Here is a 57,671-nt window from a genome sequence, read left to right as displayed (position 1 = left end):
GAAACCTTTTTAAGTGAACATAAAACAGTATTTGGAAAGTTCACCACGGCAATGTTTTCATCGGTTACTTCAAGAACTGCTGGTTTCAACACCATCGATATGAGTAATTTTACGGTTCCCGGTATTTTATTTATGATTTTCTTGATGTGGATCGGGGCTTCACCGGCTTCAACCGGAGGTGGGATTAAAACTACCACTTTTGCAATTGCCACATTAAATATTTTCTCAATAGCAAGAGACAAATCAAATATTGAAATTGGTACAAGAAGGGTTGCCAAAGAATCGGTTTTAAGAGCCTTTGCAATTATTTCGATCTCATTGGCTTCAATAGGTTTAGGTATTTTATTATTGCTTATTTTTAATCCGCAGTTTACACTTTTAGAAATTGCTTTTGAAGTGTTTTCTGCCTTTAGCACGGTAGGTTTATCCTTAGGAATTACGCCCGAACTTAGCGAACCGGGAAAATATGTGGTTATTTTCTTGATGTTTTTCGGAAGAATTGGTTTAATCAACCTTATGATCGGTATTTTGAAGAATGTAAACACCACAGAATATACCTATCCTAAAGAAAATATTTTAATTAACTAAAAGTTAGCAGCTATGAAAATTGTAGTTATTGGTCTGGGAAATTTTGGGATGGCGCTCGCCATTCACTTGGCAGACTCTGGAAATGAAGTGATTGCTGCAGATCGAGATATCGAGAAAATAGAACTCATTAAAGATAAAGTTTCTCACGCCGTAGCTTTAGACGCCACTAACGAAAACGCTTACCATTCGTTACCATTAAAAAGTACCGATTTAGCGATTGTAGCTATTGGCGAAAAAGATGGCGCAGCGATGATGAGTACCGCGATTATTAAAAAAATCACCAATGCGCGAGTTGTAGCAAGGTCTTCTTCTCCCATTCAAGATACAATTTTAGAAGCGATGGGCGTAGATAATATCATTCATCCTGAACAGGAATTTGCCGAGCGACTTACTAAAAAAATCAACCTAAAAGGAAGTATTGATAATTTTGAAATTGATGATGATTATTTAGTTTCAGAAGTGACGGTTTGTGATGATGTGGTGGGCAAAGACCTCATCGAATCTAATTTTAGAAGCAAGTACAACCTTAACATCATCACTATTTTAAGGCAAAAAGAATACACCAATATTATTGGTCGAAAATCAAGTAAAAAAGAAGTGATAGGAATGCCACAACCAGAAACTGTTTTTCAAAAAAATGATGTGCTGGTTGTCTTCGGAAAGAATAGCGATATCGAAAAATATTTAGAAAAAGATGCCAAGCGTTCTAACCACTAAAAAACTGACGAAAAGTCAAGAATCATTACTGTTTAATGCGGGTATTGCTTGGGTAAATTATAGCGCAATTCAAATTGAATTCCATAAAAAAATTCAACTACCTGAGCTTATTGAAAATGCTATTATTACTAGTAAAAATGCTTGGTTTGCCATAAATAAAAATACTAAAATTGAAAATGCTTTTGTCGTAGGAAGCAAAACCGAACAACTATTAAAAGAAGTAAATATAGCGATTATTGAAAAAGCCGATAACGCCAAAGATTTAGCAAATCGAATTATAGAAAATCACTCAGAAAAATCGTTTACCTTTCTCTGCGGAAATAAAAGAAGAGATGAGTTGCCAAAATTACTTCAGCAAAATCAAATAGAATTGAAGGAGGTTGAAGTTTATAAAACAAAATTGAACCCAAAAAAATTCGATCAAGAATTCGATGGCATTTTGTTTTTTAGTCCGAGCGCGGTACAAAGTTTTTTTCAACTTAACAAAAGTAAAAATGAAATTGCTTTTTGCATTGGCAATACCACTGCAAACGAAGCAAAAAAATATACCTCAGCAATAAAAATAGCCAACCAACCCACGGTTGAAAATGTAATTGTTCAGGTAGTAAAAGAGTTAAGAAAATGAGTTTCCTGCAAGGTTTTTAAAATCTTGTAGGTATGAGGAATAAGTGAAATTAAAAAAATTCAAGAAAGAGCATAATAACTATTTTTTAAAAAAATATCTAAAAATCAATACAAGTTCGCAATGACCTTGTAGGATCAAAAACTGTAGGTACAATAAGTAAGCAAAGATGAAATTAGAAGCCTTAGAACAAGAAAAATACTATCACATTTATAACCGTGGAATAAATGGGAATACTATTTTCTTTTCTAACGACAATAAATCCTATTTTCTATCAAAACTTAAAATATACCTCGAAAATAAAGTTGAAATACTAGCTTACTGTTTATTGAGCAATCATTTTCATCTTATTGTAAAAATAATTACAAAACCTTCAATTGCCACACAGTCTTTTTCCAACTTATTTAATGCATATGCTAAGGCCATCAATAAACAACAAAAAAGAACAGGAAGCTTATTTGAAAAACATTTTAAAAGAATAGAACTGAAAAACGAAAAATATCTTCAGAACCTTATTTTATATATTCACTTAAACCCAATGAAGCATTTTAATATTGATTTTGAAAGTTATAAATATTCCTCATATCCTTCAATTTTATCTGATAAGCCAACCACATTAAAAAGAAATGATGTGCTACAATTATTTGATGGAAAAGAAAATTTTAAATATGTTCATCAACAGAAAAATTTAGAAATAGAGGAAAAGTTTAAATTAGAATAATCTAAGAAAAACCTATACCTACAAGGTCTTCGAGACCTTGCAGGATAAACAATCTTCCCCTCTTTCTAGAGGGGATAAAACGAGAAAAGATGATTAAAAACGATTTATTTTTAAAAGCTTTAAAAGGAGAAACGGTCGAGCGTCCTCCGGTTTGGATGATGCGCCAGGCAGGTCGTTATTTACCAGATTTTATGAAGCTGAAAGAAAAATACGATTTCTTCACGCGTTGTAGAACTCCGGAACTTGCTACCGAAATTACCGTGATGCCTATTCATCAAGTAGGTACCGATGCCGCAATTTTATTCAGTGATATTTTGGTGGTTCCGCAAGCGATGGGCATCGAAATAGAAATGAAGCCCGGCGTTGGTCCTTGGCTTCCTAATCCGGTAAGAACTCCGGTTCAGGTAAACGACATCGTAATTCCTGATGTGTATGAAGAATTGGGTTACGTTTACGAAGCGATTAAAATGACAAAGCAAGAATTGAACGACGAAGTTCCGCTAATTGGTTTTGCCGGCTCACCGTGGACGATCCTTTGTTATTTGGTACAAGGGCAAGGTTCTAAAAACTTCGATAAAGCCAAAGAATTTTGCTTTAAGCGACCCATGGCAGCGCACATTTTATTGCAAAAAATTACCGATACCACCATTGCCTATCTAAAAGGAAAAGTGGAAGCCGGTGTCGATGCACTACAAATTTTTGATTCTTGGGGCGGGATGCTTTCTCCAACCGATTATCAAGAGTTTTCTTGGAAATACATTCAACAGATCATCGACGCGCTAAAAGATGAAGTTCCTGTGATCGCTTTTGGTAAAGGTTGCTGGTTCGCTCTAAAAGAAATGAGTCAATCTGGAGCTTCGGCACTTGGAGTAGATTGGACGTGTTCTGCTAGAAACGCTCGTTATTTAAGCGGTGGGCAAATTACTTTACAAGGTAACTTCGATCCTTCTCGTTTATTTTCACCACCAAGAGAAATTAAATCAATGGTACACCAAATGATCGATGAGTTTGGTAAAGACCGCTACATTGTAAATCTTGGTCACGGTATTTTACCAAATATTCCGGTTGAAAATGCGAAAGCTTTTGTAGAAGCCGTAAAAGAATATCAACCACGATAAATGGCAATCTGGGCCAAAATAAAACAGCTTAATTTAAAGCAAACTTTCATTTTAGGCAAAACCTTTTTATTTAGGCCCGGGTTACTTTTTCCTACATATCGAGCGACTCGACAAACGGTACAGATTTGCAATCGCTTATTTGGCAAAGCGCATCACAAAAACAATAAAACCAATGCTTTTCGGCACGCGTTATGGAATTTTCTTATTGCTGAAAAATCATTTCCGCAGTTAAATGAAAAAACAAAAGCCATCGCTTGGGCTAAAGAAATTACCGATTTACACGAGAAACTTTCTCCCAATCCTGAATTGCCACGAACGATGGATTTGCATAATAATGAAGTAGGAAGAAGCCTATTTCAGCAAGAAATCACTTCCAAAAAAATTATTGAAAAGCTTCAAGAAATGATGAAAGAAGCTCAATTTGTCAATCAAGTTGCAGAAATACCCAATTATCCCGAAAGATTAGTTTATATCGAATCTTTAAAGAATTAAAATGAAAGAACAATTTTATCAATATATAGAAACGCTTCAAGACACGATTACTCAGAAACTCGAAGAAATTGACGGTAAAGCCAAGTTTCACGAAGACCTTTGGAAGCGTGAAGAAGGCGGCGGCGGAAGAACACGCGTGATCGAAAACGGAAATGTGTTTGAAAAAGGTGGCGTTAATATTTCTGCAGTTCACGGCCCGTTGGCGCCGGCAATGCAGAAGTATTTTAACGTGGGCGATGTCAACTTTTTTGCGTGCGGTTTGAGTTTAGTGATTCATCCTAAAAGCCCGATGGTTCCTACGGTTCACGCTAATTGGCGTTATTTTGAAATGTACGACCAAGAAGGCAACACTATCGACCAATGGTTTGGCGGCGGGCAAGATCTTACGCCTTATTATTTGTTTGAAGAAGACGCTAAACATTTTCATCAGGTTTCTAAAAATGCTTGCGACAAACACGATAAAAGTTTCTATGCAGAATATAAAAAGAAATGTGACGAATATTTTTGGAATGCTCATCGTCACGAAGCACGAGGAATTGGTGGTTTGTTCTTTGATCACTTAAAAGATTCAGCAGAAAAAAGCATCGAAGACTGGTATAATTTTGTCACCGAAGTTGGGAATAGTTTTTTAGAAGCTTACATCCCAATTGTTGAAAAACGAAAAGATCTAAGTTATGATCAAACACATCGCGATTGGCAAGAAGTGCGCAGAGGTCGCTATGTTGAATTCAATTTAGTTCACGATAAAGGAACTTTATTCGGACTAAAAACCAACGGAAGAATAGAAAGTATCCTGATGAGTTTACCGCCGCACGTACAATGGGTGTACAATCAAACACCGGAAGAAGGAAGCGAAGAAGCAAAATTGCTAGCGGTATTGAAGGAGCCGAAAAGTTGGGTTTAATAGTTTTAAGTTATCAGTAAACAGTTCACAGTATGATAGATTACAAAAAATATAAAGTTTGGCAGAAATCTCATGCTCTTGTTTTAAATATATACAACTTAACAAATTCCTTTCCGGATTTAGAAAAATTCAATCTAGTTACCCAAATAAATAGAGCCGCAACTTCGATTCCTACTAATATTGCAGAAGGCTGCGGGAGAGAAACTCAAAAAGAGTTATCACGTTTTTTGTATATATCATCTGGCTCTGCACACGAATTAGAATATTTAATTATACTTTCAAGAGACTTAAATTACTTACAGAGTAATTCAGCTGAAGCTATATTATCTGACATTATAGAAATAAAGAAAATGTTAGCTTCATTAATTCGAAAAATAAAATCAACGCTTTAAATAATTTGGCAAAAACTGTCAACTTAAAACTGTCAACAGTTAACTAAAAAATAAAAAAATATGTTCCCATTACAACGAAATAGAAGATTACGCACCAACGAAGCATTACGAAGTTTAGTAAGAGAAACTATCGTAACGCCAAACGATTTTCAGGCGCCATTGTTTATCGTAGAAGGTGAAAACAAAAAAGAAGAAATTGCCTCGATGCCAGGCTATTTTCGATATAGCTTAGATTTACTAAAAGCTGAAGTTAAAGAATTGTGGAGCTTGGGTATAAAATCGGTTTTGCTTTTTGTAAAGGTGGAAGAAAACCTAAAAGATAATAAAGGTTCTGAAGCGGTAAATGCTGAAGGATTAATGCAACGCGCCATTAAAACTGTAAAAGATACCGTACCGGAAATGATCGTGATGACCGATGTGGCGTTAGATCCCTATTCAATTTATGGTCACGACGGCATCATCGAAAACGGAAAAGTCTTGAACGATGAATCTGTAGAAGCTTTGGCTAAAATGGCACTTTCTCACGCTCAAGCCGGAGCCGATTTTGTAGCACCAAGCGATATGATGGATGGCAGAATTTTAGCTATGCGCCAACTTTTAGAAAGTGAAGGTTTTATAAACACCGGGATTATGAGTTATAGCGCCAAATATGCTTCTGCATTTTACGGTCCGTTTCGAGATGCCTTAGATTCTGCTCCGGTCGATGCGCAAGACATCCCGAAAGATAAAAAAACTTACCAGATGGATCCTGCCAACCGTGAAGAAGCCATTAAAGAAACCTTGATGGATATTGAAGAAGGCGCCGATATTGTGATGGTAAAACCGGGATTATGCTATTTAGATATTGTTAGAGATATTAAAAACGCAGTCGATGTTCCTGTGGCAGTTTATCAGGTAAGCGGTGAATATGCGATGATTAAAGCAGCAGCAGAAAAAGGTTGGCTAGATCACGATGCGGTTGTGCTAGAGCAACTTACTGCCATTAAACGTGCCGGAGCTGACTTTGTGTCGACTTATTTTGCTAAATATGCTGCCAAATTACTTTCATAATCAAAATGGCATAAGATTAGATTTAGCATTCTAAAAATTATTAGTTGAAAAATTCAATTAAATATTGGCTTTTATATTCGATGAGTTTCTTGTGGTGGTTCAGCAGTTTTGCGACCACTCCAGAATACTCATCGGTTAGTTTTACCGATACCAATAAAGATAATTACGAATTTTCTGCACAACACTTTCAGCAAACTTTATTCTTAGAAGATGTTAGCGTAAGTTTTTCTACTGGGGAAGAAATTCCGCAGCTAGATTTCGATTCCTTTTTATCAAATAATTATAATTTTCAATGCTTAAAAAATTACCGTTGTTTACCAACAAAATATCTCTCTTCTAAAGCTGTCGATCGTAAACAAAAGATCCTTCAGCAGCTTTTCCCCTTCCATTTTTTCTTTTAAAGAAAGTTTATTTCATTTTAAAACACCTTTAGCCTGTTAGCGCTAACACCTTTTATTATTTAATAATCAAGCTCAATGTTTTTAAAAAAACTGAGCAAAACTTATATTATGGATACAGCATCTGTATTAATTGGGGTTTTCTTTCTGTTACTTTTTATCTTTCCCCTAGCTTGGATTACGTATAAACAATTCAGCTTTCAAAAAAAATACAGTCATAAGATCAAGAATTTTGGTCGTGAACATCAAATAAATTTTGATGAGTTAGAAGTTAATCATTGGTCTTTTTTAGGAATAGATCAAAATCAAAAAATATTAGCTTTTGGAGCAACAAACACTCCTGAAAACATACAGAGTTTATCGATCCCTGACATTCAACATTCAAAAATAATACTGGACGATGAACATATTTCTAAAACAAAAGATATTACCATTAAACTTTCTGGAAATTTCGGAGTCAAAGAGATATCATTTTATAAAGATGAAGCCGATATAACAGCAGACGCTGCAGTGCATCTATATACTGCAAAAAAATGGTTGAGCTATATACAAAAAGCTTAACTTGAATAGTCTCCCCGATTACCCCACGCGGGGAGTGCTATTTGCTTTCCTCTAAATTTTAGTTTCTTTTTAAGAGAAGGGTTTTCAATTAATCTTTAACTTGTTCAACTAATCTAAACAAGCCAAATGACCCTTTTAATTGTTTACGCCTTACTTTCAATTGGTATTTCATTTATGTGTTCGGTACTCGAAGCAGCATTATTAAGTGTTACTCCTACCTACATAAAAATTAAAACCAAAGAAGGAAAATCGTATGCAAAAACACTTACCAAGTTCAAACAAGATATTGATAAACCTTTAATTGCTATTTTAAGTTTAAATACCATTGCTCATACGGTTGGTGCCATTTTAGTAGGGGTTCAAGCAGAAAAAACATTTGGTAACGGTAATAATGCCGTAGGTATTGTCTCTACAATTATGACGATATTGATCTTGGTTTTATCTGAAATTATTCCGAAAACGATCGGCGCCAAGTACTGGAAGAATTTAGGGAATTTCACCGCCAAAATCTTAACCTTTATTCTTATTCCTCTGCGTTATACCGGTATTTTATGGGTGTTAATGTTATTTACTAAACTTATTGGCGGTTCTGCGCACGCTAACCAGATGAGTAAAGAAGAATTTGTAGCGCTAACTGAGGCTGCAGAAAAAGAGGGTGTTTTCGAAGAAAATGAATCTAAATTCATTAAAAACCTAATGTTTTATAAATCGATCTTAGCAAAGGATGTGATGACGCCATTTTCGGTTGCAGTAACTGCTGAAGAAAACATTTCAATTCAGCAATTTTACGATCAACATAAAAATTTAAAATTCTCCCGAATTCCTATCTACAAAGACCGACCTAATAATATTACCGGTTTTATTTTAAAAGACGATTTTCTAGAAGAAATTATAAACGATAATGGAGGCCAACCGCTTTCAAGCTTAAAAAGAGAATTACTTATTACAGAAGCTCAAACCTCTATTCAGCATTTATTTAATATTCTTATCGAGAAAAGAGCTCATATCGCTGTGGTAACCGATGAGTTTGGGAACACCGTTGGCGTGATTACGATGGAAGATTTAATTGAAACTTTACTCGGACTTGAAATTATGGACGAAAGCGATAGCATTGCCGACATGCAACATTTAGCCCGAAAAAACTGGGAACGAAGAGCCAAGCGCCTCGGAATAATTTCTCATCCGGAAGAAAGTGAAGAAAAGCCATCTACAAATTCAGATGAAAAAAGCACGAGTTAAAACGCCATTAGGAGTTGCGTTAATTGAAGGCGACACGAACGGGATCTCAAAAATTTCTGTGGAAGAAGATGCTGAAGTTTTTTCTACCGAAATCCCTTCAGCATTAAAAGAAGCTACCCTTCAATTACAGGAATATTTCGAAGGAAAACGAAAAGAATTCAGCTTTAAATTAAACCCAAAAGGAACAGATTTTCAACAAAAAGTTTGGCAAGCCTTATTAAAAATACCTTTTGGTAAAACCACTTCTTACCTAGAACTTTCTAAACAATTAGGAGATGTAAAAGCCATTCGGGCAGTTGCCGCAGCTAATGGTAAAAATCCGTTATGGGTCGTGGTTCCCTGTCACCGAGTAATTGGCAGCGATGGTTCGCTCACAGGTTACGCCGGCGGACTATGGCGTAAAAAGTGGTTACTTGAACACGAAAACCCATCACCACAACAATCACTTTTTTAGAAACCTCTTTCGTGTGAAATGTTTAATTTTAAAACACCTAAAACTTTTTCATGAAGCTTCTTAAAAAAATTCTCCTCACCTTTCTTGGCTTGATCATTCTTAGTGTCGGATTGTTATACCTTTTCAATAAAGATTATTTACTCAAAGGCATTCGCATTACCTATTTAAAAGGCCACAAAACCGCTTATATCGACGACTATCCAAACTTTGATAATAGAACCATTGAAGCAGGAAAACCGCAAGCTTGGCCAGAACATTCAGCCTATAATTCTGTTCAAGCTACACAAAAACTACAACAAACCAACGAAGACTTGGGCACGGTGGCTTTTTTAATCATTAAAAACGATAGTATTTGGCATGAAAATTATGCTGAAGGTTATTCGGCAACATCCAAAACCAATTCCTTTTCGATGGCGAAAAGTGTCACTTCGGCCTTACTTGGCAAAGCCATTCGAGACGGATATATCAAAAATTTAGAGCAACCGGTGGCAGATTTTTTTCCACAGTTTGATAAAAGATTAACCGTTGGCGATCTTTCTTCAATGGCTAGCGGACTCAATTGGCAGGAAGATTATTACAATCCGTTCGGGATGACCGCACAAAGTTATCTTGATGAAAATATTCGTAAAATCATTCGTGATTTAAAAGTCGTCGAGCAACCCGGAGAAAAATTTAAATACCTCAGCGGAAACACCGAATTACTTGGGATGGTGATCGAAAAAGCAACTCAAAAATCACTTTCTAATTATTTATCAGAAAGTTTTTGGCAACCGCTCGGTATGCACGAAGATGCCCTTTGGCAACTCGATAGCGAAGAAAACGGAATGGAAAAAGCCTTTTGCTGTCTCGCTAGCAACGCAAGAGATTTCGCTAAATTTGGGCAGCTTTACGCTCATCAAGGTAATTTTAGAGGCAAGCAATTGTTAGATTCCAGCTTTGTAAAAAAGTCTATCGAGCCTCGTTTTGCCGAAACCCCATTTTACGGTTACGGTTTTTGGCTCAGCAACTTCATGAATAAAAAAATTGTGGTGATGCGAGGTATTTTGGGGCAATACGTGATCAGTATTCCCAGAGACAAGGTAATTATTGTTCGTTTAGGTCACCAACGCGGCGAAAGATTGGCAGATAAAAAGTTTACTAAAGATTTTTATACTTATATTCGAGAGAGTTGTAAAATGATGAATTTAAATTAGGGCGTTCCCCTATCGGGTCGGGCTGTTCGTTATATCTTTTTTGTTGTCATGCTGAGCTTGTCGAAGCACAACAAAAAAGGATGCCACTGCCATCCCTAACGCAAAAAAACTGTGTGATGCTAAAAAAACTAAAATTAGAAAACATTCTTTTTCTAGATATCGAGACCGTACCGGAGTTTGAATCGTTTCAAGAATTAAGCGAAGAGAAAAAATTACTTTGGGAAGATAAATCTAAATACCAACGAAAAGAAGATTTTACGGCTGCAGAGTTTTACGATCGTGCTGGTATTTGGGCAGAATTTGGTAAGATCGTGTGCATTTCGGTAGGCTATTTCACCTTTAAAAATGATGAGAGAACCTTTAGAACAACATCTTTTCAAGGCAATGAATCAACCTTATTAACCGAATTTAAAAAACTCCTAAACGAATATTTTAATAAACCTAAACATTTACTTTGCGCACATAACGGTAAAGAATTTGACTTTCCTTTTATTGCTCGCCGAATGCTCATTCACGGTATAGAATTACCTAGCAAACTAAATCTTTTCGGCAAAAAACCTTGGGAAGTTCCACATCTAGACACCTTAGAATTATGGAAGTTTGGTGATTATAAAAACTTTACTTCTTTAAAACTTCTCACTCATATTTTAGGCATTCCTTCACCAAAAGAAGATATCGACGGCTCGCAGGTTCGTGATGTTTTTTATCACGACAATAATCTTAACCGAATCATCTCTTATTGCGAAAGAGATGTAGTTGCCATTGCTCAAATAATTTTAAAATTTAGACAAGAAAAATTATTAACCGAAAATGAGATTGTTTCGGTTTAAAAAAAGAAGCCCGAGATCTCTCCCGGACTTCAACCCCAATGAAAAAAAATAATGCTTACTGCTTAATAAACTTCTTCACGATCTCTTTTTGACCGTCATTTAGTTTTAGCAAGTAAACACCGCTTGATAAGCCATTCACTTGAATTGTACTACTCGATAAATTTCCTTGTAGTACTTTTTTACCCATCATATCAAATATTTGATAGGCCGTTTCTCTTGCATCGTTCATACGCACATTTAAAATATTCCCAGAAACCGGATTTGGGTATAATTTTGCTTCAAAAGAAGCGATTGTTTCATTACCTAATTCTTGTCCTTCTTGAGTTGTTGTTGCTATTGCATTAACAGACTGACCAATATTTACAGTATAATCTTCCACTTCACCATAAGAAAAACTTTCGCAGGCTGTTTGTGCAGCATTATATTTCATCGAAACTCGCATTCTTGTAGTTCCTGCAAGTGCTGAAGTTGGTACCGTAAAAGTTCCACTTAAAGTGGCGCTACTGCTGCTCGAGCCACTCACCATTAATTCTGATGATTCAAACATTCCATTTTTGTTATAGTCTATCCAGATTTTCCAATATTCAGTATAACTAGAACCCGAAAAACCTGCACTAATATTTACGGTGTTCGACCCATAAGGTAAACTTGTAACTTGGTTCGTATAATCTGCATAACCACCATCGTCTCCGGTAGCATTGCTCATTCCGTTTAAGGCTACAAGATCTATCCACTCATAAGAAGAGTTATTTCCTTGGCTCGCGCAATAATTTACTGCCGGAGCTCCAGAAGTAGTCACGCTTACCGTATTTGATGCTGCTGAAATATTTCCTTCAGCATCTTTAGCTTCTACATAAAAACTGTAAGATGTGTTAGCGGTTAAACCGGTGATTTGAGTGGTAGTTCCGGTAACAGAACCTAATAAACTAGAACCTTGATAAACATCGTAACCGGTTACTCCTACATTATCTGTAGAAGCACTCCAAGAAAGATCTACCGTTGTTTCGGTTACATTATTTGCTGAAAGATTTGTCGGAGCACTTGGCGCTTCAGTATCTGCAGTACCGCCCGAGATCGTCACCGTATAATCTTCTACTTCACCATAAGAAAAGCTTTCGCAAGCTGTCGGTATACCGTTATATTTCATCGAAACTCGCATTCTCGTCGCCCCTTCTAAAGCAGAACTCGGTACGGTAAAACTACCGCTTACCGGAGAATTTTGAGTTGCTGAACGTGTAAATACCTGCTCTCCCGTATCATTAAAATCGCCATCTTGGTTGTAATCGATCCAAACAGAATAAGCTTCATTATACTGTGTTCCCGTCCAAGTTGGCGTAATACTTATCGTTGAAGAAACATTCTTGCTCAAACTAGTACTTAAATTGGTAAAGTCTGAATATCCATTTCCGGCGCCAGAACTATTGTCAATACTTCCTAACTGAACTCGGCTAATATATTCGTCATTTACACTATTACCTTGTGATCCACAATAATTAAGTTGAATTTCGCTTGTGGTAAATGTTTCTGTTGAAGAATAATTTGAAGTACTTCCATCATTACACACGCTTCTAACTTGAACTTCATAACTTGTTTCTGAAGTTAAACCGGTAAGCGTCGCCGAAGTTCCTGAAGCACTTTGCACAGTCCACGAAGAAGTTCCGCTTTCTCGGTAACGTAACTCGTAGGTAGCTCCGGTTACAGCATCATAACTCACAATTGCTGAAGTCGACCCTACGCCAGAAACACTAACATTCGCAGGTGTAGTAGCTTCACAAACCACCGCTTCTTCAGTGATCCCTGTTAAAATTAAACTGTAATTTTGACTTCCAGAACTTAAAGAACCTTTATGAGAAATTGTAATCGTATAACTTCCTGATGCATTAGCAACATTCACTCTTTCATAAGGATCTACTGAATTATCACCGGTTCCGTTAGAAGTAATTGAAGTTAATCGGTAAGGGTAAAATGTGCTTCCGCTTTGTGTAACTCGAATATCCAAATCGTTTACTAATCTTGCTGTTGAAGAATTAGTTTGTGTGGTTGCCGTACCAGGAAGGTCTGTCCAAGAAATGGAAGCGATCAAATCGTTTACTCCATCGGCATTTACCGTTATTTCGTAAGTCTGACCGCTGTTAAGGGTTAACTCTTCAATTTTTGCTGAAGTCCCTTCCGCAGAAATCGTTTCTGCCGCGCGTTTTGCATTTAAAAGTCCCCAACCATAAACAGCATCTGGTCCAGTAGGCCCTGCATCGTCTGCCGTATGTAAGGCTAAACCTTTTAAAGTTGCCGCGCGCATAAAACTTCCGTTTAAATTATTGTAATGCTGTTGAAGCAGTAATAAAGTTCCTGTCACGTTAGGAGAAGCCATTGATGTTCCTGTAATCGTACCGTAAGCAGAATCACTAGAATCGTAGGTAGAAGTGACCGATGTCCCGTTACCGGTAATGTCTGGTTTTATTCTCAGATCGTCGGTTGGCCCTTCACTACTTGAACTGTTTATACTTACGCTTACTAAGTTTCCGTTCGAATCGATATTTGCATCTTGTGCATTGGCAACCACCAAATTATTTTTAGAAGTCGAATGCCCGGTAAGTTTATCGTAGGAAGAATTTCCGTTTAAAGGAGAACCGTTATAACTATTATTATTTCCGTCATTTCCTGCAGCAACAACCATTAAATAAAATGGAGCATCGTACATTAATTCGTCCCAATCTCTAGATTCTTGAATGTAAGCTCCAAAATAATAATCGGGAACCATATCAGAACGATAACCGTAACTATGATTAGAAAGTAACATTCCATTTGCTGCTGCCGATGTAGCTTCAGCAATATCGTTATTCCACATATAACCGCGAACTCTAGATTGCGGTGCCATTCCTTTTGCATTGGCTTGCACACCAGATGCGGCAATAGTTCCCGTAACGTGCGCTGCGTGGTAATTAAGTTGAGTACCACCTTCTGAGGCTGCATCTTCTACAGAAACTCGATTGCTACCTCCTGCTCCATCATATTCTTGATGAGAAACACGAGCGTGACCACCGTCCCAAACATAAGCCGTCATATTTTGACCGTCTATATTTAAACCTAGACCTCCGCCAGAATTTAAATAATCGGCACGTGTAGATTTTGCTGCGTTTACATTAAAGGTTCGGTAATAAATGGGACTGCCATCATCTGCGATGTACTGCAGTTCTGCAACACCACCATCGGCTAACACCACTCTTTTCTGCAAACCACGTTGAGTCGCTAAATTGTTGATTTCTTGTTTTTGATGTTGATTTTTGGTAACCAATCGTTTTTGAAGTGCATCTAACTCCTGTTGATTGTACCGACTTGTAATTTCTTGTTTCTGCGCTTCGGTTTGCGAAAAAGCAACACCAGCCGTTAGCAAAAAAGAACATAGCAATATTCTCTTTTTGCTGAAATAGTTGTGAACCATTGCAAAAAATTTAAAGATTAAAATTGTTTGTTTTGAAGACTCTAAATAAGTCAATAAGAAAGATTACGATCTATGTTTAGCTAAGCTTGCCAATAAAATCGATGTCTAAATGTAGTAAAGTTGAAAAACGAGAGCGTGGATAAGAAATAATTACAAGAATGGGTTAAGCTCGTTTTACAGGAATAAAAATAGTAATTGAAGGTATTCTGAAAAAAGTTGGCTAATTTTAGCCTTACTAGCTTTGGCGGTTGTTTTACATTACGCTCTTCATTTTTAATGAAGTCGTAAACACTTTTAAAAGTTGATAACATATATTGTAATTTTTTATCGATTTAATCTGTTTTTATCAATTTTCATCTAAATAATTAAATTTAATCGATAAACGCAAACTTTTTATCGATTAAAAGCTATATTTTCGATGAACGCCCTAAAATTTTAACATTTAATGAGTCATCCTCTTCTTCATATTCATCAATTATCGATCGGCTTTCAAACCGATAACGGCTTTAGAGAAACACTTCAACAAATTGATTTTCAACTTTATAAAAATGAGATTCTAGGCATTGTTGGGGAATCCGGTTCCGGAAAGTCACTTACCTCGCTGGCGGTTTTAAGATTATTACCTTCTTCAGCAAAAATTACGGAAGGAGAGATTTTATATAAAGGAGAAGATCTTTCTAAACTTTCTACCAAACAACTTCGAAAAATTAGAGGTAAAGAAATCTCGATGATCTTTCAAGAACCGATGAGCTCGCTCAACCCTTCGATGAAATGCGGACCACAAGTGACCGAAATTTTACTAGAACACACCACGCTTTCTAAAAAAGAAGCCATAGCAGAAACGCTTCGATTGTTTGAGAAAGTAAAGCTCCCAAGACCAGAAAGCATTTATGATGTTTATCCGCACCAAATTAGCGGCGGACAAAAACAGCGGGTAATGATCGCAATGGCGATTGCTTGTAAACCTAAAATTTTAATTGCCGATGAACCTACCACCGCGCTCGATGTAACAGTGCAAAAAGAGATCTTATTATTGCTGAAATCGCTTCAGCAGGAAACAGAAATGAGTATCATTTTTATTTCACACGATTTGGCATTGGTTTCAGAAATATCTGATCGGGTGGTCGTGATGTATCAAGGAAAGATAGTGGAACAAAATTCAGCAAAAGAATTATTTCTTCAACCTAAAGAAACCTATACCAAAGCACTTCTGGCTTCCAAACCTTCGACTACCGAGCGATTAAAAAAACTACCTACCGTCAAAAATTTCTTAGAAAATACCATTTCAAATGTAGTTGAAACCAAAAGCGAGCGAGAAAAGCGTCACCAAGAAATTTATGCGCAATCTCCTTTACTGGAAGTGGTAAATGTTGAAAAAGAATTTGTGAGCAATCCAGGATTGTTTCAACCGAAAACATCAGTAAAAGCGGTGAACGATGTGAGTTTTAAAATTTATGAAGGAGAAACTTTAGGCTTGGTAGGCGAATCGGGCTGCGGAAAATCGACTTTAGGAAATGTAATTCTTCAACTCGATAAAGCTACTGCCGGAAAAGTTTTATATCGAGGAAATGACATTACGAAAATATCAAAAACAGCATTGCGAAAACTTCGGAAAGAAATACAATTAATTTTTCAAGATCCATTTTCGTCATTAAATCCGCGTATTCCCGTGGGAAAAGCGATTATGGAACCGATGGAAGTGCATCATCTTTATAAAAACAACAAGGAGCGAAAACAAAAAACCTTAGAATTATTACATCGCGTTGGTTTAAATGAGAGTCATTTTAATCGATATCCGCACGAGTTTAGCGGCGGACAACGTCAACGTATCGGGATTGCGAGAACTATTGCCGTTGAGCCTAAATTAATTGTTTGTGACGAGTCGGTTTCTGCGCTAGATATTTCTGTACAAGCGCAAGTGCTGAATTTATTGAACGAGTTAAAAGACAAGTTTGGCTTTACCTATATTTTTATTTCGCACGATTTGGCGGTCGTAAAATATATGGCCGATCAATTATTGGTGATGAATCAAGGTAAAATTGTTGAACAAGGCGATGCAGATCAAATTTATGCCAATCCGGAAAAAGAATACACACAAAAATTAATTGATGCCATCCCGAAAGGGATTTAAATATCTTATTAAGTGGAAATATACTTTTTATAATTTTCAGATTCAGCGGTCGTTTTAATCACTTGGTTTCGCTCTAGAAGAAAACGCTTCATATAAGATTTTAAAAATAACTTATCGGCAAGTTTTCCTAGAATTCCCATTGGAGATTCATATTCAAATACATCGATGAGTTGGGTTTTTTCTTCGGAAATTTTTTCAAATAAATGCTGATGAGAAAAACTTTTAAAAGCGCCCTTTTGCATCTCATCGGTAAAAGAATGTGGAAAATTAAATTGAGTGATTTTTGAAGTAAGGTTTTGATAAACGCCTAAATGCTTTGCTCGCCAAGTAACTTCTTCATTTAATTCTAATAAACCCGTTTGCTTTACTGAAATAACTTTCTCTTTCGTTTTTGCTGCTGAAGCGATATGAAGATCTAAACTTCTCGATAAATTAAACACCCGTTCTTGCGGAGCATTGATCGTGGTTTTGAGTCGAATAGTGGGCAAATCTTGATCTTTATAGATTTTACCAATTTAATAATTAAAATTTAATACCTCATAAATTTTCTATGTGATTTAATTTTGTTATAATGATTACTTATGAAACAAAAGATAAGCCTAGACGACGTATTATCTAACGCTCCAGATTTAATTCTATATGCTGCTCCTATTATGATAGGTTTAGCCTTGCTCGAATTTTATTTTAGTTGGAAACAGAAAAAAGAACTTTACGAGAAAAAAGATTTCCTGGCTTCGTTAAGCATTGGTTTGGTTTCTGTTTTCCAAAATTTATTGATTAAATCGATCTTATTTGGATCGGTAATTTGGTTCTACAATATTGTCCCGTGGAGCATTCCTGTCACTTGGTGGACTACCATTTTATGTTTTGTAGCACTCGATTTTTTCAGGTATTGGGCGCATAGATTTGGACATGAAACTAGTTTGTTTTGGGCTACTCACGTTACCCATCATAACTCTGAAAAATATAATTTATCGACTTCGTTTCGTCTGTCTTGGACGCAGCAAATTAAAGTGGTGTTTTTCTTACCGATTAGTTTAATGGGCTTTCATCCGGTGGTGTTCTTTATCTGTCACCAGATCGCGGTATTATATCAATTCTGGATTCATACCGAATATATTAGAAAATTGCCAAAATGGATCAGCTATATTTTTGTAACGCCTTCTCATCACCGTGTTCACCACGGAAAAAATGCGCATTACCTCGATAAAAATTATGGCTCTACCTTTATTATTTGGGATCGTATGTTTGGTACGTTTCAGCCGGAAGATGAACAAGCGATTTATGGAATTTTAGACCAACCGAAACATTACAATCCGGTGAAATTGGTTTTTCACGTTTGGGGAGATATTTTTAGAAAAATGGGAAAAACTAAAAATCCAATTAAAGCGGTGAAGTTATTGTTTCAGCCGCCTGATGCTTTGTATAAAGATAAAAAAGTAGAGTAAGTTTTGTTGTTACTGAAGAAATTAGCATTAGAAAAAGTTGTTTCCACCAAAAAAACTCGATAAATTAAATTCTCAATCTACGCTTCTATTTTAATGCTGAAAAGTGGGTGATGTGATGCTGAAATAAATTCAGCATGACGAAGGATTGAACTGCACATTCCTGAAGTTTTAGTAAACCACACATGTTTTACTGTTTAAATCATACTTACGATGTTAGAAAAAAATTCCCAGGAGTCTTAAAATTTTGAAGAGTTTGATCTGATGCTGAAATAACACTTTGACTCGGTTCAAAATGAGGTTTTTTACTCGAGAATGATTTCTGAAATATTTATCGGTTTGGGACTGCGTTAGCGATAGCAGTGGTATCCTTTTTTTGCTTTGATAAGTGGCAAAAAAAGATTTAACGGATAGCGCGGTCCCGATTTTTTCAATCGGGAAACGCCATCACTATTTTATAAAACCATTTCTGGGATTTCTCCTTCGATGATCAATTTACCTTCGGTTGCTTTTTCGATCTCTTCGACACTTACGCCCGGAGCGCGTTCTAAAAGTTTAAAACCGTCTTGCGTTACCTCGATCACGGCAAGATTGGTAACGATCTTGGTTACACAGCCTACACCGGTTAAGGGCAAGGTGCATTTTTTTAATAATTTGGAATCTCCGGCTTTGTTGGTATGCATCATCGCGACAATGATATTTTCTGCGGAAGCCACCAAATCCATCGCGCCGCCCATACCTTTTACCATTTTCCCGGGGATCTTCCAATTGGCGATATCTCCGTTTTCGGCAACTTCCATGGCACCCAAAATGGTAAGATCTACGTGTTGACCGCGAATCATCCCGAAACTGGTGGCAGAATCGAAGAAACTTGCGCCTGGTAATGCGGTAATGGTTTGTTTACCGGCGTTAATGAGATCTGCATCTTCTTCGCCTTCGAAAGGGAAAGGTCCCATTCCTAAAATTCCGTTTTCACTCTGAAATTCTACTTCTATATCGTCGCGCACAAAGTTGGCCACCAAAGTGGGAATCCCGATACCGAGATTTACGTAAAAGCCGTCTTTTACTTCTTTGGCGATGCGTTGTGCAATTCCGTTTTTATCTAACATAATTAATGTGTTGATTTGATGATGTGTTATTTGTTACACAGAAAAATTACTGCTTACTTTTAACTGATAACTGCTAACTTTTTGGTCTAACGGTTCGTTGTTCAATTCGTTTTTCGTAATCTTTTCCTTGAAAAATGCGTTGTACAAAAATCCCCGGAATATGAATTTGATTAGGATCTAACTCACCGGCAGGTACTAATTCTTCAACCTCAACAACAGTCACTTTTGCAGCGCCACACATACACGGATTAAAGTTTCTAGCGGTTCCTTTAAAAATTAAGTTTCCGGCTTCGTCGCCTTTCCAAGCTTTTACAAAAGCAAAATCGGCTTTATAAGCTTCTTCTAACACGTACATTTTACCGTCAAATTCTCGAGTTTCTTTACCCATCGAAACTTCGGTCCCGTAACCAGCAGGTGTATAAATGGCTGGAAAACCTTGTTGCGCGGCTTGGCACTTGGCTGCTAATGTACCTTGTGGAGTTAATTCTACCTCCAATTCTTCGCTAAGCATCTGGCGTTCGAATTCTGCATTTTCACCTACGTAAGAGGAGATCATTTTTTTGATCTGTTTTTTCTGAAGTAATAAACCCAAACCAAAATCGTCGACGCCTGCATTGTTAGAAATACAGGTAATGTCTCGTATATTTTTTTGAACAAGTGCTGTGATGGCGTTTTCCGGAATTCCGCAGAGGCCAAAACCTCCTAACATAAACGTCATCCCATCTTGAACACCTTCAATAGCTTCTTGAACGTTATTCACCGTTTTTTTAATCATTTGCTAAATATTTTCTCTAAAAATAGGAAATTTACAAGATTACCACAATAAAAGAACCCATTATCAATAATTTAATAATGGGTTCTTATAGGTTGAAAAATGAAGCTTTTTTAAAGTCCGCCTAGACTTTCCATCATTTCTTCTTCTTCACGTTCTTTTGCTAGCTCTTCTTCGGTTTTATCTTCATCTCCTTCTTCGTAACCGCTACAGTCTACTTCGATGCTTAAGTTTTCTGGTCGTTCAAAGTCTTCTTTAGAAACTTCTAACTCTTCATCATCATAAACGTCTTTCATATATAAGCCCCAAATTGGTAATGCCATTGTTGCTCCTTGCCCGTAACGAATGCCCGGGAAGTGAACCGATCTATCTTCACCACCAACCCAAACGCCGGTCACTAAATTTGGCACAATACCCATAAACCAACCATCACTTTGGTTTTGCGTGGTTCCTGTTTTACCGGCAATCGCATTTTTAAATTCATACGGATGCCCGGTAACTACATTTTTATAGTACGCCGGAGACCAAGTAGTTCTTAATCTCGTTCCTGAACCTCCTTGCGTTACACCTTCCATTAAATTAAGGGTTACATAAGCGGCTTCTTCACTCATTACATCGCGGCTTTCTGGTACGTGTTGGTATAGAATGGTTCCGTTTTTATCTTCAATACGAGTTACGATAACCGGTTTTACATAAACCCCTTTATTGGCAAACGTACTATAAGCAGAAACCATTTCGAAAACACTTAGATCTACCGAACCTAATGCAATTGCAGCAACGGGATCTATATTTTCTGTATCTACCCCAAGTTTATCGATAAGATCGATAACGGGTTCTGGCCCTACTTTATCCATTAACCTAGCGCTGATGGTATTTAAAGAGTTGGCCAAGGCATTTTTTAAGGTAACCATCCCGCCATATTTACCATTCGAGTTTTTGGGCGTCCAATCTTGCGTCACCCCATGTTTCCCTGCAGGAATAGTATGTAAAGTATTAGGTTGCTCATAGCAAGGAGATAAATGCAACTGATCGATAGCCGTTGCATACAAGAAAGGTTTAAATGTTGAACCTACTTGCCTTCTCGCTTGCTTAACGTGCTCATATTTAAAATGTTTAAAATTAATACCTCCAACCCAAGCTCTTACTTCTCCGGTTTGCGGCGTCATCGACATCATACCGGCATTTAAAAACGATTTGTAATAAAGAATAGAATCTCTAGGTGTCATTGTGGTATCGATATCGGTTTCACTTTTCCAAGAGAAAACGCGCATATCTGTTTTTTTATCGAAAGAGGCTATGATCTTTTCTTCATCGATGTCTTTTGCTTTCATTTGGCGCCAGCGATCACTGTTTTTCATCGCACGATCGATGATTCTTTTGATATCTCCTTCTGAAACCCCTCTAAATGGCGCAGTGTTATTTTTCTTGTTTTGCTCGTCGAATTTGGCTTGTAAGTTTTTCATATGACGCTCTACCGCAGATTCTGCATATTTCTGCATTCTAGAGTCGATACTGGTATAAACTTTTAGACCATCACGATAGATATTGTAAGTTCCGCCTTCCGGTTTTGGATTCTCTTTAGCCCAATCTTTTAGAAAGTCTCTTAAGTACATTCTAAAATAAGTTGCTAAACCTGATTGGTGACTCTCAGGATGGTAATCTATTTTTAACGGAATGGCTTGTAAGGAGTCTTTTTCTTTTTCTGAAATATAATTGGCTTTTTTCATCTGAAGTAAAACCACATTTCTTCTATTGGTAACGCCTTCCGGATTTCTTCTAGGATTGTAAAGCGATGAGTTTTTGAACATTCCTGCTAAAACAGCTGCTTCCTCAATTTTTAATTCATCGGGTTCCTTTCCGAAGTAAATTCTAGAGGCTGAACGCACACCTACCGCATTATTGTTGAAATCGTAAACGTTGAAATACATCGCTAAGATCTCTTCTTTGGTATAGCTTCTTTCAAGTCTTACGGCAATGATCCATTCTTTCATTTTTTGGCTAATTCTCGCAATAATATTTTGAGAGCCTTCGCCGTGAAATAATTGTTTAGCTAACTGCTGCGATAACGTACTGGCTCCACCTTTGGTTCCTAAATACGTAACAGCTCTTAGCGTACCAAAAGCATCGATCCCAGAGTGATCGTAGTACCGAATATCTTCTGTAGCCACAAGCGCATTAATAAGATTATCTGGTAAATCTTCGTACTTGATCGGTGTTCTGTTTTCGTTGTAGTATTTCCCTAAAGTTTGCCCGTCGGAAGAAAATACTTCGGTCGCTAAATTGGTTTCCGGATTTTCTAATTGGTCTACTTCTGGCATTTTACCAAAAACTCCCCAACCAGCTAATAAGAATAATAAAACTAAGAGTAAAACACCTGCTGTAAACAATCCCCAAAACCAAAGGATGTATTTTTTGAATGAAGTTTTCTTTGCTTCGCTTTTTGCTTTTTTTGTTGCCACGCTAATTCTTATAGATTAAAAATTTATGGTTTTTCGATTCTAAAACCAACATCGGTTATTCCTTCTAAGGTTTGAACACCGTCTACATTTCCGCTTTTACGCATTGCTTGCCTAATTTTGAATTGGTAAACGCCTTCTTCAGGAAAATGCACTCCAGATTTATACCAAAGTTTGCTTTCTTTTATTTCGCCGAAGCCAACGCCCATCCAATCGCCATTTGGGTAAGCCATTTCATATTCTAGGGTATCTGAAATTACTTTTCCGTTAGGGAAATTCATTTCAGTAATCAAATAAATATTGTTGTAATTGTAATTACTGTTATTTCTTAAATTAATAAACAAGTTGTAAGCGTTTACCGTATCTATCTCGTTTACTTTAAAAGTGATCGTACTGTCTTTACTCCAACCGTTTTCTGGTAGCGACTTATACTCATCGTACTCTCGTTTAGCATCACAAGAAACTAGACAAATAATTAGCAGCAAAGAATATACCAGTGCTTTATGCATTTTTATTAGGCTTTTTACCTCTTGGTTTATGGTTTCTTTTTTTACGTCTTCTTTTCTTGTTGTTATGGTTTCCTTTTTTAGGCTTATCAAACCTTGTTAGGCTATCTTGACCAACAACATTACCAAAATCTGTACTTTCTGTTTTTTGCAGTTCTGCAGAGAATTCTTCTAAACTTGCCACTGGCTTTTTAGCTTTGGCAGCTTTTATAATTTCATGAACTTGCTTTGTAGTTAACTCGTGCCAGTTCATCCATTCGCCTTCGTAAGCATACCAAAGACTGCCTTTAAAAATATCTATTTTCTGGCAGACGGCAGTTCCTTTTTGCGTTTGCAACTTCACATCTTGCCGCGGGAATTCTTTCAACGCATCTAAATAAGCATCGAGCTCATAATTTAAACAGCATTTTAGTTTACCACATTGCCCGGCTAATTTTTGCGGATTTAATGATAATTGCTGATATCTTGCTGCGGAAGTAGTTACCGATCTAAAATCTGTTAACCAAGTTGAACAACATAGCTCTCGACCACAAGAACCAATACCTCCTAATCGTGCTGCTTCTTGACGGAAGCCGATCTGGCGCATTTCAATCCTGGTTTTAAACTCACGAGCAAACTCTTTAATAAGCTGTCTAAAATCTACACGATCTTCTGCGGTATAATAAAAAGTAGCCTTAGAACCATCACCTTGAAATTCGATATCGCTAATTTTCATTTTTAAATTCAGCTTGATCGCAATTTCGCGAGCGGTCACCTTCATAGGTTCTTCACGCTCGCGACACGATTGCCAAACATCGATATCTTTTTGACTGGCCTTTCGGTAAATTTTCTTTACCTCATCGCTGTCTTTTTTTACTTTTTTTCGCTTCATCTGCACCTTTACCAATTCACCGGTTAAAGTAACCACACCCACATCGTGGCCGGGAGAAGCTTCTGTAGCAACAACGTCGCCTATCGCTAAAGTTAGATTTTCTGTATTTTTAAAAAAGTGTTTTCTTCCGTTTTTAAACCGAATTTCTACATAATTAAAAGGTTCTACGCCACCGGGTAGCGACATATTTGATAACCAATCGAAAACACTTAATTTATTGCAGCTATCGGTGCCACAAGTACCATTATTCTTACATCCTTTTGGCTGACCGTCTTTACCGGTCGAGCAACTTCCACACGCCATAAAATTATATATATTGAAATACTAAAAGCAGTTAAACTTTTGTATTGATAAATTACTATTCTTATTTAAAGGGTAAATATACCAATTTATTGTGAGGAGAAATGAAAATGATTTATCGAGAAAAATTCTTAATAAACCTAATTACAATAAATTTGAAGTATAGAATTTGATTTTGAGCGACTTATTAAAGCATAAGATAAATGCTGGCGCCAATAAAAATAAAATTCCCCATAATTCCTAAAATACTTAAAAAGCGAAGCTCATCTTGTTTTGCTGAAAGTCTAAAAAAGAAAACTGCAAATACAAAAGCAGTTAATGCAATTGCATTTATAATACTAGGATTACGAAGAAAATAAGGAAAATGGTGTAAGTAACTTCGCTTAGTTTCTATAAGTGAGCCCAAATGGTCAAACTTATAGAACCAAACCGCCATATTAAAAAAAGACACTAGTAAAATAAAACAACCCACCATAAAAGCGAGCAGTCTTATTTTACTTTTTTGTCTTTCTGTTATTTGTTCTGAAGTTATCAAGTGCTAATTAAACTTTAAATTTTAAAACTTCTGATCTTCCTTTTTTGAAAATCTTATTGCTATTTTTCTTTCCTCTTCGCAAAGCTTTCTGCTCTTCGTAAGGCAAAGCGTTTACTTCTTTACAATGATCTGAACAACAGTTATCCATTTTTGCTGCGCATTCTTCACATTGAATAAACAATAAATGGCAAGCTTCGTTAGCACAATTTACGTGCGTATCGCAAGGTTTACCACATTGGTGACATTGCGCGATCACATCTTCTGAAATTTTTTCGGCACGACGATGATCGAATACGAAATTCTTACCAATAAATTTATTTTCTAATTCGTTATCACGTACTTGTCGGGTATATTCAATAATCCCGCCTTCTAACTGAAAAACGTTTTTAAATCCTTTATGTTTGTAATAAGCACTGGCTTTTTCACATCGAATTCCGCCGGTACAATACATCACTAAGTTTTTATCTTCTTTGTGTTCTTTTAGATCTTCTTCAATAATATCTAACGAATCTCTAAAAGTATCTACATCTGGAGTAATTGCTCCTTGAAAATGACCTATTTCGCTCTCATAATGATTACGCATATCGACCAAAATGGTGTTAGGATCACTAATTAACTGATTAAATTTTTCAGCATTTACGTGTTCTCCTTTTTTGGTTACATCGAAGGTGGCATCATTTAAACCATCTGCCAAAATTTTAGATCTCACTTTTACTTTTAGCTTTAAAAACGATTTTAGATCTTGCTCTATCGCTATATTTAAGCGAATATCTTTCAAGAAATAAATTCCGTCTAAAAATCCTTTAAAAGCGTTGAATTTTTTTGCAGGCACAGAAAGCTGAGCATTGATGCCTTCGTGAGCAACATAAATTCTTCCTAAAATTTCTAGCTCGTCCCAAGCTATAAATAAATGGTTTCTAAAAAGTTCAGGATTTCCAATTTTGGCGTATTGATAGAAAGAGATGGTTAACCTGTCTTCTCCCGCTTCTTCTAAAAGAGCTTCTCTTTCTTTTGCACTTAGTTTGTTGTACAGTTGCATGCTATACTAATTTATAAGTTAAACAAAAGTTAAGGTGCAAAGGTAAAACTTTATATATAAAAAAATGCCCGAAAATTATTCTTTTCGGGCATTTTTTCGAATGGCTAATTCGTTATTAATTTTCTTTAACTTTTACATCAAATTTATTAATAACGCTAGCCGCCATCAACCTTGCAATCACAGGCATAACTCACTGTAATTGCGCAGCTCATGAAATTCAAAATAATTTTTCTTTTGAGAAATCTCATGCTATGTTCTCTTGCTTTTTTTAATAGATGCTAAAAAATAAAAAAGGTTGCGTGGATCATGGTAATCACAAAAAGTTATAGTATTTTAGCAGCTCTTCAGAAAAGAAATTTAGAAAGCCTTTTTAATTAAGATTATGAGTAAAGATAACGAGAAAGATGCAAAATTAAAGGCGTTAAAACTAACGCTAGATAAATTAGATAAAACTTACGGTAAAGGTACGGTCATGAAAATGAGTGACCAGGCGGTGCAAGATGTAGATGCGATCCCGTCTGGATCTTTAGGTTTAGACTTAGCGTTAGGCGTTGGCGGTTACCCAAGAGGAAGAGTAATTGAGATTTATGGCCCAGAATCTTCCGGTAAAACTACGCTTACTTTACACGCAATTGCTGAAGCTCAAAAAGCCGGAGGTATTGCTGCATTTATTGATGCAGAACATGCTTTTGACCGTTTTTATGCTGAAAAGCTAGGTGTAGATATTGAAAATTTAATTATCTCGCAACCCGATCACGGAGAGCAAGCCCTAGAAATTGCCGATAACTTAATTAGATCTGGAGCGATCGATATTATTGTAGTCGATTCTGTAGCGGCATTAACTCCAAAAAGTGAGATTGAAGGAGAAATGGGAGACTCTAAAATGGGACTTCATGCTCGTTTAATGTCTCAAGCCTTAAGAAAGTTAACCTCGTCGATAAGTAAAACTAATTGTACGGTAATTTTCATTAACCAGTTACGTGAGAAAATTGGAGTAATGTTTGGTAACCCAGAAACGACAACCGGTGGTAACGCGCTTAAGTTTTATGCTTCTGTTCGATTAGATATTAGAAGATCTACTCAAATTAAGAACAGCAATAGTGATGTTATGGGTAACAAGACTCGTGTAAAAGTGGTGAAAAATAAAGTGGCACCACCATTTAAGATGGCTGAATTCGACATTATGTACGGTGAAGGAGTTTCTAAAGTAGGAGAAATTATCGATATTGGTGTTGACTACGAAATTGTAAAGAAAAGTGGTTCTTGGTTTAGCTACGAAGACACCAAATTAGGTCAAGGTCGTGATGCGGTAAAAACCTTACTTCGTGATAACCCTGAATTAATGGAAGAACTTGAAACCAAAATTACAGAAGCCATTAAAATTGCAAAATCGTAAACAATTTTAATCTTAAAATAGTATCTAAAATCCTGCGTTGCAGGATTTTTTTTGCTTCTTACGCAACCAATTTACAATTACTGCATCTAAACAATAAAATACAAATACCCCTTAATTATCATGAAGAATTTATTTTTACTATTGTTGATTTCTTTAACTATTTATAGTTGTGCATTAGATGATGATGTTTCCCCGTCCTATACTTTCGAACTAACTCCTATAGATAGTATTAATGTACCAGACACTTTAGATTTCGAAGAATCTTATATTTTTAATGTTTATTATACCAGAACTTCAAGTTGTCAATCTTTTGAAGGATACGATTATACAATTGATACCAACGCTAGGACTATTGGTGTTGTTGATAGAATTTATTTTAATGATTGTGAACCTGTAAATGAAGTTATAACTCAAGAACTACCATTTGATGTTGTTCGTGATGATTATTATATATTTAAGTTTTGGACTGGACAAAATCAACAGGGAGAAGATACATTTATCACAAAAGAAGTTCCTGTAAGAACAGAATAATTTGAGCATTGAGCAACTCATACAAAAATGCAAAAAGCAAGATTTAAAATCGCAAGAGCAATTATACAAGCTATATGCTAATAAACTCTTTGCGGTAAGTCTTAAATATTCTCGAAACTACGAAGAAGCAGAAGACAATCTACAAGATGCTTTTTTAACCATTTTAAAAAAAATTGCTCAGTACAAAAACAAAGGTTCTTTTGAAGGTTGGATGAAACGTATTGTGATCAATACCGCTTTACAACGCTATCGAAAACAAGATGTTTTTCAGATTATCGATGAAGAATCTATTAAAGAACCTGAAGTTGAAGTAAACGAAGAAGAGTTGTCGCTCCCTTTTTTGCTTCAAATTATTCAAGAATTACCAGATCGTTATCGAATGGTTTTTAACCTCTATGCTTTAGATGGTTTTTCGCATAAAGAAATAGCAGAGATGATGAATATTTCTACGGGAACCTCAAAATCTAACTTAGCACGTGCAAGAAAGATATTAAAAAGTAAAGTTGAAGAACACTCCGATAACAATAATGCAAGTTCGGCACAATGAAAGAGAAAAAAAATATAGATCGATTATTTCAGGAAAAGTTCAAAGACTTTGAAGCTTCTCCTAAAGATCACGTTTGGTCTACTATTGCCAGCGAATTACAAGAAAATAAAAAACCTAAAGTAATTCCGATCTGGTGGTACAGAATCGCCGGCGTTGCTGCATTGTTAATTGCTGCGTTTTTAATTGGTAATTTCTTTATGAATCAGCCACAGCAAAAAGTAGTGAATACCAACAAGAAGGAAACGCTACAGCCAGAAATTAGAACGAATAACGAACCGTTTACTAATCAGAACAACAATAGCTCTTCTAACACGAATGAAGCAGTTGTAAACAGTTCAACTAAAGATAATCCGATTACCCCAAACCCTGAGAAGAATAATTTACAAGACGAAACAAACACTACAAACACTGGTGTAAAGGCTAATTCAAACCGTATTGTAAATGGTTCTTCTGTTGAAAAAAGTTCCTCCGTGAAAAATGGAGGACTTGCTTCAACTTCCAACAAAGAAGAAAGTCATTTAAACACATCTTCCGCAGAAAAAGAAAATTCAGAAAATGCTGCTTTAGCTTATCAAGAACAAGCCATTAATTCTAAAGTTGGCAATGAAACTAGCGCAGAAGAAAATTCTTCAGCAATCGATAAAACAACGAATTCTTCAACCTCAACAACAGATCAATTAGCTGAAAACACTTCAACTTCAGAAGAAAAATTTAGCGATCCTAAAGAAACAATCGAAGATGAAAATACGATTGCCGATGTTGAGGAAGAAGAAAGTGACGAAAAAACAAAATCTTTAGTTGAAGTTGCGAAAGAAATGGAAGAAGAAGAAAATAATGAAAATGAAGATAAAAATGAGCCTCAATTATCCAAATGGCTTATTAAACCGAATGTTTCTCCTATTTACTACGGTAGTTTAAATGGCAGTAATAATATTGACCAATCGCTAGCGAGCAACAGCAGCGAAAGCGATGTTACGATGGCATACGGGGTTAATTTTGCGTATGCTATTTCAGATAAACTAAAAGTAAGATCTGGTATTAGTAAAGTAAATATGAGCTATAATGTAAATAACATTGCCTATTCTACCGATGTTAATGCCGTAAACCTGCAAGGGGTAACTAATAATTCTCAAACCCAAACGGTAGAGATTATGAGTGTAAATAATAGTCAACCAGCAACTTTTAGAGAAGTCAACCGAGCGACTATCGCCCCTACTACCGAAGGTGTTCTAAATCAACAATTGGGTTATTTAGAAGTTCCTTTAGAAGTTGAATATGCCTTACTCGACAAGCGTTTTGGGATTAATGTGATCGGTGGTGCGAGTACTTTATTTTTAGATGATAACGATATTTCTATCAATTCAGAAAACGGTCATTTATCTATTGGTGAAGCTAATAATTTAAATAGCGTAAGTTTTACTACAAACGTGGGACTTGGTTTTGATTATCAATTAAGCAAAAAGTTTGATGTTAATTTAGAACCAACATTTAAGTATCAGCTTAACACCTACAATAATAATATCAACGATTTTAGACCTTACTATTTTGGGGTTTATACCGGTTTTAGTTTTAAGTTTTAGTTAAGTTAGTTTTTTATAAAGCGATGATGAGCAAAGGGAGTCAAATGGTTTTGGCTCCTTTTCTTTTTATGCTGAAGTTTCTTTTTGCTCAAGCTCGGTATAAATTGCAGCTCTCACTTTTTCTTTTAATACTCGTTTATGAGATTGATCTAAATTTTCTGTTGAAAAAAACGGAAGTATTTTCGCTCTCATTTTCCCAACAGAACCACTAAAAAAAGTATAAGAAAAACGCTTTTTATTATCGAAAAACACCAGTGGAACAATAGGTATTTGATGATCAATAGCTAATCGAAAAGCACCATCTTTAAACGTATCTAACAAGACAGATTCGTCATCTGGCACGCCACCTTCCGGAAAAATACAAATACTAACGCCTTGGTTTAATCTTCGTTGCGCTTGCTGAAAAACTTCTTGCCTGCTTTTTACATTTCCGCGATCTACCAAAATACAAGTTCGTTTGTAAAAGAAGCCAAACATCGGAAATTTTGCCAGTTCCTTTTTCCCTACAAACACAAACGGATTTTTCACAATGCTCAACATTAACATAATATCGGTCATCGATGTATGATTTGCCACAAACATATAGCTTTTCCCTTTTTGCGGAGTTTCAAGTTTTTTGACGATCGGGTAAAAACCCATTCCGTATAAAATGATCTTCGCCCAAACTCGAGCTAAAAAGAAAAACTGCGGGTAATACTTTTCTTTTGAAGTGAATAACAACAAAAAAGGAAACATGATAATAATTGGCACCGCAATTAGTATGTAAAACCAAACCCGCCAAAGGGTGATTAGAATTTTTCTAAAAAAGCTCATATACTTTCAAAAGTAATAAAATGTATGCATTGAAAATGATAAAACATTTACCTTTACAAAAAAATTATTTAAAATGTCAAGAATACTAACCGGAGTACAAAGTACAGGAACTCCACATTTAGGAAACTTACTAGGAGCAATTATTCCTGCCATCAACATGGCAAACGATTCTAATAACGAATCTTTTTTATTTATTGCAAATTTGCACACGCTAACGCAAATAAAAGACGCTCCCACTTTAAGAGAAAACACCTACTCTGTGGCGGCAACTTGGCTGGCTTTTGGTTTAGACATCGAGAAAACAGTTTTTTACAGACAAAGTGATGTACCACAAGTAACCGAACTTTCTTGGTATTTAAGTTGCTTTTTCCCTTACCAGCGATTAACGCTTGCACACTCATTTAAAGATAAAGCAGATCGTTTAGCCGATGTAAACTCGGGGCTTTTTACGTACCCAATGTTAATGGCTGCAGATATTTTGGCTTACGATGCAGAATTTGTTCCGGTAGGTAAAGATCAATTACAACATATCGAAATGACGCGTGATGTAGCTGCTCGTTTTCATGCACAAATGGGTGAAGATGTTTTTGTTTTGCCGGAAGCTAAAATTGAAGAAAATTCAAAATACATCCCGGGAACCGACGGAGAGAAAATGAGTAAATCTCGTGATAACTATATCAATTTATTTTTACCCGATAAAAAATTAAGAAAACAAGTGATGGGCATTCAAACCGATAGCACTCCGCTTGAAGAACCTAAAGATCCAGATACTTGTAATGTTTTCAACCTTTATAAAATTATCGCTACCGAAGCACAAACCGCAGAGATGCGTAAAAACTACTTAGGCGGAAATTACGGTTACGGTCACGCGAAACAAGCTTTATATGAACTTTTAGTTGAAAAATATGCAAAAGAAAGAGAAGCTTATCATTATTATATGAATAATCTTCACGAGGTCGATGCTGCTTTAGAAAAAGGGGCTGAAAAAGCCAGAAAAGTATCGAATGAAGTTTTAGACCGAGTTCGAACAAAATTAGGTTACTAGAAAACAAAAAAGTCAGCTTTTAAAAGCTGACTTTTTTGTTTAGAAAGTATATCCCAATCTAAAATATATTTTTAACCCGACTAGATGTTCTTTATCAGGATTTAAATAATAATCATCACTTTGAAAACTTCGAACATATCCTAAACCGGCACCGGTTTCTAATGTAAAATGCTCCCAATAAGTTCTTCGCATTCCCCAAGTCGGTATCACACTTAATTGATTTATTGTTTCTACATCGTAATCACTATTATCAAAAATAGTGAATGAGTTTGGAGTAAAAGCAACATTAAGACTTAGAAAGTTACCGGAGTTTTTACTAATATTTCTATCTTCTCTTAAGCGTTTTTTTAAGTTGAAATACCAACGAGGTTCTACTCTAACAATTGGCATAAAACCGAAATGAGTTTTTTCATTAATTATAAATCCCGGCTCAGTAATATATGGATTGAAACCAAGTTCTCCTCTCAATGCGATGGTATTCGATAAACCTAGTTCGTAATGAGCCCAAAAGCCAAGACCAACTTGCACTCCATAAACTTCTTTTTCTACACTTGCTTGTTGTGATTCTTGCGCCTGAATACCAAACCCAATTACACAAAAGAATACAATTAAAAACCACTTCATTTCTATAAAATTTTAGCAACACAAATATAGATTTTCTTCCGAAGTAAACAACGTTTATACATATATCTAAATCGCTTCAAACATTTTGCCCGGTAACGGTCTTACCAAACCATTTAATTCTAAATTAAGTAGGTACGTTGTAATTTCGAAAGTGGGCATTTGGCAAGCTAAGGCTAAAACATCTAATTCTGTTTTTCCTAAGTTTTTAAGTTGAAGTAAAACTTTTTCTTCTTCCGCAGAAAGTTCAATAAACAATTGTGTTTGTTGTGGCTTTTTATCTTCGATCTCCCAACCTAAATAATAAATAAGATCTGCTGCCGAAGTGATCAATTGTGCTTTTTGCATTTTTATAAGTTCGTTACAACCTTTACTCAAACTATCGGTTGCCCGCCCGGGAACGGCAAATACTTCTCGGTTATAAGAATTGGCAATATCTGCAGTAACCAAAGAACCGCCTTTTTCTGCACTTTCAATCACAATGGTAGCTTCGCTAATACCGGCAATCACTCGGTTACGTTTTAAAAAATTCTTGCGGTCAAAGGTTTTATCGCTCCAAAAATCTGAGAGAAAACCTCCGTTCTTCAAGACCTCAGCTTCATATTTTTTATGAACTTTCGGATAGATTTGATTTAACCCGTGTGCTAAACAACCAATAGTTTGCAGGTTATTTGCTAAAGCAGCTTTGTGCGCACAAATATCTATACCGTAAGCAAAACCAGAAACAATAACCGGATTTAACGGAGCTAGATCTTCAATAAGTTGCTCGCAAAATGCAATCCCGTGAGTGGTGGCTTTCCGCGTACCAACAATACTAATGATTTTCTTTTGCTGAAGGTCTATATTTCCTCGTTCAAAAAGTAAAATGGGCGCATCGATACAATGTTTTAAATGTGAGGGATAATCTTGATCTTGAAAATACCGAACCTTGATATCGGTTTCCTTTATAAAATCAAGTTCCTGCAACACTTCACGTTCGTAGGTAGAAAAATCGAGCAAAGCTGCTGTTCGTTCTCCAATACCATCAATAGCGGTGATCTTTTGTTTTTTGGCTTCAAAAATTGCCGTCGCAGAACCAAAACAATGCAATAATTTCTTGGCCGTAACATCTCCAATATTCGGGATTCGTTGCAGCGCTAATAGGTAGATTAACTCTGATTCGCTCATTTTTAAGAAAATATAAGCTTAAATGTAGCCAAAAAGATTTGTTAATAAAATTCAGCAGCCATATTTCATAAAAACTGAAAATAAACTAACTTTGAAATTATGAGAGTAGAGAATTATTTACAAGAATTACTATATCGTTACGAATGTGTTGTGATGCCTGAGTTTGGGGCATTTTTGGCGAAGCGTAAACCGGCAGAAGTTCATGAGTCTACCCACGCTTTTTATCCGCCAAAAAAGGTGATTTCATTTAACAAACAACTTACCGAAAACGACGGAATTTTAGCTAATTACATCGCTAAAGCAGAAGGGCTTTCTTATGGTGAAGCCAACCAAAAAGTAACCGAATTTGTAGAAAATCTATCTCATACCTTAACGCATTATAAAGAAGTTGTGTTAGAAGAAATTGGTACTTTTACTTTAGTTGAAGATAAAGTTTTATTTCAGCCGTTCTATCACAACAACTACTTGGCAGAATCTTTCGGGCTTTCAACATTTACTTCAAATGCAATTGAAAGAAAAGAAGAGCTTGTTGAAGAAGAAACTGTTCTCCTTTCTAAAGTTGAAGAGCCTTCAGCAGAAAAAGAAGAAATCACTTCAACTGAAGCGGAAGAATTTTCAAATTCAGAAGAAACAAATAAATCAAAAACTCCGGTTTGGCGCTATGCTGCCGTTGGGGTTATTGCTATCGGATTATCTGGCCTTTTAGGTGCTAATTATTATAGCAATGATGTAAAAGCGCATAATATCGCTGAGCAACAAAAAGCAGAGCAACAAATTGAATCGCAAATACAAGAAGCAACTTTTGTGATTAGCAATCCGTTACCAGAAGTTACTTTTAAAGTAGCTCGAGAAAACGGAAATTATCATATTGTTGCCGGTGCATTTAGAGAACAAGCAAACGCCGCAAAAAAGGTAAAACAATTACAAGCAAAAGGCTTTAATGCCAGAGAAATTGGTGCGAATAAATACGGTTTACATCAGGTAATTTACAGTAGTTACGAAGATCGCTTAGAGGCTTTAAAGGCGTTAAGAATAATTAAGTCGAACGAAAATCGTGAAGCCTGGTTACTAGTAGAAGAGCTTTAAAACTCTCGATAGTTATAAAATTTATTTAAAATTGATGCTTTTACCGAGCATCAATTTTTGTTTTAACACAAAAGTTTACCTTTGCAGAAAAAAATGCAGCCAAAACATCCTCAAGAATCTCGCACTATTTTAACCGACCTCGTTTTACCGAGTGAGACCAACCCGTTAAATAATCTTTTTGGTGGCGAATTATTAGCGCGTATGGATCGTGCTGCCAGTATTGCTGCGCGTCGCCATAGCCGAAGAATCGTAGTAACCGCTTCTGTAAATCACGTAGCGTTTAAAAAAATGATTCCGTTAGGAAGTGTGGTCACTGTTGAAGCTAATCTTTCTCGCGCCTTTAAAAGCTCGATGGAAGTAGTGATCGATGTTTGGGTAGAAGATCGCGAAAGCGGTTTACGCTCTAAAGCCAATGATGCTATTTATACATTTGTTGCCGTAGACGATTCTGGAGCTCCGGTTCCGGTGCCTGCGATTGAGCCGGAAACCGAAATTGAAAAAGAACGTTACGACGCAGCTCTACGAAGAAAACAACTAAGTTTAGTGCTTGCCGGTAAATTAAAACCTAGCGAAGCAACTGAACTTAAAGCCTTATTTGAGGACTAAAAACGCCATTTTCTATGGCCCAAACTCCAAAAGTTTCTTTTAAAGAAATTAATAAAATTGCGATCCCGGCGATTATCGCGGGCATTGCCGAACCACTTATTTCCCTAACCGATATTGCCGTGATTGGTAATGTGGAAGAAAACTCGGTAGAAGCCTTAGCAGCAGCCGGAATAGTTGGTTCATTTTTATCGGCTATAATTTGGATCGTTGCGCAAACCAAAACTGCAATATCAGCAATTGTTTCTCAGCATTTGGGAGCCAATCGAGTGCACGCAGTAAAAACTTTGATTCCGCAAGCGATTGTTTTTAATCTCATTTTAAGCTTAGTGATTTATGCAACCACTGCTTTTTTTGCTGAAAGTATTTTTAGTGCGTACAATGCTGATGGTTTAATTTTAAAATATACCAAGGATTATTATACGATTCGTGCCATAGGTTATCCATTAACGCTGGTTACTTTCGCTATCTTCGGAATTTTTCGTGGGTTACAAAATACGCTTTGGGCAATGAAGTGTAGCTTAGCGGGAGCCGCCGTAAATATTGGATTGGATTACGCGCTTGTTTATGGTGTTGAAGGTTTTATTGAACCACTTCATCTAAAAGGTGCGGCTTATGCTAGTTTAGCCGCGCAAGCAACTATGCTGGTGATGGCTTTTTATTTTTTCTTCAAAAAAACGCCTTTTCATTTAAAATTGAGTTTCAATATTAATCCGCAAATGAAGCCTTTGCTATTAATGGCTGCTAATTTATTTGTACGAACGGCAGCACTAAATTTCGCCATTTATTTAGCAAATGCTTACGCCACCGATTACGGAAAAAACTACATTGCCGCTCAAAGTATTTTGATGAATATTTGGTTGTTTTTCTCTTTCTTTATCGATGGTTATGCCAACGCCGGCAATGCGATTGGCGGTCGCTTACTCGGTGCAAAAGATTATGTTCGCTTATGGAATTTAAGTAAAGATATTTGCAAATATGCGGTGTTTATTGCCTTTATTTTAATGGGAATTTGCGCACTTTTTTATAATGAAATCGGACTCGTATTTAACAAAGAAGCTACCGTTCTTGCGCTATTTTCTTCTGTCTTTTGGCTCGTGCTTTTGATGCAACCCATTAATGCGATCGCTTTTATGTTCGACGGTATTTTTAAAGGTTTAGGTGAAGCTAAATACCTGCGGAATGTTTTACTGGTTGCTACCTTTTTGGGTTTTACTCCAACTTTGCTAATTGCCGATTATTTTGGTCTAAAGCTTTATGCCATTTGGTTAGGTTTCTTAGTATGGATGCTTATAAGAAGTTCAACCTTAGTGATCAAATTCCGAAGAAAATATTTAAAAAATTAAACATTTTACCGAAGAGAATTTCTTTTCCTCTGTTATGTTTTTAAAGCAGTAATTGTTACTTTACAATTTTCACATTTGTTACTTTTTAAAAATCATTAACCTTTATACACTAATAGTAAACAGTTATTTAAGGCTTTTTTTGTTACATTTACCAAACATTACTCGTTATATTTTTCAACAACTTATGTTAATAAACATGGCTGATTTTAAACATTTAGAATTGAAAGTTATCGAGCCAACATTTGACTCGCCTTTAATAGATTTGGTAGTTGAATTAGAGCATTTAAGAAGAAAGACTCTATCTGGCTCAACACATCCAGAAATATTCTTTCAATTAAAAAATATATTTCACACCCTAGAAAGTATAGGTTCTGCAAGAATTGAAGGAAATAATACCACAATTTCTGAATTTATTGAAACTAAAATTGAAAATAGACCTATTGCTAATGAAAATATCCAGGAGATTAGAAATATAGAATTAGCAATGCAATATGTAGATGAGTATGTAAAAGAAAGAGGTGTTACATTAGATTTAATTAAAGATATTCATTCAAAAATTGTGAACAAGCTTTCACCTCCACCAAAAGGAGAAGGGGACTCAACACCCGGCTCTTTCAGAAACTATAAAGTTTATATAAATGGGGCTAAACATATTCCACCAGAAACAAATTTTCAAGTAAAAGAATATATGGAGAATCTAATAGACTTTGTAAATAATGATGATCCTCCTAAGTATGATTTATTAAAAGTAGCTTTAGCGCATCATAGATTTATGTGGATTCATCCATTTAGCAATGGCAATGGTAGAACAGGAAGATTGTTTACGTATGCAATGTTATTAAAACAAGGATTTAATGTAAATATAGGTAGAATTCTTAATCCAACTGCTGTATTTTGTTTTGATAGGAATTTATACAACACCAATCTTTCTTTAGCAGATTCAGGCAATTATAAAGATGTCGAAAAATGGTGTACCTATGTTTTAGAAGGCTTAAAAAATGAAATTGATAAAATTGATAATCTAAGTGACTATTCTTACCTGAAAGATAAAATTTTAATTCCAGCAATTAAATATTCATTAGAAATGAAATATATTAATAAGCAAGAATTCAAAATTTTACACAAAGCAATTGAATTGCAGTCATTTCAGAATTCTGATATCCAAGAAATTTTTCCTAAAAAACTATCTCCAGCTATTTCTAGGATGATTAGAGAACTAAAAGAAAAGAATATGGTACAATCAGAAAAAAATAACTCTAGAAAATATTACATAAACTTTGCAAATAATTTTCTAATTAGGGGAATAATACAAATGTTAGCTAAAGAGTCTTTTATACCTTTAAAAGAATAATTATTAATTTCAGTTTAACATCTGTCTATTTAAAATTGCTTCAAAATTGTCGTAATTTTAAGCTATGAAAAGAGATGAAGTTAGCAGAGGTTTTATTTTTAAAAGCTATGAGGCACCCCATCAAACTCCTTTCGAAAAGTTGTTTGAAATTTTTAAAGAGCTGATCACCTACACCTCGGGAGATTTTGATGAAGCGATCGACTGGTTGCGCCAGTTAGATAAAGAATACGAACTCACCACACCCGATTACACCATCGACGATTTTATTGAAGACCTGAAAGCAAAAGGTTACATTCAAGAACGCGTAAAACCTGACGGTAAAGGCGGAATGGAAATTACTTCAAAAACCGAAAAAGCCATTAGACAACGCGCGTTAAACCAGATTTTTGGTAAAATGCGAAAGGGAAATTCGGGTAATCACAAAACTAAACACAGTGGCAATAGCGACGAAAGTACCGGTGAATTTAGAAATTACCAATACGGTGACGGTCTCGACAGAATTTCGATGACCGAGAGTTTAAAAAACGCTCAGATTAATCATGGTATCGGGAATTTTAATCTCTCAGAAAATGATCTGGTCGTAGAAGACAGTCAGTTTAAATCGCAAATGAGTACGGTGCTAATGATCGATATTAGTCACAGTATGATTCTCTATGGCGAAGATCGAATTACTCCTGCCAAAAAAGTGGCAATGGCGCTTTCAGAATTAATTTTAACGCGTTACCCAAAAGATACGCTCGATATTATTGTCTTCGGAAATGACGCTTGGCCTATCCAGATTAAAGATCTGCCGTATTTGCAGGTCGGTCCGTTTCATACCAACACCGTTGCCGGAATGCAATTAGCGATGGATATTTTACGTAGAAAACGAAACGCCAATAAGCAAATTTTTATGATTACCGACGGGAAGCCGAGTTGTCTTAGAATGCCCGACGGAACCTATTATAAAAACTCGATGGGACTCGATCCTTACATCACCAATAAATGTTACAATATGGCAGCACAAGCCCGAAAGCTAAATATTCCCATTACAACATTTATGATCACCTCAGACCCTTATTTACAGCAATTTGTAGATGAATTTACCGAGTCTAACCAAGGAAAAGCGTATTACACCGGACTCGGCGGTTTGGGTGAAATGATTTTTGAAGATTACGAATCGAACAGAAAAAAAAGGATACGATAGTAGCATCTTTTAAATTTAATCAGTTGACCTATCTAAAGAATCAAGGATGTCACCTCGAGCGGAGTCGAGAGGTTTTTTTAAAGTCACTTACATAGATGAAAAGCTATTATGTTTATATACTTAAATGTTCAGACGAATTGTATTACGTCGGTGTTACAAACAATATTTCAAGAAGATTAGAAGAACACAATGAAGGTCTAAACCCAACATGTTTTACTTTCAAAAGACGCCCATTACAATTAGTGTTTCAACAAGATTTTAATGATATAAAGCAAGCTATTTTATTTGAAAAGAAAATAAAAAAATGGAGTGCAAAGAAAAAAAGAGCATTAATTGATGGTGATTTTGACACCTTGAAAATTTTATCTGAATGCAACAATGAAAGTCATTCAAAATATAAAGAATAATAAATAGGTCTCGACTCCGCTCGACCTGACATAAAATCAAATGTTAACTTAAATGAAATCGAAAAAATTATAAACGTAAAATAATTAAGAAAAGTGTATAACATCCCCCTCGTTCCCCCTTCAAAAAAGGGAAGTAAAAAGTTCCCTCCCTTCGAAGGGAGGGCTGGGGAGGGATGTAAAATAAAAAAAGCTATGAACTTAACAGAAATAAAAACTTTTGGCGAACTTAAAAAGGCAGGTTACGAAAGTAAAAGCATCAAAGAAGAATTACGCCAAAATTTAATTGAAAAAATAAAAAATAACGAAACGGTTTTTGAAGGCGTTCACGGTTATGAAGACACCGTAATTCCGGAACTAGAACGTGCAATTCTTTCAAAACATAACATTAATTTACTCGGTTTACGCGGACAAGCAAAAACACGTCTTGCCCGGTTAATGGTGAAGCTTTTAGATGAATATATTCCCGTGGTGGAAGGTTCAGAAATTAATGATGATCCTTTTCATCCTATTTCAAGATATGCTCAAGAAACTTTAAAAGAAAAGGGAGATGAAACCCCTATTTCTTGGTTACATCGAGACGAGCGTTTTTCAGAAAAGCTGGCGACACCCGATGTGACCGTAGCCGATTTAATTGGTGATGTAGACCCGATAAAAGCGGCAAACTTAAAACTGAGTTATGCCGATGATCGCGTGATTCATTTTGGGATGATTCCGCGAGCAAACCGTTGTATTTTTGTGATTAATGAGTTGCCCGATTTACAAGCGAGAATTCAGGTAGCATTATTCAATATTTTGCAAGAAGGCGATATTCAAATTCGAGGTTTTAAATTAAGAATACCACTAGATCTTCAATTTATTTTTACGGCAAATCCTGAAGATTATACCAACCGTGGTAGCATTGTGACTCCGTTGAAAGATAGAATTGGTTCGCAAATTTTAACGCATTATCCAAAAACTGTAGAAATTGCAAAAACCATTACCGAGCAGGAAGCTAATTTAGAGAGCAACCAAAAAGAACACGTAAAAGTACCCGATCTAGCGCGAGAAATTTTAGAGCAAATTAGTTTTGAAGCACGAGAAAGCGAATATGTAGATGAAAAAAGCGGGATTAGCGCTCGAATGAGTATTACTGCTTTTCAGAATTTATTGAGTACCGCAGAGCGTCGCGCTTTAAAAAATGGAGATCAAGAAACTACGCTTCGATTGGGTGATTTTATGGGCGTAATTCCTGCTATTACGGGTAAGGTTGAATTAGTTTATGAAGGTGAACAAGAAGGTGCTGCGTTTGTGGCTCAACACCTCATAGAGAATTCAATTAAAACGATTTTCCCAGAATTATTTCCGAAGATAGAAAAGCTTGAAAAGCAAAATGAAGCCAATCCTTATGATGAAGTTACGCAGTGGTTTTTTGAATCGAGCGGAGTAGAATTACCCGATGATCTTAGCGAAAAAGAATATCAAGAAACGCTAAAAAACATAAAACCGCTTCAAGATCTGATCTCAAAATACCAACCGGAAGTTAGCGAAGAAGACCGCTATTTTTTAGCTGAATTTTTGCTCTGGGGATTAACGGCTTACAACAAACTTAGCAAACACCGATTCTCAAAAGGAATTCAGTTTCAAGATCTCTACGGAAATTACATCAATAATCTGTAAAAAGAACATCAACAAAAAGAGGTTGTCTAAAAAGTCTACATTTGTCAACCTGAACTTGATTCAGGTTCTCATACTGATTTGTCTTTCAGTAATATGAGATTCTGAAATAAATTCAGAATGACGCTTTTTTAATTTTTTTAGACAGCCTCTTTTTAATTATCTAGTTTTCAACCAACCGGTTATACTAAATCGTTTAGAATGCTTCACACGTTGTACTTCGTGTTCTAGTTCTTGACTTTCAAAAATCACCACACGCCCGGGAAACGGATAAAGGTCGACCGCCTTTTCTTCTCCGTTTTCATCCACATAAATCGTTAATTCGCCGCCGTTTTCTTCTAACCAAGTTTCATCATTTAAATAACAAACCACAGAAAGTTTTCTCCTGCCATCGTTCTGAAATGTATCTAAATGTCGTTTATAAAAAGTACCTTCCGGGTAAACTGCGTAATGAAATTCTTTATGCAAAATGCCCATAAAGCAAGTTTTATTCAAGTAATCAACTAGGTTATTTACACGGTTAAAAAATACGTTTTCCGCAGTTCCTGCTTCCGCTTCATTCAGCCATAAAATAAAATCGCCCCGAATTTCTTTTTCAACCAATTCGTTGGTTTTATTACCAATGGCAGATTTTTTAAATTGATCTTCTTCGTATTTTGCCAGCAGTCCGTTTCTTAAAACTTCAACTTCTTCCGCAGAATAAAAGTTATCGATAACGCTGTATTTACGTTGTAACAAATCCTCGATAATACTTTCATATAGAGGATTTTCAACAAATTCTACTTGATCAAAAAGTTCTTTCATAATTCATAAAAATGCGCGACAAATATAAATTGTAAATCCATTCGAAATACAAAAAATTTCATTCTCGCGTTAGAAACTTAATTGCTTAACTTTGTAGCCTATTTAAAAATAAATCGAAGTGGATATTTTACAGTTTTTTAGCGGTAACGGACTTTTTCTTTTACTGGCCGTCGTGTTAATCGTAGTCGTGTTAGTTAACAAATTTAGAAACCGATGAGCAACATTCGCATCACTAAGCAATTTAATTTTGAAACCGGTCACGCCCTTTACGGTTACGACGGAAAATGCAAAAACGTTCACGGCCACAGTTACAAGCTTAACGTAACGGTAATCGGGCAACCTATCGACGATGCCGATCACGTTAAATTTGGGATGGTGATCGATTTTGGCGACCTAAAAAAAATCGTAAAAGAAGAAATTGTCGATAAATTTGATCACGCCACCGTTTTTAATAAAAATACGCCGCACGTTGAGTTGGCAAAAGAACTTCAGAAACGTGACCATAACGTGATCTTGGTCGATTATCAACCAACTTCAGAAATGATGGTGATCGATTTTGCAGAAAAAATAAAAAGCCGTTTGCCGGAAAATATTCAACTGTTTTCATTAAGACTTCAAGAGACCGAAACCAGTTTTGCCGAATGGTTTGCTAGCGATAATTAGGGCGTTTCCCTATCGGGTCGGGCTTTCATTACTCGCTTTTTAATTTTCAAAAAAAATTAAAAGAGCTCAAACATGCCATTCAATCCCTAACGCAAAAACAACTTTTACAGAAATAAGTATATTTAGCAATCACAAAATAACCTATGCAACTCCCTACAGGAAAAAAAGTTTACTTCTCGAGCGATAACCACTTAGGTGCGCCCAACCAACAATTTAGCAAGCCACGAGAAGCTAAATTTGTAGCTTGGTTAGACGAGGTAAAACACGATGCTGCAGCGATCTTTTTATTGGGAGATCTATTCGATTTTTGGTTTGAGTACAAACACGTAGTTCCTAAAGGTTTTGTACGTGTTTTAGGAAAACTTGCTGAAATTAAAGACAGCGGCATTCCTATTTATTTCTTTGTGGGTAATCACGATTTATGGATGGATGATTATTTTGAGCAAGAACTAGGCATTCCTGTGTATCATCGCCCAAAAGAATTCAGCTTTAACCATAAAACTTTTTTGGTAGGTCACGGTGACGGTTTAGGTCCAGGCGATAAGGGTTATAAACGCATGAAAAAAGTGTTTACCAATCCGTTTTCTAAATGGTTATACCGATGGTTGCATCCCGATCTTGGCGTGCCGTTAGCGCAACATCTTTCGGTAAAAAACAAACTCATTTCCGGTGATGAGGATGCCAAGTTTTTAGGCGAAGAAAATGAATGGTTAGCGCAATACGCCAAACGAAAACTAGAAAGTAAACATTACGATTACTTTATTTTTGGACATCGCCATTTACCGATGGAAATTAAAGTCGGTAAAAATTCAACCTATTTTAATCTCGGCGATTGGATTAATTTTTACACCTACGGAGTTTTCGACGGAGAAAAATTTGAATTAAAAGAGTATAAAAAATAATTTTTTCACTCTAGACATGATTCAGAACCTCATACTACACTAAAAATCTTATTTAAAAGATAAATTTTTATTAATTAAAGCTGTGGGCTACATAAGCTTTTGTTTCTAACTTAAAAATCGTAGCGCCCAGTAATTCATTAATTTGATCGAGTTCATCTAAGCTCACGGCTAGATCTATTTTTTGCGAAGGCGTTTTTAATAATAAACTTCTACAAGATCGAGAATATTCACAGTTTTGGCAGCATTGCTCTGCTTCTACTTGAAGTACATTTTTCTGAAAGATTTTAATCTCTTCTAAACTCAGTAAAAACCCGGTGTCTTTAAAAACCACCTGAACTTTTTCTCGCTTGCTTTTCCATTGAAATGAAATTCCGAATTCGTTTTTATAAATGATCTCAATATCTTTCATAAGCCTAAATATCTTATCAAAGATAATTAATTATTTAGAATTGTTCTAAACAAATGTTTTCTTTATTTGATTTTATTGTTTAGTATACGGCGAGTAGAGCATTTAAAAGAAATAACCTTTTAAGTTTGCACTGAGCCAAAGCGTTGTATTTTGTTTTAACTCATTCATTCTTAAAAGCCACATCAACGATTTGGTGATGTTTGTAAATAGCACTGAATTTTCATAAACCACTGAACGTCCTACTTGCTATATAAAGTGTTAGCATCATTTTATTCTATTTTTTTCATCGTTCCTTTAAATTCTCTCTCTAAACCATTCTTCATTATTTTAGATGTATAATTATAAGACGTTTTGTCAATTGGAACCATAGTAATCGTAAATGTGTCACCAATTTTTACTAATCCTTCTTTTTTCAAATTAGATTTAGTGTATATCAATTCATATTCACAGTTTGAAATCCAGTTTAAATCGTAAATCAGAGTGTCTCCTTTTTCCGAATCAATATAGATTTGTTTGTTAGTTGTCCTTATTGCAATATGAGTCTGGTCAAATTGATTTTCTTCCTTGTTCAAATAAATATATCTCCCTTCTTTAAATTCAGAACAATTGATATTTGAATTAACTAATCCCAAAATAGATGCGATGTATATAAAAAGTAATACTGATTTCATATTTTCTAATTGATGCTAACTTAGTGATAAAAATTGCAAAAGGGATAGCAACGAAAATCCTTTTTTATTTTTTGCTTTTTAAAAATAAAAAGATTGCAGTGAATAGCCCGACCTGAGCTTGTTAAAGCGAAAGGATTGCCCAAATTATTTACCGAATATCTCTCAATTTTAATTGTAGCGATACATTCCCGTTCCATTCGTTTTCATCGATAGAATAGACGGCATCAAATGGTTTTTTATGCTGAATTAACGGCAATTTATCTCCCAAATTAAAACCAATAGCGCCAATAAAATTCTTATCTGGTAATTGCTGAACGCTGCATTTTAAATGATTTTGTGTTTGGCCCACCGCTTTGCCGTAACCGGTATCGGTTAAATGTTGAGTTAAGAAAACGGGCGTCATATTTCCCGGACCAAAGGGCGCAAATTGCTTGAGAATACGATAAAATTTAGGTGTGATCTCCTTTAAATTTAATTCTAGATCGGCGTTAATTTCCGGAGTTAGTAATTTTTGGTCGATACTTTGGCTTACGACTTCTTCAAACTTATTTTTGAAGGCTTCGTAACAACTTTCATCTAGGGTTAAACCGGCCGCGTATTTATGTCCGCCAAATTGCTCGATATGTTCTGTGCAAGCTTCCAGCGCATTGTAGACATCAAAACCTTTCACCGATCGTGCTGATGCTGCCAATTTATTTCCGCTTTTGGTAAAAACGAGGGTTGGTCGATAATAGGTTTCGGTAAGGCGAGAAGCAACGATCCCAATCACGCCTTTATGCCAATGTTCGCCATAAACCACGGTAGTGAAGCGTTCTTGCTCTTTTAATTCTTCTATTAATTGTAAGGCTTCTTCGGTTATTGTGCGATCGGCATCTTTACGCTCGGCGTTATAAGCTTCAATTTCTGCTGCATATTTTTCAGCTAATTTTTCATCTTCTTCGACCAATAATTGTACGGCGTGTAAACCGTGCTTCATTCTTCCGGCGGCGTTAATTCTCGGAGCGATGATAAACACCACATCGGTGATCGTTAAGGTTTCTTTTTTTACCTGATTGAGAATCGCTTTAAAACCACTTCGCGGTAAAGTATTGATCACGTGTAAACCGTGATAGGCCAACACTCTATTTTCACCGGTGATCGGGACAATATCTGCACCAATTGCGGTTGCCACCAAATCGAAAAACGGCATTAAAGTTTCTACAGGATTTCCTAATTTTTCTTCTAATGCCTGAATTAATTTAAACCCAACACCACAACCGCAAAGTTCTTTATAAGGGTATTCGCAATCTTCTCTTTTCGGGTCTAAAACGGCTACGGCATTAGGAATTTTTTTGCCCGGCCGGTGGTGATCGCAAATCACAAAATCGACTCCTTTTTCTTTGGCATAAGCTACTTTTTCAATGGCTTTGATTCCGCAGTCTAAAGCTATAATTAGGGTGATGTCGTTATCGGCGGCATAATCGATCCCTTGGTAAGAAACGCCGTAACCTTCGGCATAACGATCGGGAATGTAGGTAGCAATTTGCGGAGTTCTGGTTTTTAAGTACGAACTCATCAAGGCAACACTCGTCGTACCGTCGACATCGTAATCGCCATAAACCAAAATGTTTTCTTCCTCGGCTAAAGCTTGCTCGATTCTTGCCACCGCCTTATCCATATCTTTCATAAGAAACGGATCGTGCAAGTCTTTTAAACTTGGACGGAAAAATTTTTTGGCTTCTTCAAACGTTTCAATCCCACGCTGAACCAACAACGTCGCAATGGCTTTTTCTACGCCTAAAGCTTGTTGCAGGTTTTGTACTTTTTCAGGATTTGGTATGGGTTTAACGGTCCAGCGCATACGTTTTATTTTTGTGCAAATATAATTGGGTTTGACTAGCTAAATCAAACTTCATCTAAAATCTCTTTTACCTTTTTCTGTAATTGCGGAACAACTTCTTCTTCAAACCATAAATTCTTCATTCGCCAAAATCGATTCACCGGAGAAGGATGTGGCAATGGGAAATATTTTGGTAGAGCGTCTTGGTAGTTTTTTACCAAATCGGTTAGCTTTTCATTTTTAGAAAGGTAATATTTATTGGCATAAGCTCCAATCAAAATAATTAACTGAACATTTTTAAAATGTTCTAAAACCGTTTGATGCCACATAGGAGCACATTCTTTTCTGGGTGGCAAATCTCCCGTTTTGGCTTTACCGGGATAACAAAAACCCATGGGTAAAACAGCAAAATGATCTTCATTATAAAAGGTTGTCGTATCAACGCCTAACCATTCTCGTAATTTTTTACCGCTTTGGTCTTGCCATGCGATTCCCGACTCGTGTACAACTCGACCAGGTGCCTGACTGATTAAAATTATTTTTGAATTTTCGTTTCCGCTTACAATTGGGTTTGCTCCCAAAGGTAAATGAGGTTCACAAAACGTACATTGTCTAACTTCTTGCAATAAATCTTTCAATAAAAAGCTCTTTTAAAAGAATAAAAAATACGCAATTATTGAAAATATCACGACTAATGAAGTTATGAATATCAACATGAATTTACGTTGATGTTGTTTATTTTCAGCGATAAGCCGATCTCGCACGGCTTTGCGTTTTTCTTCAGAAATTTTAACGACAGGAATTCCCGTACTTTCCCCTGAAGATTTATCGTTCCCTTTTTTAAAATAATTAGTTCGATCACCACGTCTTGAGTTATTTTTCAAGCTGGTGATTGCAGCCAATGCCGCTCCTCCAAATCCCATTTTCGTAAGTATTAGTTGAAACTATTAATTTACGTAATTTCTGGGAATTTTCCTATTAAAACAATTCTCTAGTGATTGGTTTTCTTTAATTTCGTGATGAAATTAGAATAGAATGAAACAAGAACTTACGATAAAATATAGAAACACTTTACAAAACCTAATTATTCTACTCGTGGGTATTGTGTTATTGGTCATTGGTTTTATCGCTTATTATTGGACAGAAATATTCTCTTATTTTTACCTCATCGTTCTTGCCAATGTTTTAGTACTTTACGTTCTAATAACCAGTCAGGTAAAGAAAAACCAAGTGATCTACGATGCGGTTTTTATTAAATATAAATTGAATAACGAACCTACTAAGCGTTTAAAAGTAGATGAAGTAGCAGGCGTTAAACAACAAGAACAGGCTTTGATTGTCCAACTTAATCAAAATCAAGAAGCTACCATTGAACTCGACAACTATAGCGAGAATGCTATTGAAGAGTTTAGGGATTTAATAAATAACATAATTCAAATTAATAAAAATAAATGAGAAGACTGCATTACTACTTATTAAGTATTATCTCAATATCAATTATTAGCTGCTCAGGTGATGATTCTAATGAAAAACAAGAAGAGCTAGTTTTAGATGATAATGTTTTAACTTATAATGAAGAATTAATTAGTGATGATTTAATTCTAAATACTCCGTTAAGCGAAAACTATGCATCTATAATCAACAAAAAAGGAGAAAAAGTTAAAGAATGGGAATTTGAAAACTCTTTAGGAATGGAGTTAAAGATTCTTCCAAATTCAAATTTACTAGGAGCTTTTCAAGTTGAGGATCAAGCTTTTAATTTTGGTGGCGGCGGCGGAATGTTTAAAATGTTAAATTTTGATGGCGATGAGTTATGGAACTATACTTATGCTGATAATAATCACTTATCACATCATGATGTAGAATATTTAGATAATGGAAATATTCTTTTTGCGGCTTGGAATAGAATTACTAAAGAAGACGCTATAGCTTTAGGCGTAAATACCGATCAAGATATATTTCCCGAAACGATTATTGAAGTTAATCCCGAAACAAACGAAATTGTTTGGAAGTGGAATAGTTTTGACCATATAATTCAAAATTTAGATAGCTCAAAAACCGAAACTTTCGGAGTTATCGCTGATAATCCTCAAAAAATTGACTTTAATTATAATTTACAAACTTCAGATCCTAAGGTTACCAATGGTAACATCATGCACTGTAACGGACTGTTTTATGATGAAAAAAGAGATGTCATATTTTTAAGTATTTTGCAATATGATGAAGTTTGGGTTATCGATCATAGCACAACTCAAACCGAAGCAGCAACTTCTTCAGGAGGTAACTATAATAAAGGAGGTGATTTAATTTACAGATTCGGGAATCCATCAGCCTCAAATCAATCTGGAGAAAAATATTTTTACAGAACACACTCACCAAATATTATCCCAGATAATTATCCGGGTGAAGGAAATTTTTTAATTTATATGAATGGTAATAATGAACATCCTTTTTCTATAATATATGAATTTAAACTACCAGAAATATTATCTTTTGATGAACAACCTGAAATAGTTTGGAGCTACTCCAATCCAGATCTATACTACGATAGAATTTCGAGTGCATATAGGCTTTCTAATGGCAACACACTTATTTGTGAGGGGGATTTCGGCATTTGGGAAGTCACTCCTGGTGGAGAAATCGGTTGGAAATATCAAAATGACGGGAGTACTTGGCGCGCACACGGCTTTGAAGTAAACAGCCAAGAACTTATAAACTTAGATTAAATAGAAATTTTAATAATATTCTCTTGATGATTTTTTAAAATTTTAAATGATTTTGTGTAACATTTTCAAATTAAATTAGTCTTATATAATAGAGCAACTTGCTCAAAACTAATTCATTAATCAAAATCATTCATCATGAAAAAAACAATCATTACCGTAGCATTAGCATTAATCAGCTTTGTTACATTCGCGCACAACAGTTATGAAGTAAACCCAGAAAATGTTTCTACAGAAGTTAATTGGGAGAAAAATGCAGACCTTAGTTCTTTTTGCAAAGCCATTATGAAAGGCAACCTAGAAATGGTAAAGCAACTTATCGAAATTGGTGAAGATGTAAACGCAAAGTCTTTAGGAAAAACACCGGCAATGTATGCTGCACGTTACAATAAGGTTGAGGTTTTAAAACTTCTGGTTGCTAAAGGAGCCGATTTATCGATCAAATCTGACGGCGATAGATATACCGCCAAAAAGTTTGCTGAACTTTCGAACGCTAAAGAAGCTTTAGCTTACTTAAACTCTTTAGAGCAATAATTTTCTGAATTTATACCGAATTAAAAACGGCTTATTCTAATTGAATAAGCCGTTTTTTTTTAGTTTTTGCCTTCAACAATCACAACAATTTCACCTTTCGGAGCTTTTTGTTCAAAATGCTGCAGCACTTCTGTTACAGAACCACGAATGGTTTCTTCGTGAAGTTTGCTAATTTCTCTGGAAACGGAAACTTTACGCGCTTCACCAAAAAATTTAGCAAAATGCGCAAGTGTTTTTAAAAGCTTATGGGGCGATTCGTAAAAAATCATCGTTCGTGTTTCTTCAGCTAAAATCTTTAATCGCGTTTGTCTTCCTTTTTTTACAGGCAGAAAACCTTCAAAAATAAATTTATCGTTAGGCAAACCACTATTGACTAATGCCGGTACAAAAGCAGTCGCGCCCGGCAAGCAATCGACTTCAATGTTATTTTCCACACAAGCTCTGGTCAATAAAAAACCGGGATCAGAAATGGCCGGTGTTCCTGCATCGCTAATTAACGCGGCATTTTCACCATTTTGTAGTCGCTTCAAAATTAAATCGACCGTTTTATGTTCATTATGCATATGGTGACTATGCATGGGCGTATTGATCTCAAAATGCTTTAATAATTTACCGCTGGTTCTTGTGTCTTCCGCTAAAATAAAGTCTACTTCATTTAAAACTTTTACCGCTCTAAACGTCATATCTTCTAAATTACCAATGGGTGTTGGCACCAAAAATAGCTTCGCCATTAGTCATATTTATTTTCGATGGCTTGTAAAAAGCGCGCTTCGTAAACTTCTTTGTTTTCCCAGTTGTTATAATCTGGTTTTATTTGCTGCTGAATAAATTGATGCGCTTCAGCAAAAGTTTCAATGGTATTTAATTGCGAAAGTACACGGTTATAATCGGCAGCATTTCCATCAAAAAGGTGTTTAATGTATGCTAAGCGATCGTTTAGCCCAATATTAATTCCCTTTTTTAAACGATCGTTTAACGATCTACGCTCTCCGCCTAAATCATTTTTTGTGGAATTCTCTTTAGGTTCAAACTCCGGAGTTTTATAATTCTGAAATAAATCGTGAGCAGCTGGTTCTTCTTTTTCCTGCGGAAGTTCTTCCGATTTTACTTCCGGTTCTTTTGAAGTTTCTTCTTTCGTTGGTTCTTGAGTCGTGTTATTCAGTTTTTCTTCAATTTCTCGACGCGCCTTTTCTCGCTCAGCATCTGGTATTGGTGCTGGCTTTTCTTCTTGTTTCGGAGTTTCTTCTGTTGCAGGCGAATTGTTTTCTTTAGGTTTTACCGGTTCAAATTGGGGTAGATCGTCAAAATGAACTCCAAAGTTCTGTTCAGAATTAGAACTTTCTGGCGGAGTTTCTGTAGGTTGCATATTCATATTTTCAATCACCTCGTCGATCTGTTCTCCTTCCGGAAACATTTGCGCCACCATATCTTTTATAATTTCGGTATGCGGTTCGGTAATCGCCTCTTTGTTGTATTGCAACCCGTCTGGGCGCGCTTTTTCTTTGAGCGCTTGTATTTTTTCCATCGGCATTTCAGCTAAAATACTCTTCAGAATATCGGTATTTAGCTCAATAATACCTTCGGTGTTATGTTCTAATCCGCTTGGCGTTTTAGAATCTTCAGCAGTCGTACTTTCAACAACTTCTTCTTTTTCTTCTTTACTTTCTGCTATTTTATCTTTTACATCTTGCAATCCTATGGTTGGTCGCACCCCGTCAAAATGCTTTTCAGCAAAAGATAACACCGTTAATTTTTCATACAATACCGCAGTAATGGCTTTAAGCTCGTGAATATCTTCTTTATTTTTTAGCTGTAATATTCTGTGCGCTATGCTTATTAGTTCGGCTTCTAGGGACTTCTTCATAACTTTATCATTAACTTTTTTGGTACGGGTGTATTTTTACTAAATTTACCTTGCTTAAAACGTAAACAGGATATTTCTGTTTTTAATGCTGAAAATTACAAAATGTTTCTCGAAAATACCGTAAATCACGAAGAGCAATTTGGATGGATCGAAGTAATTTGTGGAAGTATGTTCTCCGGCAAAACCGAAGAGCTCATCCGCCGGTTAAAACGTGCCCAATTTGCAAAACAGAAAGTAGAAATTTTTAAACCCGCATTAGATAAACGCTATGATGAAGAAATGGTGGTTTCTCACGATGCAAACGAGATTAGATCTACACCTGTTCCTGCGGCGGCTAATATTAGATTACTAGCAGACGATTGTGATGTGGTTGGTATTGACGAGGCGCAATTTTTTGATGAAGAAATTGTGAGCGTTTGTAACGATTTGGCCAATAAAGGCATTCGGGTAATTGTTGCCGGCCTCGATATGGATTTTAAAGGAAACCCATTTGGACCGATGCCTAATTTAATGGCAACCGCAGAATATGTTACCAAAGTGCACGCAGTTTGTACTCGAACAGGAAATTTAGCACAATACAGTTTTAGAAAATCGGCTAACCGAGATTTAGTTTTACTGGGAGAAACGGAAGAATACGAACCGTTGAGCAGAGGCGCCTATTACAAGGCAATGTTGAATGAAAAAGTAAGAAAAATAGATGTTGATGGTATGGAAGAAATTACCAACAACAAAAAATAGCTATGTCACAAACATCAGAAACCGTTCTTGAGATCGATTTATCGGCCTTAGAACACAACTATAATTATTTACGATCTAAACTTTCACCTAACACTAAAATGTTGGGAGTTGTTAAAGCTTTTGCCTACGGAAGCGATTCTGTGGCTATTGCTAAACGATTATCCAAAATTGGGATCGATTATTTCGCGGTCGCTTACACACGAGAAGGGATTGCCCTTAGAAAAGGCGGAATTCAAAAACCTATTTTGGTGCTCCACCCGCAATCGACTAATTTTGAAGAGGTGATCGAAAATGATTTACTGCCTAATATTTACAGTAAATTTACGCTAGAGGCTTTTATTGAAACTGCGGAAAAACTTCAGCTAAAAAAATACCCGATTCATTTAAAAATTAATACCGGATTAAACCGACTAGGTTTTGATCTCGATGAAATGAATTGGATCGCAGAAACGCTTGCTTCCACAGAAAGTGTAAAAGTAGAAGGCATTTTTTCTCACTTAGCAGCTAGTGAAGATGAAGCTGAACGAGATTTTACCAAGTACCAAATCGAAAATTACCAAAAAGCCCTCGATACGCTTTTGCCTCAGCTAGACTTCCCTCCTATTCGACATTTATGCAATACATCAGGAATTATTAATTATCCTGAAGCACATTACGATATGGTTCGCACAGGAATTGGTTTATACGGTTTTGGAAATTGTGCTGAAGAAGATAAAAAACTAAAACCGGTAGGAACGTTAAAAACCATTATTTCTCAAATTCATCATATTAAAAAAGGAGAAAGCGTGGGATACAATCGTGGCTTTAAAGCAGCTTCTGCAACTAAAACAGCTACTTTGCCTTTAGGTCACGCCGATGGCATCAACCGTATTTACGGAAAAGAAAAAACCGGTGTTCTCGTAAATGGTTATCACGCGCCGATTATCGGAAATGTTTGTATGGATATGTTGATGATCGATATTAGCGGCATCGATTGTAAAGAAGGAGATGAAGTTATTCTCTTCGGAAAAGAAAAAAGCGCAGAAGAATTTGCTCATAATGCCGGTACTATTTCTTATGAATTAATTACTTCAATTTCACAACGCGTTAAGCGAAAATTAATCAACTAATAATCGAGACAAAAAATATAAATACTGTCAAACTCGTTGTGAGTGTTTGCTTTTTTATCTTTTTCACTAAAACGATTAAGGCGCAATTGGGGTTTTGTAGCGGTAGTAAAGGGGATCCTATTTTTCAGGAAGATTTTGGTAGCGGCAACGGAACCGGAAATCCGCTGGCAGCCGGTGTTACCAATTACACCTACGTGGTTGGCGACCCGCAAGACGGGCAATACACGATTTCTGATCAGATCTCACAGCAAATTAATACTTGGCACAATGCTTTGCCAAACACTACAGAATCTAACGGACGTGCTTTGGTGGTAAATGCAGATTATACCGCAGGTTTGTTTTACCAAACACCCATTTCTGGTTTATGTGAAAATGCTTCGTATGAATTTTCTGCGTATTTAATGAATATTTTCGATTCGTCCAGCGGTGCTTGTCCGGGAACGGGAATCCCGATAAATGTTCGTTTTGAGATTTGGAATGCCACCGACACGCAACTTCTTAAGCAAGGAAGCACCGGCGACATTGCGGGAAGTTCTAATGCTTTTTGGGAACAATATGCCATGACTTTTCAGTCGCAACCCGGACAAAATTCTATTATTCTTAAAATGTTTAATAATTCTGATGGTGGCTGCGGAAACGATCTTGCCATCGATGATATTATTTTTAGATCGTGTGGAGATTTAACGACCATTTCTCCTATAAATTCTTCAGAAAATGAAATTAGCATTTGTGAAGAAAGCTTACCACAAACCATAAATTTAGAAGCGAACCCCGATTTTTCGATTTATTCAGATCATTATTATCAATGGCAACGAAGCAACGATGGAGAAACGTGGAACGATATTCCCGGAGCAAATCAAGCACAATTTTCAACAAGTAGTATTTCCACAGACACCTATTTTAGAGTTCAGGTAGCAGAAGATCCGGTAAACTTAGACGATAATTTGTGCAGTACCTTTTCTGAAGCTTTTTATGTGGAAGTGATCCCTGCTCCACCAACACCAACCAGTAACGGAGATGTATTTAGTTGTGAAGATGGTACTCCGCCACAACTTTCGGTAAGTGTTCCTTCACCTTACGAAGTAAATTGGTATGATGCTTCTACCTCAACCACATCAATTGCCAGTGATACCGAAACTTTTACTCCGTCTGAAAATGGTGCTTATTTTGCTGAAGCTTATTTACCAGATTCTCCTTGTGCGGCGGGACCAAGAATTCAACTGAATTATAATTTATATGATAGTCCGCAACTTTCTTCAGATGAAATCATAGAGATCTGCCAGGGAGAAACAGTTACGCTTTCAGCCAATATTAGCGGCGTGATTTACGATTGGTCGACCGGTGAAGAAACTTCAACAATTAGTGTTAATGAAGAAGGCAACTATACGTTAACCGTAACCAATAGCGACGGTTGTACTGCAACTAAGATATTCACGGTACAATTTACAGAAGAACCCGAAATTAGTGAAGTTCTGGTTGAAAACGGATTTATTCAAATTATAACCACACAAGTCGGCGATTTTCTTTATTCGTTAGACGGAATTAATTTTCAATATTCAAACGAGTTTCAAGTAAATGAAGGTGGCGTTTATAAGGCTTATGTGAAAGATACTGAAGCTTGTAGAGTAGCGACAAGAGAATTTCCTGTCTTGCTTTACCCTAAATTTATCACGCCAAATGAAGATGGAAAAAATGATGTTTTTCAGCTAAAAGGCATCGAGTATTTTAACGCTTCAGAATTGCTGATTTTTGATCGTTTTGGTAAATTACTATTTCAACAAACTGGAAAACGTTTCTTTTGGGATGGTTCTTATAATGGTAAAGGTTTACCTTCAAATGAATATTGGTTTATCGTAAACATCGAAGGAATGTCAACCGTTAAAGGCCATTTTTCTCTTATTAAATAAAATTTAATCCTCAATAAAAACTTTTATTATCTTTAGAGCATACTAACTAATCTCACTGATATATGAGTTTCTTTTCAGATTTTAAAAAATTTTTAATGAAGGGTGATATTGTTGCCCTCGCTACTGCAGTGGTTATTGGTGCTGCTTTTAAAACTATTGTCGATTCTGTAGTAAAAGATGTTATTACTCCCATAATTGGTTTATTGACCGGCGGAGTAGATTTTACCAAGAAGTTTATTTCTCTAGATGGTGAAACTTATGCTAGTTTAGAAGCTGCTAGAGAAGCAAAAGCCGCAGTGATTACTTACGGTAATTTAATACAGGCAATGATCAATTTTGTGATCGTTGGTTTATTTATTTTCTTATTCTTAAGAGCCTATGAAAAAACCAAGAAAAAAGAAGATCCAAAACCGGTTGCAGCTCCAAAAGGACCAACGCAAGAAGAATTATTGGCAGAAATTAGAGATGAGCTAAAAAAACAAAACAAATAAAGATTCGTAGTAACCGCTACACTATTCATTTTTTTAAACTTAAACCCTGCTCTAAAGGCAGGGTCTTTTTTTGCTTATCACTAGCATTTTTTAGCGAGTAAATGCTTTATTTTCTGTAAGTAATCGATATTCAAATTCAAAAATCTCTACTATCTTTGCAGCCGGTCAAAAAGGCCGTTCATATTAATTTAATTTTAGATCTCAGTACAAAATGAAAGTAGCTGTTGTTGGTGCCACCGGTATGGTTGGCCAAGTGATGCTAAACGTTTTAGCAGAAAGAAATTTTCCTGTAACCGAATTAATTCCTGTTGCCTCAGAAAGATCTGTTGGTAAAGAAATTGAATTTAACGGAAAAAAGTTCGAAGTAGTTAACTTAGAAACAGCAGTAAAACGAAAACCTGAGATCGCTTTGTTTTCTGCCGGAGGAGACACTTCTTTAGAATGGGCTCCTAAATTTGCAGAAGCAGGGACTACCGTGATCGATAACTCTTCTGCTTGGCGAATGGATCCTACCAAAAAATTGGTAGTTCCAGAAATTAATGCCGATAGTTTAACCGAAGAAGATAAAATTATTGCAAACCCAAACTGCTCGACCATTCAATTAGTGTTAGCCCTAAAGCCACTTCACGATAAATTTGGTATAAAAAGAGTAATTGTTTCTACCTACCAATCGATCACCGGTACGGGTGTAAAAGCGGTACAACAATTAGAAAATGAATACAAGGGTGAAAAAGGTGAAATGGCTTACCCTTACCCAATTCATAAAAATGCAATCCCACATTGCGATGCGTTTTTAGAGAACGATTACACCAAAGAAGAAATGAAACTAACGCACGAAACCAAGAAGATCTTAAACGATGATGCCGTGTTGGTTTCTGCCACTGCGGTCAGAATTCCGGTAGTTGGCGGTCATAGTGAATCGGTAAACATCGAGTTTGAAAAAGATTTTGAAGTTGATGAAGTAAAAGCGGTTTTAAAAGATTTTCCGGGTATTACTTTACAAGACAATCCAGATGTAAACACCTACCCGATGCCAATTTATGCTGAAGGAAAAAACGATGTTTTTATAGGAAGAATTCGTAAAGATCACTCGCATCCACGTGCTTTAAATATGTGGATCGTTGCCGATAACTTAAGAAAAGGTGCTGCAACAAATGCTGTACAAATTGCAGAATATTTGGTAAAGCAAGAAGCTTAAAGCTAAGCTTTTCAAACCAAGAAACTCTTGGTTTTACATAGAAATTAGAAGTTACCTCAACCAAGTTTTAAGAATTTTAACACTAGGTTGAGGTTTTCTTTTATAGCTTTGCGCTTATGATGTTAGCTAATCGTGTAAAAAATAACCTCTCTTGGGTATTTCTTACTGCCTTTATACTTATTAAAGTTGCAGGCTTACACGGTATAGTTCATTCAGATGATGTTGACGATACGCAAGATTGTATTTGGTGTCATTTAGCAGGAACTGATGAAAAAACTCCGCTAATACCCTCGTCATATATTTTTGAAATTGAAGAACCCTTTCTTCAAGAGCATCATTTTATAATTAGTAATTATTCTTCTGTAGCGACAGAAAAAACTCCTTTCTGTCTTATTTACAACAAACCTCCGCCGGCTGTTTAAGCTTTCCTATTTTTTTAACTGAATTGAACAAACTCAATTGAGTTATTATTTATTTGATGATTCTGTTGAAATAAATTCTTTTTGATTATCCGTTATTTGTAATAATTAATTTCTGCGTCATTCTGAATTTATTTCAGAATCTCATATAATGCTAAAAATCAAAGCTTATCAGATGAGACCCTGAATCAAGTTCAGGGTGACGG

Annotated in this window: 60 protein-coding genes (1 of these 60 running past the window's edge); 40 read left to right on the top strand and 20 right to left on the bottom strand. The window is 36.0% G+C overall.

Annotated features, from left to right (window positions below; translation table 11 throughout):
• The 15 genes from G551_RS0106225 to G551_RS0106155 form a co-directional block, all read left to right on the top strand.
• Positions 1–588, top strand: partial view of a TrkH family potassium uptake protein gene (locus tag G551_RS0106225; RefSeq protein WP_027884743.1) — the 3' end only. The gene continues 1,158 nt to the left of window position 1, outside the view; 588 of the gene's 1,746 nt are visible here — the last part of the coding sequence; its start codon lies beyond the left edge, outside the window; its stop codon occupies positions 586–588.
• A gap of 12 nt (positions 589–600) precedes the next feature.
• Positions 601–1,305 carry a potassium channel family protein gene (locus tag G551_RS0106220; protein ID WP_027884742.1) on the top strand — a complete coding sequence of 235 codons (705 nt, stop codon included), beginning with the start codon at positions 601–603 and terminating at the stop codon, positions 1,303–1,305.
• Entirely contained in the window at positions 1,283–1,930 is a 648-nt protein-coding gene (locus tag G551_RS0106215) for a uroporphyrinogen-III synthase (RefSeq protein WP_027884741.1), read from the top strand. The genes G551_RS0106220 and G551_RS0106215 overlap by 23 nt, the downstream gene beginning before the upstream one ends.
• Before the next feature lie 166 nt (positions 1,931–2,096).
• Positions 2,097–2,648 carry a transposase gene (locus G551_RS0106210; protein ID WP_027884740.1) on the top strand — a complete coding sequence of 184 codons (552 nt, stop codon included), beginning with the start codon at positions 2,097–2,099 and terminating at the stop codon, positions 2,646–2,648.
• 89 nt (positions 2,649–2,737) lie between these two features.
• Positions 2,738–3,766 carry a uroporphyrinogen decarboxylase gene (hemE, locus tag G551_RS0106205; protein ID WP_027884739.1) on the top strand — a complete coding sequence of 343 codons (1,029 nt, stop codon included), beginning with the start codon at positions 2,738–2,740 and terminating at the stop codon, positions 3,764–3,766.
• Positions 3,767–4,258 carry a DUF6973 domain-containing protein gene (locus G551_RS0106200; protein ID WP_027884738.1) on the top strand — a complete coding sequence of 164 codons (492 nt, stop codon included), beginning with the start codon at positions 3,767–3,769 and terminating at the stop codon, positions 4,256–4,258.
• 1 nt (position 4,259) lies between these two features.
• Positions 4,260–5,162: an oxygen-dependent coproporphyrinogen oxidase gene (hemF, locus tag G551_RS0106195; RefSeq protein ID WP_027884737.1), complete on the top strand. Its 903-nt coding sequence runs from the start codon at positions 4,260–4,262 to the stop codon at positions 5,160–5,162.
• Positions 5,163–5,194: 32 nt separating this feature from the next.
• A complete protein-coding gene (locus G551_RS0106190; RefSeq protein WP_027884736.1) occupies positions 5,195–5,554 on the top strand; it encodes a four helix bundle protein in 360 nt (119 codons plus the stop codon).
• 60 nt (positions 5,555–5,614) lie between these two features.
• Complete coding sequence (hemB, locus tag G551_RS0106185; protein ID WP_027884735.1) at positions 5,615–6,604, top strand: porphobilinogen synthase; 990 nt, start codon at positions 5,615–5,617, stop codon at positions 6,602–6,604.
• A gap of 44 nt (positions 6,605–6,648) precedes the next feature.
• Positions 6,649–7,005: a hypothetical protein gene (locus G551_RS0106180; protein ID WP_027884734.1), complete on the top strand. Its 357-nt coding sequence runs from the start codon at positions 6,649–6,651 to the stop codon at positions 7,003–7,005.
• A 108-nt stretch (positions 7,006–7,113) separates the two neighbouring features.
• A complete protein-coding gene (locus tag G551_RS0106175; protein WP_156876763.1) occupies positions 7,114–7,563 on the top strand; it encodes a hypothetical protein in 450 nt (149 codons plus the stop codon).
• Between the two features lie 126 nt (positions 7,564–7,689).
• Positions 7,690–8,802 carry a CNNM domain-containing protein gene (locus tag G551_RS0106170; RefSeq protein ID WP_027884732.1) on the top strand — a complete coding sequence of 371 codons (1,113 nt, stop codon included), beginning with the start codon at positions 7,690–7,692 and terminating at the stop codon, positions 8,800–8,802.
• A complete protein-coding gene (locus tag G551_RS0106165; protein ID WP_027884731.1) occupies positions 8,783–9,256 on the top strand; it encodes a methylated-DNA--[protein]-cysteine S-methyltransferase in 474 nt (157 codons plus the stop codon). The genes G551_RS0106170 and G551_RS0106165 overlap by 20 nt, the downstream gene beginning before the upstream one ends.
• 50 nt (positions 9,257–9,306) lie before the next feature.
• A complete protein-coding gene (locus G551_RS0106160) occupies positions 9,307–10,449 on the top strand; it encodes a serine hydrolase domain-containing protein (RefSeq protein WP_027884730.1) in 1,143 nt (380 codons plus the stop codon).
• Between the two features lie 116 nt (positions 10,450–10,565).
• On the top strand, positions 10,566–11,279 hold the full coding sequence (locus G551_RS0106155) for a 3'-5' exonuclease (protein ID WP_027884729.1): 714 nt from the start codon (positions 10,566–10,568) through the stop codon (positions 11,277–11,279).
• A gap of 55 nt (positions 11,280–11,334) precedes the next feature.
• Here G551_RS0106155 and G551_RS0106150 read toward each other — a convergent pair whose 3' ends face one another.
• Positions 11,335–14,718, bottom strand: a complete 3,384-nt coding sequence (locus G551_RS0106150; protein WP_036243455.1) for a GEVED domain-containing protein — start codon at positions 14,716–14,718, stop codon at positions 11,335–11,337.
• 445 nt (positions 14,719–15,163) lie between these two features.
• On the opposite strand from G551_RS0106150, the gene G551_RS0106145 reads away from it, so the two are divergent.
• Entirely contained in the window at positions 15,164–16,849 is a 1,686-nt protein-coding gene (locus G551_RS0106145) for an ABC transporter ATP-binding protein (protein ID WP_027884727.1), read from the top strand.
• Between the two features lie 8 nt (positions 16,850–16,857).
• Here the strand turns inward: G551_RS0106145 and G551_RS0106140 are convergent, their stop codons facing one another.
• Positions 16,858–17,337 (bottom strand): SRPBCC family protein, encoded by a 480-nt coding sequence (locus G551_RS0106140; RefSeq protein ID WP_027884726.1) that lies wholly within the window; start codon positions 17,335–17,337, stop codon positions 16,858–16,860.
• A 93-nt stretch (positions 17,338–17,430) separates the two neighbouring features.
• On the opposite strand from G551_RS0106140, the gene G551_RS0106135 reads away from it, so the two are divergent.
• Positions 17,431–18,297 (top strand): sterol desaturase family protein, encoded by an 867-nt coding sequence (locus G551_RS0106135; RefSeq protein WP_027884725.1) that lies wholly within the window; start codon positions 17,431–17,433, stop codon positions 18,295–18,297.
• Between the two features lie 452 nt (positions 18,298–18,749).
• On the opposite strand, the gene G551_RS0106130 is transcribed toward G551_RS0106135, so the two are convergent.
• The 7 genes from G551_RS0106130 to trhO form a co-directional block, all read right to left on the bottom strand.
• Complete coding sequence (locus tag G551_RS0106130) at positions 18,750–19,403, bottom strand: CoA transferase subunit B (protein ID WP_027884724.1); 654 nt, start codon at positions 19,401–19,403, stop codon at positions 18,750–18,752.
• Between the two features lie 73 nt (positions 19,404–19,476).
• Positions 19,477–20,178: a CoA transferase subunit A gene (locus G551_RS0106125; RefSeq protein WP_027884723.1), complete on the bottom strand. Its 702-nt coding sequence runs from the start codon at positions 20,176–20,178 to the stop codon at positions 19,477–19,479.
• Positions 20,179–20,288: 110 nt separating this feature from the next.
• Positions 20,289–22,634 carry a penicillin-binding protein 1A gene (locus G551_RS15515; protein ID WP_036243435.1) on the bottom strand — a complete coding sequence of 782 codons (2,346 nt, stop codon included), beginning with the start codon at positions 22,632–22,634 and terminating at the stop codon, positions 20,289–20,291.
• Between the two features lie 23 nt (positions 22,635–22,657).
• Entirely contained in the window at positions 22,658–23,140 is a 483-nt protein-coding gene (locus G551_RS0106115; protein ID WP_027884722.1) for a gliding motility lipoprotein GldH, read from the bottom strand.
• On the bottom strand, positions 23,133–24,311 hold the full coding sequence (locus tag G551_RS0106110) for a PSP1 domain-containing protein (RefSeq protein WP_027884721.1): 1,179 nt from the start codon (positions 24,309–24,311) through the stop codon (positions 23,133–23,135). Before G551_RS0106110 ends, G551_RS0106115 begins: the two co-directional genes overlap by 8 nt.
• Before the next feature lie 184 nt (positions 24,312–24,495).
• Complete coding sequence (locus tag G551_RS0106105) at positions 24,496–24,843, bottom strand: hypothetical protein (RefSeq protein WP_156876762.1); 348 nt, start codon at positions 24,841–24,843, stop codon at positions 24,496–24,498.
• A gap of 7 nt (positions 24,844–24,850) precedes the next feature.
• The gene (gene trhO, locus G551_RS0106100; protein ID WP_027884719.1) at positions 24,851–25,882 is read right to left on the bottom strand and encodes an oxygen-dependent tRNA uridine(34) hydroxylase TrhO; all 1,032 of its coding nucleotides are present in this window, start codon (positions 25,880–25,882) and stop codon (positions 24,851–24,853) included.
• Positions 25,883–26,264: 382 nt separating this feature from the next.
• Between trhO and recA the strand changes: the two genes are divergently transcribed.
• The 4 genes from recA to G551_RS0106080 all read left to right on the top strand — a co-directional run bounded on the left by recA (position 26,265) and on the right by G551_RS0106080 (position 29,936).
• On the top strand, positions 26,265–27,278 hold the full coding sequence (gene recA, locus G551_RS0106095) for a recombinase RecA (RefSeq protein ID WP_027884718.1): 1,014 nt from the start codon (positions 26,265–26,267) through the stop codon (positions 27,276–27,278).
• Between the two features lie 120 nt (positions 27,279–27,398).
• Positions 27,399–27,809 carry a hypothetical protein gene (locus G551_RS0106090; RefSeq protein ID WP_156876761.1) on the top strand — a complete coding sequence of 137 codons (411 nt, stop codon included), beginning with the start codon at positions 27,399–27,401 and terminating at the stop codon, positions 27,807–27,809.
• A gap of 1 nt (position 27,810) precedes the next feature.
• Positions 27,811–28,356 carry an RNA polymerase sigma factor gene (locus G551_RS0106085; protein WP_027884716.1) on the top strand — a complete coding sequence of 182 codons (546 nt, stop codon included), beginning with the start codon at positions 27,811–27,813 and terminating at the stop codon, positions 28,354–28,356.
• Positions 28,353–29,936 carry a hypothetical protein gene (locus G551_RS0106080; RefSeq protein ID WP_027884715.1) on the top strand — a complete coding sequence of 528 codons (1,584 nt, stop codon included), beginning with the start codon at positions 28,353–28,355 and terminating at the stop codon, positions 29,934–29,936. Before G551_RS0106085 ends, G551_RS0106080 begins: the two co-directional genes overlap by 4 nt.
• A gap of 66 nt (positions 29,937–30,002) precedes the next feature.
• On the opposite strand, the gene G551_RS0106075 is transcribed toward G551_RS0106080, so the two are convergent.
• Entirely contained in the window at positions 30,003–30,749 is a 747-nt protein-coding gene (locus tag G551_RS0106075; RefSeq protein WP_027884714.1) for a lysophospholipid acyltransferase family protein, read from the bottom strand.
• Between the two features lie 73 nt (positions 30,750–30,822).
• Here G551_RS0106075 and trpS point away from each other — a divergent pair, with 73 nt between their 5' ends.
• Entirely contained in the window at positions 30,823–31,794 is a 972-nt protein-coding gene (trpS, locus tag G551_RS0106070) for a tryptophan--tRNA ligase (RefSeq protein WP_027884713.1), read from the top strand.
• 39 nt (positions 31,795–31,833) lie between these two features.
• Here the strand turns inward: trpS and G551_RS0106065 are convergent, their stop codons facing one another.
• Positions 31,834–32,418 (bottom strand): DUF3575 domain-containing protein, encoded by a 585-nt coding sequence (locus G551_RS0106065; RefSeq protein ID WP_036243433.1) that lies wholly within the window; start codon positions 32,416–32,418, stop codon positions 31,834–31,836.
• Between the two features lie 66 nt (positions 32,419–32,484).
• Positions 32,485–33,582, bottom strand: coding sequence for a DNA-processing protein DprA (gene dprA / locus G551_RS0106060; protein WP_027884711.1), 1,098 nt, complete (start codon positions 33,580–33,582; stop codon positions 32,485–32,487).
• 99 nt (positions 33,583–33,681) lie between these two features.
• On the opposite strand from dprA, the gene G551_RS0106055 reads away from it, so the two are divergent.
• From G551_RS0106055 to G551_RS0106025, 7 genes are all read left to right on the top strand, one after another.
• On the top strand, positions 33,682–34,668 hold the full coding sequence (locus G551_RS0106055) for an HU domain-containing protein (protein WP_027884710.1): 987 nt from the start codon (positions 33,682–33,684) through the stop codon (positions 34,666–34,668).
• A 93-nt stretch (positions 34,669–34,761) separates the two neighbouring features.
• Positions 34,762–35,274 (top strand): acyl-CoA thioesterase, encoded by a 513-nt coding sequence (locus G551_RS0106050; protein ID WP_027884709.1) that lies wholly within the window; start codon positions 34,762–34,764, stop codon positions 35,272–35,274.
• Between the two features lie 14 nt (positions 35,275–35,288).
• Positions 35,289–36,617 (top strand): MATE family efflux transporter, encoded by a 1,329-nt coding sequence (locus G551_RS0106045; protein WP_027884708.1) that lies wholly within the window; start codon positions 35,289–35,291, stop codon positions 36,615–36,617.
• Positions 36,618–36,813: 196 nt separating this feature from the next.
• Entirely contained in the window at positions 36,814–37,968 is a 1,155-nt protein-coding gene (locus G551_RS0106040) for a Fic family protein (RefSeq protein ID WP_027884707.1), read from the top strand.
• 64 nt (positions 37,969–38,032) lie between these two features.
• On the top strand, positions 38,033–39,154 hold the full coding sequence (locus tag G551_RS0106035) for a vWA domain-containing protein (protein ID WP_027884706.1): 1,122 nt from the start codon (positions 38,033–38,035) through the stop codon (positions 39,152–39,154).
• Between the two features lie 95 nt (positions 39,155–39,249).
• Positions 39,250–39,561, top strand: coding sequence for a GIY-YIG nuclease family protein (locus G551_RS0106030; protein WP_027884705.1), 312 nt, complete (start codon positions 39,250–39,252; stop codon positions 39,559–39,561).
• A gap of 192 nt (positions 39,562–39,753) precedes the next feature.
• Entirely contained in the window at positions 39,754–41,217 is a 1,464-nt protein-coding gene (locus tag G551_RS0106025; RefSeq protein WP_027884704.1) for a sigma 54-interacting transcriptional regulator, read from the top strand.
• A 156-nt stretch (positions 41,218–41,373) separates the two neighbouring features.
• Here G551_RS0106025 and G551_RS0106020 read toward each other — a convergent pair whose 3' ends face one another.
• A complete protein-coding gene (locus G551_RS0106020; protein ID WP_027884703.1) occupies positions 41,374–42,018 on the bottom strand; it encodes a 2OG-Fe(II) oxygenase in 645 nt (214 codons plus the stop codon).
• A 213-nt stretch (positions 42,019–42,231) separates the two neighbouring features.
• On the opposite strand from G551_RS0106020, the gene G551_RS0106015 reads away from it, so the two are divergent.
• Positions 42,232–42,681 carry a 6-pyruvoyl trahydropterin synthase family protein gene (locus G551_RS0106015; RefSeq protein ID WP_027884702.1) on the top strand — a complete coding sequence of 150 codons (450 nt, stop codon included), beginning with the start codon at positions 42,232–42,234 and terminating at the stop codon, positions 42,679–42,681.
• 143 nt (positions 42,682–42,824) lie between these two features.
• On the top strand, positions 42,825–43,583 hold the full coding sequence (locus tag G551_RS0106010) for a UDP-2,3-diacylglucosamine diphosphatase (protein WP_027884701.1): 759 nt from the start codon (positions 42,825–42,827) through the stop codon (positions 43,581–43,583).
• A 70-nt stretch (positions 43,584–43,653) separates the two neighbouring features.
• Here the strand turns inward: G551_RS0106010 and G551_RS0106005 are convergent, their stop codons facing one another.
• The 5 genes from G551_RS0106005 to G551_RS0105985 form a co-directional block, all read right to left on the bottom strand.
• Entirely contained in the window at positions 43,654–43,992 is a 339-nt protein-coding gene (locus tag G551_RS0106005; protein WP_027884700.1) for a DUF6686 family protein, read from the bottom strand.
• 269 nt (positions 43,993–44,261) lie between these two features.
• Entirely contained in the window at positions 44,262–44,663 is a 402-nt protein-coding gene (locus G551_RS0106000; RefSeq protein ID WP_027884699.1) for a hypothetical protein, read from the bottom strand.
• 148 nt (positions 44,664–44,811) lie between these two features.
• Positions 44,812–46,503, bottom strand: a complete 1,692-nt coding sequence (gene recJ, locus G551_RS0105995; protein WP_027884698.1) for a single-stranded-DNA-specific exonuclease RecJ — start codon at positions 46,501–46,503, stop codon at positions 44,812–44,814.
• Positions 46,504–46,547: 44 nt separating this feature from the next.
• Positions 46,548–47,120: a uracil-DNA glycosylase family protein gene (locus G551_RS0105990; protein ID WP_027884697.1), complete on the bottom strand. Its 573-nt coding sequence runs from the start codon at positions 47,118–47,120 to the stop codon at positions 46,548–46,550.
• A gap of 12 nt (positions 47,121–47,132) precedes the next feature.
• Positions 47,133–47,405, bottom strand: coding sequence for a hypothetical protein (locus G551_RS0105985; protein ID WP_027884696.1), 273 nt, complete (start codon positions 47,403–47,405; stop codon positions 47,133–47,135).
• 112 nt (positions 47,406–47,517) lie between these two features.
• On the opposite strand from G551_RS0105985, the gene G551_RS0105980 reads away from it, so the two are divergent.
• The 3 genes from G551_RS0105980 to G551_RS0105970 all read left to right on the top strand — a co-directional run bounded on the left by G551_RS0105980 (position 47,518) and on the right by G551_RS0105970 (position 49,739).
• Entirely contained in the window at positions 47,518–47,937 is a 420-nt protein-coding gene (locus G551_RS0105980; protein ID WP_027884695.1) for a hypothetical protein, read from the top strand.
• Entirely contained in the window at positions 47,934–49,208 is a 1,275-nt protein-coding gene (locus G551_RS15510) for an aryl-sulfate sulfotransferase (protein WP_036243430.1), read from the top strand. Before G551_RS0105980 ends, G551_RS15510 begins: the two co-directional genes overlap by 4 nt.
• Positions 49,209–49,343: 135 nt before the next feature.
• Positions 49,344–49,739, top strand: coding sequence for an ankyrin repeat domain-containing protein (locus G551_RS0105970; protein WP_027884694.1), 396 nt, complete (start codon positions 49,344–49,346; stop codon positions 49,737–49,739).
• Between the two features lie 59 nt (positions 49,740–49,798).
• Here the strand turns inward: G551_RS0105970 and rsmI are convergent, their stop codons facing one another.
• Both rsmI and G551_RS0105960 read right to left on the bottom strand, forming a co-directional pair.
• The gene (gene rsmI / locus G551_RS0105965; protein WP_027884693.1) at positions 49,799–50,470 is read right to left on the bottom strand and encodes a 16S rRNA (cytidine(1402)-2'-O)-methyltransferase; all 672 of its coding nucleotides are present in this window, start codon (positions 50,468–50,470) and stop codon (positions 49,799–49,801) included.
• Positions 50,470–51,603 (bottom strand): hypothetical protein, encoded by a 1,134-nt coding sequence (locus G551_RS0105960; RefSeq protein ID WP_027884692.1) that lies wholly within the window; start codon positions 51,601–51,603, stop codon positions 50,470–50,472. Before G551_RS0105960 ends, rsmI begins: the two co-directional genes overlap by 1 nt.
• Positions 51,604–51,705: 102 nt before the next feature.
• Between G551_RS0105960 and G551_RS0105955 the strand changes: the two genes are divergently transcribed.
• The 6 genes from G551_RS0105955 (at position 51,706) to G551_RS0105930 (ending at position 57,468) form a co-directional block, all read left to right on the top strand.
• The gene (locus G551_RS0105955; RefSeq protein WP_027884691.1) at positions 51,706–52,341 is read left to right on the top strand and encodes a thymidine kinase; all 636 of its coding nucleotides are present in this window, start codon (positions 51,706–51,708) and stop codon (positions 52,339–52,341) included.
• Between the two features lie 2 nt (positions 52,342–52,343).
• Entirely contained in the window at positions 52,344–53,450 is a 1,107-nt protein-coding gene (alr, locus tag G551_RS0105950) for an alanine racemase (RefSeq protein ID WP_027884690.1), read from the top strand.
• Between the two features lie 38 nt (positions 53,451–53,488).
• Positions 53,489–55,357, top strand: a complete 1,869-nt coding sequence (locus G551_RS0105945; RefSeq protein WP_156876760.1) for a T9SS type B sorting domain-containing protein — start codon at positions 53,489–53,491, stop codon at positions 55,355–55,357.
• A gap of 62 nt (positions 55,358–55,419) precedes the next feature.
• Positions 55,420–55,848, top strand: coding sequence for a large conductance mechanosensitive channel protein MscL (gene mscL / locus G551_RS0105940; RefSeq protein WP_027884688.1), 429 nt, complete (start codon positions 55,420–55,422; stop codon positions 55,846–55,848).
• A gap of 211 nt (positions 55,849–56,059) precedes the next feature.
• On the top strand, positions 56,060–57,046 hold the full coding sequence (locus tag G551_RS0105935; RefSeq protein ID WP_027884687.1) for an aspartate-semialdehyde dehydrogenase: 987 nt from the start codon (positions 56,060–56,062) through the stop codon (positions 57,044–57,046).
• Positions 57,047–57,162: 116 nt separating this feature from the next.
• Positions 57,163–57,468 carry a hypothetical protein gene (locus tag G551_RS0105930; protein WP_027884686.1) on the top strand — a complete coding sequence of 102 codons (306 nt, stop codon included), beginning with the start codon at positions 57,163–57,165 and terminating at the stop codon, positions 57,466–57,468.
• Positions 57,469–57,671 lie beyond the last annotated feature (203 nt).

It is taken from the genome of Mesonia mobilis DSM 19841, assembly GCF_000423405.1.
Taxonomy (GTDB): Bacteria; Bacteroidota; Bacteroidia; order Flavobacteriales; family Flavobacteriaceae; genus Mesonia; species Mesonia mobilis.
The sequence above is the reverse complement of the archived record's forward strand: the minus strand, read 5'-3'. Positions and strand labels throughout refer to the sequence as shown.

Coding starts and splice junctions, on each gene's coding strand:
- G551_RS0106035 (WP_027884706.1), top strand. CDS start 38,033: ATGAAAAGAGATGAAGTTAGCAGAGGTTTTATTTTTAAAAGCTATGAG.
- G551_RS0106210 (WP_027884740.1), top strand. CDS start 2,097: ATGAAATTAGAAGCCTTAGAACAAGAAAAATACTATCACATTTATAAC.
- G551_RS0106215 (WP_027884741.1), top strand. CDS start 1,283: ATGCCAAGCGTTCTAACCACTAAAAAACTGACGAAAAGTCAAGAATCA.
- recJ (WP_027884698.1), bottom strand. CDS start 46,503: ATGCGCTGGACCGTTAAACCCATACCAAATCCTGAAAAAGTACAAAAC.
- G551_RS0106000 (WP_027884699.1), bottom strand. CDS start 44,663: ATGAAATCAGTATTACTTTTTATATACATCGCATCTATTTTGGGATTA.
- G551_RS0106110 (WP_027884721.1), bottom strand. CDS start 24,311: ATGGCGTGTGGAAGTTGCTCGACCGGTAAAGACGGTCAGCCAAAAGGA.
- G551_RS0106080 (WP_027884715.1), top strand. CDS start 28,353: ATGAAAGAGAAAAAAAATATAGATCGATTATTTCAGGAAAAGTTCAAA.
- G551_RS0106150 (WP_036243455.1), bottom strand. CDS start 14,718: ATGGTTCACAACTATTTCAGCAAAAAGAGAATATTGCTATGTTCTTTT.
- G551_RS0106015 (WP_027884702.1), top strand. CDS start 42,232: ATGAGCAACATTCGCATCACTAAGCAATTTAATTTTGAAACCGGTCAC.
- G551_RS15510 (WP_036243430.1), top strand. CDS start 47,934: ATGAGAAGACTGCATTACTACTTATTAAGTATTATCTCAATATCAATT.
- hemF (WP_027884737.1), top strand. CDS start 4,260: ATGAAAGAACAATTTTATCAATATATAGAAACGCTTCAAGACACGATT.
- G551_RS0106170 (WP_027884732.1), top strand. CDS start 7,690: ATGACCCTTTTAATTGTTTACGCCTTACTTTCAATTGGTATTTCATTT.
- G551_RS0106075 (WP_027884714.1), bottom strand. CDS start 30,749: ATGAGCTTTTTTAGAAAAATTCTAATCACCCTTTGGCGGGTTTGGTTT.
- G551_RS0106175 (WP_156876763.1), top strand. CDS start 7,114: ATGGATACAGCATCTGTATTAATTGGGGTTTTCTTTCTGTTACTTTTT.
- dprA (WP_027884711.1), bottom strand. CDS start 33,582: ATGAGCGAATCAGAGTTAATCTACCTATTAGCGCTGCAACGAATCCCG.
- G551_RS0106010 (WP_027884701.1), top strand. CDS start 42,825: ATGCAACTCCCTACAGGAAAAAAAGTTTACTTCTCGAGCGATAACCAC.
- hemE (WP_027884739.1), top strand. CDS start 2,738: ATGATTAAAAACGATTTATTTTTAAAAGCTTTAAAAGGAGAAACGGTC.
- alr (WP_027884690.1), top strand. CDS start 52,344: ATGTCACAAACATCAGAAACCGTTCTTGAGATCGATTTATCGGCCTTA.
- G551_RS0105980 (WP_027884695.1), top strand. CDS start 47,518: ATGAAACAAGAACTTACGATAAAATATAGAAACACTTTACAAAACCTA.
- G551_RS0105960 (WP_027884692.1), bottom strand. CDS start 51,603: ATGAAGAAGTCCCTAGAAGCCGAACTAATAAGCATAGCGCACAGAATA.
- G551_RS0106005 (WP_027884700.1), bottom strand. CDS start 43,992: ATGAAAGATATTGAGATCATTTATAAAAACGAATTCGGAATTTCATTT.
- G551_RS0105930 (WP_027884686.1), top strand. CDS start 57,163: ATGATGTTAGCTAATCGTGTAAAAAATAACCTCTCTTGGGTATTTCTT.
- G551_RS0106200 (WP_027884738.1), top strand. CDS start 3,767: ATGGCAATCTGGGCCAAAATAAAACAGCTTAATTTAAAGCAAACTTTC.
- trhO (WP_027884719.1), bottom strand. CDS start 25,882: ATGCAACTGTACAACAAACTAAGTGCAAAAGAAAGAGAAGCTCTTTTA.
- G551_RS0106190 (WP_027884736.1), top strand. CDS start 5,195: ATGATAGATTACAAAAAATATAAAGTTTGGCAGAAATCTCATGCTCTT.
- G551_RS0106160 (WP_027884730.1), top strand. CDS start 9,307: ATGAAGCTTCTTAAAAAAATTCTCCTCACCTTTCTTGGCTTGATCATT.
- mscL (WP_027884688.1), top strand. CDS start 55,420: ATGAGTTTCTTTTCAGATTTTAAAAAATTTTTAATGAAGGGTGATATT.
- G551_RS0105935 (WP_027884687.1), top strand. CDS start 56,060: ATGAAAGTAGCTGTTGTTGGTGCCACCGGTATGGTTGGCCAAGTGATG.
- recA (WP_027884718.1), top strand. CDS start 26,265: ATGAGTAAAGATAACGAGAAAGATGCAAAATTAAAGGCGTTAAAACTA.
- G551_RS0106055 (WP_027884710.1), top strand. CDS start 33,682: ATGAGAGTAGAGAATTATTTACAAGAATTACTATATCGTTACGAATGT.
- G551_RS0106040 (WP_027884707.1), top strand. CDS start 36,814: ATGGCTGATTTTAAACATTTAGAATTGAAAGTTATCGAGCCAACATTT.
- G551_RS0105955 (WP_027884691.1), top strand. CDS start 51,706: ATGTTTCTCGAAAATACCGTAAATCACGAAGAGCAATTTGGATGGATC.
- G551_RS0106045 (WP_027884708.1), top strand. CDS start 35,289: ATGGCCCAAACTCCAAAAGTTTCTTTTAAAGAAATTAATAAAATTGCG.
- trpS (WP_027884713.1), top strand. CDS start 30,823: ATGTCAAGAATACTAACCGGAGTACAAAGTACAGGAACTCCACATTTA.
- G551_RS0106065 (WP_036243433.1), bottom strand. CDS start 32,418: ATGAAGTGGTTTTTAATTGTATTCTTTTGTGTAATTGGGTTTGGTATT.
- G551_RS0106030 (WP_027884705.1), top strand. CDS start 39,250: ATGAAAAGCTATTATGTTTATATACTTAAATGTTCAGACGAATTGTAT.
- G551_RS0106130 (WP_027884724.1), bottom strand. CDS start 19,403: ATGTTAGATAAAAACGGAATTGCACAACGCATCGCCAAAGAAGTAAAA.
- G551_RS0105970 (WP_027884694.1), top strand. CDS start 49,344: ATGAAAAAAACAATCATTACCGTAGCATTAGCATTAATCAGCTTTGTT.
- G551_RS0106220 (WP_027884742.1), top strand. CDS start 601: ATGAAAATTGTAGTTATTGGTCTGGGAAATTTTGGGATGGCGCTCGCC.
- hemB (WP_027884735.1), top strand. CDS start 5,615: ATGTTCCCATTACAACGAAATAGAAGATTACGCACCAACGAAGCATTA.
- G551_RS0106115 (WP_027884722.1), bottom strand. CDS start 23,140: ATGCATAAAGCACTGGTATATTCTTTGCTGCTAATTATTTGTCTAGTT.
- G551_RS0106020 (WP_027884703.1), bottom strand. CDS start 42,018: ATGAAAGAACTTTTTGATCAAGTAGAATTTGTTGAAAATCCTCTATAT.
- G551_RS0106025 (WP_027884704.1), top strand. CDS start 39,754: ATGAACTTAACAGAAATAAAAACTTTTGGCGAACTTAAAAAGGCAGGT.
- G551_RS0106165 (WP_027884731.1), top strand. CDS start 8,783: ATGAAAAAAGCACGAGTTAAAACGCCATTAGGAGTTGCGTTAATTGAA.
- G551_RS0106155 (WP_027884729.1), top strand. CDS start 10,566: ATGCTAAAAAAACTAAAATTAGAAAACATTCTTTTTCTAGATATCGAG.
- G551_RS0106090 (WP_156876761.1), top strand. CDS start 27,399: ATGAAGAATTTATTTTTACTATTGTTGATTTCTTTAACTATTTATAGT.
- G551_RS0105985 (WP_027884696.1), bottom strand. CDS start 47,405: ATGGGATTTGGAGGAGCGGCATTGGCTGCAATCACCAGCTTGAAAAAT.
- G551_RS0106145 (WP_027884727.1), top strand. CDS start 15,164: ATGAGTCATCCTCTTCTTCATATTCATCAATTATCGATCGGCTTTCAA.
- rsmI (WP_027884693.1), bottom strand. CDS start 50,470: ATGGCGAAGCTATTTTTGGTGCCAACACCCATTGGTAATTTAGAAGAT.
- G551_RS0106135 (WP_027884725.1), top strand. CDS start 17,431: ATGAAACAAAAGATAAGCCTAGACGACGTATTATCTAACGCTCCAGAT.
- G551_RS0106050 (WP_027884709.1), top strand. CDS start 34,762: ATGCAGCCAAAACATCCTCAAGAATCTCGCACTATTTTAACCGACCTC.
- G551_RS0106125 (WP_027884723.1), bottom strand. CDS start 20,178: ATGATTAAAAAAACGGTGAATAACGTTCAAGAAGCTATTGAAGGTGTT.